General features: G+C 48.6%; 45 protein-coding genes (1 of these 45 running past the window's edge). 18 read left to right on the top strand and 27 right to left on the bottom strand.

Translation table 11 applies throughout. The annotated features are described in order from the left end of the window. Nucleotides 1–347 carry the 5' portion of a Dps family protein gene (locus PN498_RS25370; protein ID WP_272066250.1) on the bottom strand. Its footprint begins 187 nt before the window's first position, so the window shows 347 of its 534 coding nt (coding positions 1–347); it begins with the start codon at nucleotides 345–347; the stop codon falls past the left edge of the window. Nucleotides 348–1,179: 832 nt separating this feature from the next. Between PN498_RS25370 and PN498_RS25365 the strand changes: the two genes are divergently transcribed. Next, nucleotides 1,180–2,172 carry a DUF3102 domain-containing protein gene (locus PN498_RS25365; protein ID WP_272066249.1) on the top strand — a complete coding sequence of 331 codons (993 nt, stop codon included), beginning with the start codon at nucleotides 1,180–1,182 and terminating at the stop codon, nucleotides 2,170–2,172. Nucleotides 2,173–2,267: 95 nt separating this feature from the next. Here PN498_RS25365 and PN498_RS25360 read toward each other — a convergent pair whose 3' ends face one another. The 14 genes from PN498_RS25360 to PN498_RS25295 form a co-directional block, all read right to left on the bottom strand. Continuing rightward, complete coding sequence (locus PN498_RS25360; protein ID WP_272066248.1) at nucleotides 2,268–3,743, bottom strand: lipopolysaccharide biosynthesis protein; 1,476 nt, start codon at nucleotides 3,741–3,743, stop codon at nucleotides 2,268–2,270. Then, the gene (locus tag PN498_RS25355; protein ID WP_272066247.1) at nucleotides 3,740–5,008 is read right to left on the bottom strand and encodes a glycosyltransferase 87 family protein; all 1,269 of its coding nucleotides are present in this window, start codon (nucleotides 5,006–5,008) and stop codon (nucleotides 3,740–3,742) included. The genes PN498_RS25360 and PN498_RS25355 overlap by 4 nt, the downstream gene beginning before the upstream one ends. Before the next feature lie 47 nt (nucleotides 5,009–5,055). Next, the gene (locus tag PN498_RS25350; protein WP_272066246.1) at nucleotides 5,056–6,624 is read right to left on the bottom strand and encodes an alkaline phosphatase family protein; all 1,569 of its coding nucleotides are present in this window, start codon (nucleotides 6,622–6,624) and stop codon (nucleotides 5,056–5,058) included. Further along, nucleotides 6,614–7,825 carry a glycosyltransferase family 4 protein gene (locus PN498_RS25345; protein ID WP_272066245.1) on the bottom strand — a complete coding sequence of 404 codons (1,212 nt, stop codon included), beginning with the start codon at nucleotides 7,823–7,825 and terminating at the stop codon, nucleotides 6,614–6,616. Before PN498_RS25345 ends, PN498_RS25350 begins: the two co-directional genes overlap by 11 nt. A gap of 15 nt (nucleotides 7,826–7,840) precedes the next feature. Then, nucleotides 7,841–9,448 (bottom strand): alkaline phosphatase family protein, encoded by a 1,608-nt coding sequence (locus PN498_RS25340; protein ID WP_272066244.1) that lies wholly within the window; start codon nucleotides 9,446–9,448, stop codon nucleotides 7,841–7,843. Between the two features lie 34 nt (nucleotides 9,449–9,482). Further along, entirely contained in the window at nucleotides 9,483–10,565 is a 1,083-nt protein-coding gene (locus tag PN498_RS25335) for a Gfo/Idh/MocA family protein (RefSeq protein WP_272066243.1), read from the bottom strand. 185 nt (nucleotides 10,566–10,750) lie between these two features. Further along, complete coding sequence (locus PN498_RS25330) at nucleotides 10,751–12,103, bottom strand: FAD-dependent oxidoreductase (RefSeq protein ID WP_272066242.1); 1,353 nt, start codon at nucleotides 12,101–12,103, stop codon at nucleotides 10,751–10,753. 2 nt (nucleotides 12,104–12,105) lie between these two features. Beyond that, a complete protein-coding gene (locus PN498_RS25325; protein WP_272066241.1) occupies nucleotides 12,106–12,573 on the bottom strand; it encodes a GtrA family protein in 468 nt (155 codons plus the stop codon). A 59-nt stretch (nucleotides 12,574–12,632) separates the two neighbouring features. Beyond that, nucleotides 12,633–14,084: an NAD(P)/FAD-dependent oxidoreductase gene (locus tag PN498_RS25320; RefSeq protein WP_272066240.1), complete on the bottom strand. Its 1,452-nt coding sequence runs from the start codon at nucleotides 14,082–14,084 to the stop codon at nucleotides 12,633–12,635. 1,044 nt (nucleotides 14,085–15,128) lie between these two features. Continuing rightward, entirely contained in the window at nucleotides 15,129–16,070 is a 942-nt protein-coding gene (locus tag PN498_RS25315) for a polysaccharide pyruvyl transferase family protein (RefSeq protein WP_272066239.1), read from the bottom strand. Then, a complete protein-coding gene (locus PN498_RS25310) occupies nucleotides 16,037–17,047 on the bottom strand; it encodes a hypothetical protein (RefSeq protein WP_272066238.1) in 1,011 nt (336 codons plus the stop codon). Before PN498_RS25310 ends, PN498_RS25315 begins: the two co-directional genes overlap by 34 nt. A gap of 98 nt (nucleotides 17,048–17,145) precedes the next feature. Further along, on the bottom strand, nucleotides 17,146–22,206 hold the full coding sequence (locus PN498_RS25305) for an Ig-like domain-containing protein (RefSeq protein WP_272066237.1): 5,061 nt from the start codon (nucleotides 22,204–22,206) through the stop codon (nucleotides 17,146–17,148). 448 nt (nucleotides 22,207–22,654) lie between these two features. Beyond that, the gene (locus PN498_RS25300) at nucleotides 22,655–23,944 is read right to left on the bottom strand and encodes a glycosyltransferase 87 family protein (protein ID WP_272066236.1); all 1,290 of its coding nucleotides are present in this window, start codon (nucleotides 23,942–23,944) and stop codon (nucleotides 22,655–22,657) included. A gap of 470 nt (nucleotides 23,945–24,414) precedes the next feature. Beyond that, on the bottom strand, nucleotides 24,415–24,849 hold the full coding sequence (locus PN498_RS25295) for a ferritin-like domain-containing protein (protein WP_272066235.1): 435 nt from the start codon (nucleotides 24,847–24,849) through the stop codon (nucleotides 24,415–24,417). A gap of 272 nt (nucleotides 24,850–25,121) precedes the next feature. Between PN498_RS25295 and PN498_RS25290 the strand changes: the two genes are divergently transcribed. The 6 genes from PN498_RS25290 to PN498_RS25265 all read left to right on the top strand — a co-directional run bounded on the left by PN498_RS25290 (nucleotide 25,122) and on the right by PN498_RS25265 (nucleotide 31,516). Further along, complete coding sequence (locus tag PN498_RS25290) at nucleotides 25,122–26,309, top strand: methanobactin export MATE transporter MbnM (RefSeq protein WP_272066234.1); 1,188 nt, start codon at nucleotides 25,122–25,124, stop codon at nucleotides 26,307–26,309. A 124-nt stretch (nucleotides 26,310–26,433) separates the two neighbouring features. Next, nucleotides 26,434–27,429, top strand: a complete 996-nt coding sequence (locus PN498_RS25285) for an AraC family transcriptional regulator (protein ID WP_272066233.1) — start codon at nucleotides 26,434–26,436, stop codon at nucleotides 27,427–27,429. Nucleotides 27,430–27,688: 259 nt separating this feature from the next. Further along, nucleotides 27,689–28,681, top strand: a complete 993-nt coding sequence (locus PN498_RS25280; protein ID WP_272066232.1) for a metal ABC transporter substrate-binding protein — start codon at nucleotides 27,689–27,691, stop codon at nucleotides 28,679–28,681. A gap of 262 nt (nucleotides 28,682–28,943) precedes the next feature. Beyond that, on the top strand, nucleotides 28,944–29,732 hold the full coding sequence (locus PN498_RS25275; RefSeq protein ID WP_272066231.1) for a metal ABC transporter ATP-binding protein: 789 nt from the start codon (nucleotides 28,944–28,946) through the stop codon (nucleotides 29,730–29,732). Beyond that, nucleotides 29,729–30,649 (top strand): metal ABC transporter permease, encoded by a 921-nt coding sequence (locus PN498_RS25270; protein WP_272066230.1) that lies wholly within the window; start codon nucleotides 29,729–29,731, stop codon nucleotides 30,647–30,649. The genes PN498_RS25275 and PN498_RS25270 overlap by 4 nt, the downstream gene beginning before the upstream one ends. A gap of 36 nt (nucleotides 30,650–30,685) precedes the next feature. Next, nucleotides 30,686–31,516, top strand: a complete 831-nt coding sequence (locus PN498_RS25265; RefSeq protein ID WP_272066229.1) for a class I SAM-dependent methyltransferase — start codon at nucleotides 30,686–30,688, stop codon at nucleotides 31,514–31,516. A 144-nt stretch (nucleotides 31,517–31,660) separates the two neighbouring features. Here the strand turns inward: PN498_RS25265 and PN498_RS25260 are convergent, their stop codons facing one another. Next, a complete protein-coding gene (locus tag PN498_RS25260; RefSeq protein WP_272066228.1) occupies nucleotides 31,661–32,062 on the bottom strand; it encodes an ExbD/TolR family protein in 402 nt (133 codons plus the stop codon). Next, nucleotides 32,049–32,702: a MotA/TolQ/ExbB proton channel family protein gene (locus PN498_RS25255; RefSeq protein ID WP_272066227.1), complete on the bottom strand. Its 654-nt coding sequence runs from the start codon at nucleotides 32,700–32,702 to the stop codon at nucleotides 32,049–32,051. The genes PN498_RS25260 and PN498_RS25255 overlap by 14 nt, the downstream gene beginning before the upstream one ends. A gap of 448 nt (nucleotides 32,703–33,150) precedes the next feature. Here PN498_RS25255 and PN498_RS25250 point away from each other — a divergent pair, with 448 nt between their 5' ends. After that, nucleotides 33,151–34,698: an energy transducer TonB gene (locus PN498_RS25250; RefSeq protein WP_272066226.1), complete on the top strand. Its 1,548-nt coding sequence runs from the start codon at nucleotides 33,151–33,153 to the stop codon at nucleotides 34,696–34,698. Nucleotides 34,699–34,913: 215 nt separating this feature from the next. Here the strand turns inward: PN498_RS25250 and PN498_RS25245 are convergent, their stop codons facing one another. The 5 genes from PN498_RS25245 to PN498_RS25225 form a co-directional block, all read right to left on the bottom strand. Continuing rightward, nucleotides 34,914–37,397 (bottom strand): TonB-dependent receptor domain-containing protein, encoded by a 2,484-nt coding sequence (locus PN498_RS25245; protein ID WP_272066225.1) that lies wholly within the window; start codon nucleotides 37,395–37,397, stop codon nucleotides 34,914–34,916. Between the two features lie 137 nt (nucleotides 37,398–37,534). After that, complete coding sequence (locus tag PN498_RS25240) at nucleotides 37,535–38,188, bottom strand: pyroglutamyl-peptidase I family protein (protein WP_272066224.1); 654 nt, start codon at nucleotides 38,186–38,188, stop codon at nucleotides 37,535–37,537. A 197-nt stretch (nucleotides 38,189–38,385) separates the two neighbouring features. After that, nucleotides 38,386–39,687, bottom strand: a complete 1,302-nt coding sequence (locus tag PN498_RS25235; protein ID WP_272066223.1) for an MFS transporter — start codon at nucleotides 39,685–39,687, stop codon at nucleotides 38,386–38,388. Between the two features lie 8 nt (nucleotides 39,688–39,695). Next, nucleotides 39,696–42,584 carry a TonB-dependent siderophore receptor gene (locus PN498_RS25230; RefSeq protein WP_272066222.1) on the bottom strand — a complete coding sequence of 963 codons (2,889 nt, stop codon included), beginning with the start codon at nucleotides 42,582–42,584 and terminating at the stop codon, nucleotides 39,696–39,698. 130 nt (nucleotides 42,585–42,714) lie between these two features. Then, a complete protein-coding gene (locus tag PN498_RS25225; RefSeq protein ID WP_272066221.1) occupies nucleotides 42,715–44,067 on the bottom strand; it encodes an energy transducer TonB family protein in 1,353 nt (450 codons plus the stop codon). Between the two features lie 424 nt (nucleotides 44,068–44,491). Here PN498_RS25225 and PN498_RS25220 point away from each other — a divergent pair, with 424 nt between their 5' ends. Next, nucleotides 44,492–45,433, top strand: a complete 942-nt coding sequence (locus tag PN498_RS25220) for a diguanylate cyclase (protein WP_272066220.1) — start codon at nucleotides 44,492–44,494, stop codon at nucleotides 45,431–45,433. A 262-nt stretch (nucleotides 45,434–45,695) separates the two neighbouring features. Here the strand turns inward: PN498_RS25220 and PN498_RS25215 are convergent, their stop codons facing one another. From PN498_RS25215 to PN498_RS25205, 3 genes are all read right to left on the bottom strand, one after another. Continuing rightward, nucleotides 45,696–48,479, bottom strand: coding sequence for a response regulator (locus PN498_RS25215; RefSeq protein WP_272066219.1), 2,784 nt, complete (start codon nucleotides 48,477–48,479; stop codon nucleotides 45,696–45,698). 17 nt (nucleotides 48,480–48,496) lie between these two features. Continuing rightward, nucleotides 48,497–49,420, bottom strand: coding sequence for a phosphate/phosphite/phosphonate ABC transporter substrate-binding protein (locus PN498_RS25210; RefSeq protein WP_272066218.1), 924 nt, complete (start codon nucleotides 49,418–49,420; stop codon nucleotides 48,497–48,499). A 741-nt stretch (nucleotides 49,421–50,161) separates the two neighbouring features. After that, complete coding sequence (locus PN498_RS25205; protein ID WP_272066217.1) at nucleotides 50,162–51,352, bottom strand: MFS transporter; 1,191 nt, start codon at nucleotides 51,350–51,352, stop codon at nucleotides 50,162–50,164. A gap of 260 nt (nucleotides 51,353–51,612) precedes the next feature. On the opposite strand from PN498_RS25205, the gene PN498_RS25200 reads away from it, so the two are divergent. The 5 genes from PN498_RS25200 (at nucleotide 51,613) to PN498_RS25180 (ending at nucleotide 53,866) form a co-directional block, all read left to right on the top strand. After that, nucleotides 51,613–52,092 (top strand): DoxX family protein, encoded by a 480-nt coding sequence (locus PN498_RS25200; RefSeq protein WP_272066216.1) that lies wholly within the window; start codon nucleotides 51,613–51,615, stop codon nucleotides 52,090–52,092. A gap of 10 nt (nucleotides 52,093–52,102) precedes the next feature. After that, nucleotides 52,103–52,405: a hypothetical protein gene (locus tag PN498_RS25195; RefSeq protein ID WP_272066215.1), complete on the top strand. Its 303-nt coding sequence runs from the start codon at nucleotides 52,103–52,105 to the stop codon at nucleotides 52,403–52,405. Between the two features lie 158 nt (nucleotides 52,406–52,563). Beyond that, nucleotides 52,564–53,127: a Crp/Fnr family transcriptional regulator gene (locus tag PN498_RS25190; RefSeq protein ID WP_272066214.1), complete on the top strand. Its 564-nt coding sequence runs from the start codon at nucleotides 52,564–52,566 to the stop codon at nucleotides 53,125–53,127. Between the two features lie 257 nt (nucleotides 53,128–53,384). Continuing rightward, the gene (locus tag PN498_RS25185) at nucleotides 53,385–53,630 is read left to right on the top strand and encodes a DUF7219 family protein (RefSeq protein WP_272066213.1); all 246 of its coding nucleotides are present in this window, start codon (nucleotides 53,385–53,387) and stop codon (nucleotides 53,628–53,630) included. After that, the gene (locus PN498_RS25180) at nucleotides 53,627–53,866 is read left to right on the top strand and encodes a hypothetical protein (RefSeq protein WP_272066212.1); all 240 of its coding nucleotides are present in this window, start codon (nucleotides 53,627–53,629) and stop codon (nucleotides 53,864–53,866) included. The genes PN498_RS25185 and PN498_RS25180 overlap by 4 nt, the downstream gene beginning before the upstream one ends. Before the next feature lie 332 nt (nucleotides 53,867–54,198). Here PN498_RS25180 and PN498_RS25175 read toward each other — a convergent pair whose 3' ends face one another. Further along, nucleotides 54,199–54,756: a Uma2 family endonuclease gene (locus tag PN498_RS25175; protein ID WP_272066211.1), complete on the bottom strand. Its 558-nt coding sequence runs from the start codon at nucleotides 54,754–54,756 to the stop codon at nucleotides 54,199–54,201. 207 nt (nucleotides 54,757–54,963) lie between these two features. On the opposite strand from PN498_RS25175, the gene PN498_RS25170 reads away from it, so the two are divergent. After that, complete coding sequence (locus PN498_RS25170; RefSeq protein ID WP_272066210.1) at nucleotides 54,964–55,587, top strand: Uma2 family endonuclease; 624 nt, start codon at nucleotides 54,964–54,966, stop codon at nucleotides 55,585–55,587. Nucleotides 55,588–55,898: 311 nt separating this feature from the next. On the opposite strand, the gene PN498_RS25165 is transcribed toward PN498_RS25170, so the two are convergent. Further along, nucleotides 55,899–56,132 carry a hypothetical protein gene (locus PN498_RS25165; RefSeq protein ID WP_272066209.1) on the bottom strand — a complete coding sequence of 78 codons (234 nt, stop codon included), beginning with the start codon at nucleotides 56,130–56,132 and terminating at the stop codon, nucleotides 55,899–55,901. 286 nt (nucleotides 56,133–56,418) lie between these two features. On the opposite strand from PN498_RS25165, the gene PN498_RS25160 reads away from it, so the two are divergent. The 3 genes from PN498_RS25160 to PN498_RS25150 are packed head-to-tail and all read left to right on the top strand — an operon-like array spanning nucleotide 56,419 to nucleotide 57,556. Beyond that, nucleotides 56,419–56,736 (top strand): hypothetical protein, encoded by a 318-nt coding sequence (locus PN498_RS25160; protein WP_272066208.1) that lies wholly within the window; start codon nucleotides 56,419–56,421, stop codon nucleotides 56,734–56,736. Continuing rightward, entirely contained in the window at nucleotides 56,724–56,936 is a 213-nt protein-coding gene (locus PN498_RS25155; RefSeq protein WP_272066207.1) for a DUF2283 domain-containing protein, read from the top strand. The genes PN498_RS25160 and PN498_RS25155 overlap by 13 nt, the downstream gene beginning before the upstream one ends. A 47-nt stretch (nucleotides 56,937–56,983) precedes the next feature. Beyond that, entirely contained in the window at nucleotides 56,984–57,556 is a 573-nt protein-coding gene (locus PN498_RS25150) for a hypothetical protein (protein WP_272066206.1), read from the top strand. Nucleotides 57,557–57,671: the final 115 nt, after the last annotated feature.

Below are 57,671 nucleotides of genomic sequence, written 5' to 3'. Positions count from 1 at the left end.
GAGCGGCAGCGAAAAGTATCGTCAGACTCCTGTTGAAAACAACAAAGCTTGGCCAAGCTGCTGAATGTCAAAGCTGGAACGCCGCCTAATCCATGTAGTCTTTCGCCAATCTCATGGGCATGCTCCTGCACCTCTTCGTAGCTTTCCTCGAAGTAATTATGAAGCATGTAGTATTCAGTTCCTTCGACTACAAAGTGGTGCTTTTGATATTGCAGGTAAAGCGCTAAGAAGCTGGCGTATGCAATACTTAGCCCTTCTAAAGCGGGTTCCGTGACCGATTTGTCCAACAAAATTGGATTGTCGGCAACTTCACCATACATTTGCTGAAGAGTCTCGGTAGTCGGCATAAAGCTTTCCTCATGTGGCAACAAATCGTGCTACCCAGACAACTTTGGGTTTCAGTTGAGAGTACAGGCTTCTTCCAATCTTATTGAGTATCCTTTCGGACAATTAATTTTCGACTTTGGTGGCGTCGATGACGAAATCCGGAACCTCATAACATCGAATGGTCGCTATTGAAAACAATTCTTGACAAATAGGCAACTTGAGACGTTGAGCCTTGGGTAAGGCCGCATCAACGCAACCCTCTGTTTCATGAGGATGATAGGTCTGGACTTGACTCGTCTATCAACTTTCCACTTAATGAAATGTTGTCAAACGTTTTGCGATTGATGATGATTAAGCACAACTTTGAAAGAGCAATTTTTTGAAGAAAAACAGTCCTTTCAAACAATCTTTATGGCCGCTTCATAAAGCAATTCTTTTGAAAATGAATTGCAATAGGCGACCATGTCCTGAACGATTGTTGGTAGTGAAACTACTCAAAATCAGGTGCTGATCTATAAACAAGCTATCGCTATTAAACTGAAAGATTTTGCCGGTTAGGATGCCATGATTTATGAATTTAGCATAAACCTATTTTATTTCTGCGGAATCACCATGGATCTTGATGAGATGGATTCTCTTTAAACAAGACGAGCGACCTAATTCGTAAGTGGCTTTACCCATGTTCTTGCTGAAGTCATTTGCTAGAATTTACTCAAGTAAAGTTTTTACTTTACAGAAGCTAAATTTTCGATAAAGAATAGACTTGTTGAAAACATAAAACATTCATTAGGCATAAATTAGCCTATTTCGTGAGTGTTTTATGCGGCTGAAATCCAGGTATTTCATGTAGACATGGGCAATACAAATCGGCAGATTCAGTCATTGGCTCTTTTTGACTATGGCAGCCTCCAACCAGATCATCGACTCGTTATTCAGCAACATACCGGCGAAATTCGAAAGCGATTACGCCGTTCTGCTCAAGATGTATGGGAGATTGGTCAGCGCTTGGCGGATGTGCGATCGCGCCTCAAGCACGGGCAGTTTTTGACGTGGTTGAAGACAGAATTTGGCTGGAGTCAGCGAACGGCATACAACTTCATCAATGTCTATGAAACGTTCGGGGACAGGTTTGCAAAACTTGCAAAAGTTGATATCGCGACCTCAGTGCTTTATCAGCTGGCAGCGCCTTCAGTTTCCGAAGAACTGAGAACTCAAGTCCTAGATGCCGCAGAAGCCGGTGAGAGGATTACCCATCAAGCAGTCAAGTCAGCCATCAAACAAAGTAAGGCGGCTAAAAAATCTTTAGATGCTTCAGCTTCAGTCGCCGAATTGGACGAACCAACCCATAAGAAACCAGAAATCATCACGGTTATTCCAAAGTCTGTAGAGAAGATTGATTCACCGATGACGCATCAGTCTCTCTCTGATGTGACCATCAGTCCTGGCTGGTATCGATTAGCCAGTCAACATCGACTATTCTACGGGGATACGGCTTCTTCTAGCTTTGTTCAGGCAGTGCCTCAAGCCAAGCTGGCGATCGCGATTACGCCTGAAGACTGGGCGCATGATTGGCTAGTGGAGCAGGCCGATAGCGTCGTTATTCTACCTGAGGACGAAACATCATTAGCGACAGTAGAGAAACTGCTGTTGTTGCTCTCCAAACCTGGAGACACCGTTATTTTGCCCTGGCTCCCCCTAGCCGAATTGATTGCAGTCATTCATCGTCTTGGTCGAATCGCCTATGCGGGAGACCCTAATCGAGGTCGCTGTCAGCAGGCGATCGCGGCAGCAGGTCTAAAACCAGAACTGCTCTCGGATACACGGATAGCAACCCTGGTAGGATAGCGTGAAGCTATTCTTTAACCCTGCTTTTTGGAAAGCGGTGATGGCATCTACTGACATCTTGCCGTCAGCATTAGCTCAACTGCAAAATCTGAGATCTACAGTTTCTTGCCTTTGACGGTAGTCGGTAAAAAGCCTAGTAGGAGAGATCCCATCAAGGCAACCTCGCGGCGACTAAATTCGCCTAGGGACAGGAAGCCGATAGGAACCAAGAGGGCCAGTAGTATGAGCTGTGGCAGCAACCAGAATCCTGAAGCCGACCAGTGCATCGCTACGGCATAAATGGCTCCGCACACAAGCAGGCTCCGTAGAAAAGTGGATATGGGAGGCCAAATATGCCAAAGTCTGTAGATGGCTATCACCATAGCGCCGGCACCCACCTGGGCTACAAGGGCGGTAACCCAAGCTGCGCCTAGCGTATTCAATCTTGGAATAGCCCACCAGTGGCAACATATGGCAAGGGGCAACAGTGGAGCTGCAATTAAAAAAGGGGTTTTGGGCCGATCAGCAGCAGTCAGAATGGTTGTGCCAATCGATATCATCATCAGTCCTAAAGAACTAAAGATCAGCACAGATAAGATCGGAGCAGTCGGTAAAAAAGCGTCCCCATAGATCAGCTTCACGATCGCGGGTGCCGTCGCAATTGTGATGGCGCCTATTGGCAATAGTCCAATCACAAGCCGCAAAGCATGACGAGCAAGTTCTTTAGCCTGCACCAATTCCCCAGCAGCTAATAGACGACTGAGACTAGACAGCAACAGGGGAGAGAAGGAAATACTGAGAATGGTCGGGATAAACGCTAGATTTTGAGCAGCACCATAAAGACCTGACTCTTCAGCGGAACCGCCCAACAGCTTCAGGATAATTAAGTCTAGCTTGTCATAAAGTCGCATCGCCATGGCAAAGCAAAACAGGGGGATGGCGTAGCCAAAGAGCGATCGCATAGGAAAGTCGACTCTCTTGAACCATGCAGTTGGCGCAAAGCAGGTCGCGATGACGAGTTCCACTACAGAGGCCCCAATAGTCCCTAAAATTGCCCCTGTAACAGAAAATCCCAGTCCCACTAAAAGCACAATGAGGAGCAAGCGCAGGGTCCAACGTCCGGCTGTAGCAAGGGCCCGTTCTCGAAACTTGCCTCGGCCAATTAAGATATTGCGCTGGGCGCTAGCCATACTGAAAACCGGAATATCCAGAGATAACAATCGCAAATATTGGCCCAAAGCGGGTTCATGAAAGCTAGCGGCGATCGCGGGTGCCAGTAACCAAACCAGGAGGGTGATGCCCACACTCAATGCCAAATGCAGCCGTAATACCAGTGTCCCAATTGATCGCCAGTCCTCCGCCTCACCAACAAATTTGATCGTGGTGCGACTGAAGATGGACGTAATGCTCCACTCAATCCATGCCACTAAAACAGAGGCTAGTGTAAATAAGCCGTAGCCCTCCTGTCCCAATCGTCGCGTCAGAAAACCGGCGGTGATCAAGCCCGTTGGTAAAATCAAGCCTTCCGCCAAAAACACCCAAAGGGTGCCGTCCAGAATCTGACGGTTTGTTTTAGCTGTAGAAGACGTCATGCTTTCTCCTGGTGGGTCAGCTCTGGTGGGTTCAATTCCTGCTGGGCAAGCACCATAAAGAAGACCAGCAATCCTACCCAGAGAATGGTCTGCCCACCGACTGCCAAGGTTGATATAGGTGGTGCACCGTTCAAAAATCGAGCGGGAGCCATCAAAGCAAACCAGTTGAGCGCGAAGAGAATGGCCGTAATCAACCGAAGTGGCTGACTAGGAGACGTTTTAGCTAGCCGGAACAGGGCAATGACGGGGATCCACAGCAGCAAATCATCAAAGACTTGGTGATCAGTCCAAAACCGGGATATCAGAGCCGCTACGCTCATTAGGGTCCACGGATCTGCGCGACGATAGAGCCAAGTCCAAAGACCCATTGCGCCCATTAGCAAGAGCGAAGCGGGAAGCATCCACTCTGATAGTCCAGCTGCCTCCAACCAAGTGTGGACACTGGCATGACCGCGTGTTCCCAGTTGATCTCCGGCATGGGCTAACCAATCGGCGTGCAGCGTCAGTAAGTTACCGGCCTGATAGCCAGTCGCTATCAGTGCTGCGATCGCGTATCCCCCGCTCACCAGCACAACGGGACGCCACCGCCCCGGCATAAAACACACGAGCCAGAAGAAGGGCGCTGAAACAGTTGGTTTAACCAAGGCAAAGATGACAAAAGCAGCACCGAGAATATCCTGCGACCAGGAGCGGCGAGAACGGTCTATCAGCAGTAATCCAGCGACAAGCGGCGGGATGACATGGGTCGCTAATTGACCGACCCGAATGCCTGCACTCGCTGGATAGAGCGCAAAAGGCAGGAGGGCAATAAAGAGCTTCTCCCAAAGCGTTGTAGCCCGACTTTCTCGAATGCCCAACCCAGAGAGCCAGGCCAATACGGCCAGGGTTGACCCTGCCCAAAACCAGCGAGCCGCTTCTCGATCCATCCAACTGAGCAAAGGCCAGAGCAAGACATGGCTAGCCGGGGGATAGTCGCCATTGGGCAAGGCCCCATAGACAGGTTGTCTAGAAAACCAGTACTCGACTTCCCGATGACGAGAAATCAGGTCAACGGCGTCAACTCTATCTTCGCCCCAGATCAACCGAGGTAGCTCTAATCCCAGTCGCCAAAGGGCAGCCGCGATCATCAGACCAATGCCAACCTGTAAGATCAATTGACCATAGCGTCTCCAAATTACGGCTAAGACAGACTTAGGAGAGGTCAACGGGGCTGGGGACGTCGAAGGCGGATGGACAGGTTCCATAGAGGTATCGGCTAAAACCATTAAAACTATCGAGATTTAGTTGGCGTGCGGGTCAAGTTATGGGTCTGCTACGTAGAAGGTGGTGAAGATGACGTTACCTCCCGTCGTTGGTCGGCCAGCAGTTCAGTCTGAATGCGCCCTGGCATGGTTTTGGGAACCGGCTGTCCTAGCAGAGACAAAAAGGTTGGTGCTAAGTTACGGAGGGCTATCTCCCCCAGATCTCCATGGGCCTGAATTCGGGGTCCCGCTGCCACGACAAATCCACTCTGGTTATGATCGCTGCCCCTAAAGAACTCAGGTTTTTCCTGCTGCAATACAACTTGAGGATGGATGACCTGCTCCATAAAATAGTCGCCGGGTCGCCATTTCACAACCACGTCAGGCAGCGTGGGATGGGCATCGGCACCAAATAGTTCACGAGGGCGGATGACGGCTTGCACGGCAGGCTCGCTACTGATGGGATCAATCAGCGATCGCAAGTCTGCTTCCAAACGCTGGAGTAACGCTTCGTAGTCTTGTCCTGGTTCCACAATGCCCATTGGCTCTCGTCCCTTGAGATTCACATGCAGGTAGCTGGTAAATTCCGAGGGAATCATAAATACCGTCGTTTTTGACCAGTCCGTTCCTCCTTGAAACTGGTCTGACAATAAGCGTTCACGGGTTTCCCTAGAGAGAAACTGACTTAGGGCAATCCGCACGGATTCGGGTAGCAGTCGCCGCAGAATCGCCATCGGACTGAGGGAGGGGGGCGCACTGCCAGGTTCTGGTAGCGATCGATAGCCAAGCTTGAGCAGGAAATCGGCCATCAGTCCCCCAGTGGGATACTGATCCTGAAGACCCAAAGGCGATACGACAAAGACATTTGCTGTCTCTGGTAGCTGTGTCAATAGCTGCCCGATTTCTTGATCGAGGGCCTGATAGACCTGGCGCAGTCCGTTCCTGAGGGACGCACTTTCGGAGGCCGCAGCGGCTTGGTACTGCCAGAGCTGATGTCCGCCTGTATGGGATTCGGCAAAAACCGCTACCATCAAGTCGTAAGTCGACTCTGCCCACAGGCGACGACAAAGCTCACCTTTCTTCCGAATCCGGGTAAGCAATCGCTGGTAGATTTTTTGGTCGGTTGCCAGATCGCTCTCAAAGACTTCATCAATGTTGATTTGCTTGCCGAAGATGCCTTTAACCTGCTCTAGCAAAGTTTGTGGCTGGGCTGATGGTGGCACTAAGGGACGATGGACAGCCCAATCGGCCAGTTGAATCCCATTGAGTCCGGAGATCGGCAGCACTTCAGGTATGTCAATCAGGGCCACTCGTTGACCTGTGCCTTGTAAAGCGGACCAAAACGCAGAGGTATTAAAATCGGGCCCCCAAACGGGACTCAAGCCATAGCTGCCGGGTTTTTGTAGCTGCCGGAAGTAATGATAGCCGTGTTGCCCGGCTGAAGTGCCACTGAAGAGATTGACCCAAACCCCATCTTCAAAGACGAGTTCTGGTCCTGTGATTGTGCCCCAACATCCCCGCTCCATGAGTGCTGCTAGGTTAGGCAAATACCCTGCCTGCACCCAGCGCTGAATCAGGACCGGATCGCCAGCATCGATTCCTAAAATTACTAGCGGGGAAGAATGACGTTCAGAAGACATAGGCTTTCCTCTCTACACGGGCTGACTCTCCTAATATGGCCTCATATTGGTCCACAAATTTATCAACAAAAGCGGACTCGTCAAACTGCGTTAGAGCGATCGCCCTGCCTGCTTGTCCCCAAGTTTCTGATAGGGAACGATCCTGCAGTAACAGGAGCAATGCCGATGCTAGATGGGTTATATTACCAGGCGGTACCAAAACACCCGTTTTTCCATTCTGCACAATATCGGCTAGCCCGCCAGACGCACTTGCCACAACAGCGGTGCCTCTCATCATGGCCTCTGCGGCCACCATGCCGAAAGGTTCTGCCCAGCGGGAGGGGACAGCCTGTACCCAGGCTTGGTTAAAGTGCATCTCCATAATGTCTCGGGGGAGATGACCCAACAGAGAAACAACTTCAGAGAGTCCCAACTCGGTTATTAGCGCTTGGAGATGATCTCGCTCAGGGCCATCCCCGGCAATGAGCAATTTGGCGTCTGGACAGTGCTCTATGACTTGACGGAAAGCCTGTAGCAAAATATCAACGCCTTTTTCTCGCACGAGGCGACCCGCGAACACCACGGTGGGTGAGGAGGTCAGCGGTGGACGCGGCGATCGACGGGGAACACCACATTCAATAACTGCTTTGGACGGAATCCCTTCGGCAATGAGCTGACGCTGCACAGCATGACTGTTGGCGACAATTCGATCAAAAACGGGCTGCCATTGCCGCCACTGCTGCATCTGTTTCATTAGGGGCAGCCAGTCATGAAGGGGCACACAGCCGTTGCGGTAGCAGGCGGCACCGTAGCGCTCTGCACAGGGACTGCCATTGGGTAATATCTTGTTGCCCAGCGGACAGATCGGACGATACCAGGCAACGTAATAAAGGCTAGGAATGGTTTGTAGCAGGGGAAGGATTGACGGGGATAGCTGAGTCAAAAAAATCTTGACGTGCACTATCTGAGGTTGAAAGTCTGTCAACACGTGCTGTAGACGGCGAGCGGCCCAGGGGTTCCAGCTCTGCAATAGGGTTCGAAACCGAGAAGTCGTACCCAAACACTCATAATCGGCGAGGCGATCGCCCATCTTAGCCTGAGCATTTGTGGAAAAGAGACGGGCATCGTGACCCCGCCGTCTTAGCCCGTCTCGTAGGGCGAACATTAATAGTTCGGCTCCCCCAGTTGGCGTGGCATAGTCGTTCACCAACAGTATCTTCATGGGCTTAGTCCAAATTTAGGGTACAACCAAGGACTGGCTACTCCGCTGTACGGGGCGGCCCTGACAGATGTGTTCATTGATAAGCTCTGATAGAACCCGACCGTCCAAGTCTTCAGGAACAGCCTGCTCTAGCAAATAGAGAATGGTGGGGGCCAGATCCATCGTGCTGGCTCCTAGAACGGAAGCTCCAGGGCGGATATGCTGACCCGCAGCAATCACAAAACCATCTTCCGAATGCTGTGCTTTACGGATGGCTTCGGATCCCGACACGGTGCCGAACTTGGGATGGTTCAAATGGTGAATCAAACCGTCTTCGGCCCACTGAATGACGATGTCAGGTAAGTCATACAGGTTGTTACCCTGATAGACCTTAGTAATGGGCACTGCTTGTTTGACAGCGCGGTTTCCGGTGTCTGGATTAACCAGCTGCTCTAACTCGTGACAAATCTCCTGACAGGTGGCGTCATAATCGCTGACCGGCACAATGCCTTCCGGCTCTCGACCCTGCAGATTAATGCGCACGAACCCCTGAAAATGTTCCGTTGGCAGAAAAAAGGCCCGTGTCCGCTGCCAATCGACGCCGCTGTTGAACTGAAGCGAGAACATGGCATCGTGGTGAGACTGCGGCACAAACTTGTCATTGATGAACTGACGCAACGAAGACGGAATCAGTCGCTCTTTCACCCACTCGGAAACACTCTTTGAATTGGTATCATCTTCGCTTTCCGGCGGTACCTGATAGCCCAGTTTCTCCATAACAACCTGTAGCAGGTAGCTGCCAGAGTAGTTGGTCGTAATACCGTGAACCGAAACTAAGAAGACGGTTGTGTCGTCTAATCGCCCGTCCAAAAGTTCCTTCAGTGCTGCATCTAATTCGATATAAGTGCTGGGTAGCGCCTGTCCCAAGACGGGTGCTCTCTCGGGATCATGCGCCCAGTGATGATCGTCATGATGGTGGTAGAAATGGTGCCCAACTGAGTGAGCTTCGGCAAAAACCGTGACGAACAAATCCCAGTCGTCTTGCTCTTGCAGAAACTTAATCGCTTTGAGCTTGCGCTCGACGTTTGCCAGAAGCGTATCGCGGGATTTAATTTCATGCTTATAGCTTGGATCAAACAGCTCTTGAGGACGGGGATATCGACCAAAGCGAGCGGTAAGTTCTTCAACCAGAGGGATCGGTAAGGATGATTGCTCAATCAGGGGATACTCTTCTCCCCAACCCGCAACCTGAATGCCGTCAATGCCTGGAATGGGCTTCGTCTTGGGGACATCGAAGATAGCAACCCGCTTGCCAGCGTCGCGCAACAGCCACCAAAAGGGCAAGAAGCGGCTACAGTGCTCCCCAACCCGCACAATATCTGTTGTGCCCTGTTGAATGGCTTGAAAGTTGTAAAAGCCATGTTTAGAAGGGGGGACGCCCGTGTTGAAAGTGGGCCAGGGTGAATCAGAAAACATGCCTCGGGTAGACATCAATCTTGCCCAAGAGCCTTTCTCTAACAGCGAACGGATGAAGGGCAATCGCCCCTCTTTAGCCCACAGCTGTATCAGGTCCGGATCTGCAGAATCCAGGCCGATCACAACTACGCGGCTTTTGGTATTAGGGCTTGAAAGCAGTTTCGACATAGTTAGAGTAGGTCAGCGTGCCAGCGGAAAGGTATTAGAGGGCAGGAATAACATTCGAGGACGATCGCTCTTGAGTTGCCTCTGTGAGAGAAATCGTGGAGCCAGACTGGGCGGCGAGCTCAGCCGCTTCGATCACCGCTAAGGCTCGGAGGCCATCAGTGAAATTGGGATAGGCAGGTCGTCCCGATAAGACTGCATCCACAAACTCAGCTAAGGCTCCCTCATAGGAAGGCTCTAAGGTGGGCGCAATCATCTTGCGCCAGTTCAGCGATCGCAGCGCCGACTGTAGACTGATACTTAACTGGGCTCGACGAGAACTGGCGCGGTGGGGGGAAATGATCTGAATTTGAGTGTCTCGATAGCGATCAGCAATCAGTTTGCCGTTCTGCCCATAGATCTCCCAGCGAGCTTCGTCGATGGTACTCATAGAGGTAAACAGCTGAAACAAAAGACCGTTGCTGAGCTGGAACTGCAATGCTGCCGTGTCGTCCTCATAGTGGTGCGATCGCACTTCTGCCGCTACGGTCTGTACCTCAGCATCAAATAGAAATCGCGCCAAATCGATGTCGTGCAGACCCAAATCGAGCAGAATGCCGCCGCCACTGGCCCGCTTTTGTTTCCAGACTGGGGCAGTTCCGACTGGATAGGAAAACACTGATCGAGCACTGACCAGTTTTCCCAGCTGTCCCGACTGGATGACCTGCTTCGCTGCCCTGTACTGGGGACTAAAGCGATAGTTGAAGCCAATCATGCCGATCGTGCCTGCCCGCTGCCACGCCGCAATAACCGCTTGGGCCTCTTGGGTATTCACGGCGATAGGCTTTTCCAGATAGACATGTTTGCCTTGATCTAGAGCAGCGATCGCGGCTTCGGCATGCAGGGCACTGGGCAGACAAATCACCACACCATCAATAGCTGACTGCTGAAGCAAATCGCGATAGTCGGTGTAGGCGATCGCTGAAGGAGCCTGACGTTTGGCTGCTTCCTGACGCTGAGGATCGGGTTCAGCCAAAGCCACCAGCTCAACTCCGGATAAGCGAGTCAAGATATTGAGGTGTACGGCTTGTGCAATGCTCCCACAGCCAATCAGTCCTAGTTTGCAGGTTGGTTTAGGCATCGTGAATTGTGTGCAAATGCTATGGAACTAGATCAAGGGATGAGGACTTACGCACGGCCCCTTAGGCTACCCAATGCTTTGGGAGTGCAAAATTCGGCTTTGATCTTTAACCCTCAAGTATGGGGATGTTAGATGTAGCGGTGTAAGTCCTATAGATGACAGAGAATGTCAGTAAGCTAGCTATCTTAAGCTACGGGAACGAGCGCCAACTGCTTTTCGACAATGTCTTTGCCAAATCGCATCATGTCATGTAAGTGGGTGTAAGCAAATTTGCCATTTCTACCCGAAAGACTGAGATTGTCGAATCGACTGAGCCAGTCCGCAATGTCCGAGACCTTATCTTCAAATCCTAATTCGAGGATTGGGTAAGCGAAATTCAAGCGACCACACCAAGAATCGAGCACCTCATCTGCCCTGATCCAGCCAATCTCAACCAATTTCTGCGTAATCATATTAACTAGCCCTGAATCATCCAGCGACCAAATGGCGTCTTCTCGATGACAGGGGATTTCAACAACTAGAGACGTTTTGCCTGGAGGAGACATGTATGGACTGCGATTACGCGGTTCGTAGATGCGAGTAAAGGGGAAGGTTTTTTCGGGAAAATAAACCGTTGCATTGCCATTGATGGACGGTTTATCTAGGAAGAGCGCAACGAGTCGTAAATGTCGATAGCGCAAGCTATTTGCCAGCCGTAAGATTTCTGCTGGTGGCGCTGGATCAAGGCTACGAATGAGTAGCGAAAGGGGGAGCGTGCTAACGACTTGGTTGACGCGAAAGAGGCGATCGCTGCCGTCCACACCAACGGCTTGAATTTGTCTACCATTATGCGTCAGCCGATTAATGCGGTGATTCAGCCGCATGTTCTCTGGCCCGCAAAATTCCTCCATTCGTTCAACAACTCTGCCATAACCCATCTTCGGGTAATAAAATGAGCCGTCAAGGTGCTGGGTCTTAGCCAGTTTGCCAAGCGTGGCCTCGATCAAAAAAGTTCGTAGATCTAAGCCTTTCAATCGCTTTCCAGAGATATTAGGAGAAAGTTGATTACACGGTAAACCCCACAGTTTTTCCGAATAGTTCAGTAAAAATTTCTCTGAAATCGATCGGCCATAACGGTATAGGGCCAGACTCTCAAAGCTGCCATCCAACTCGGATTTGCTCACGCGAGCCTTGGCGAAGGATAGACCTGCTCTAGAAAATTCAAATGGCCCAATCTTTTTAAGTAAATCTAACGGTGACAATGGAAAGTCGATGTATTGACCCCTAAAGAAGATTTGACTAGGCGCACTCACACGATGGAGTTCATCGCCCAAAAGATTCTTCACTTCTTCAGTCACCTCTTCATCTTTATCATGAAGACGGTGAGCACCTGAATCAAAGAGAAAATCACCCTGTTTAAGGGTGACACAGTTACCGCCGACCCGATTATTAGCTTCGTAGATAGTAAATGAAAGCCCGTTCTTTCGAGCGTAATAACCAACGGACAGACCTGCGGGTCCTCCCGCCAAGATAGTGATGTCTTCAGTACCGTAACCCATGCTTAAGCTCTCCACCTAGATTTGACTGATGTTTTGTGTTTAGAAGATTTCTTGTAGTAGGCGTCGTTATAGACATAGATTTTTTTGATAGCGAAGTTAAGGAAAAATGCAATACCAGTGCCTACTACTTTCGCTAAAATTAAACGCTCGAATTGGAGTAATTCAACCAGCGTTATCATGACAACTTCATTAGCCAAAAGACCATAAATGCTTGAAAGATAGTGCCTTATAAAGACTAGCCAAAGAGGAGACAGCTTTCCTCTAAAAACTAGCCAGTTACATAGAGAGAAGTTGGTTAAAACACCCAGCGAGAAAGAGAATACTACAGCAATTCGGTAGTCTATAGAAAGAAATTTCGTGAAAAATGCAAAGAAAGCAATATCAACAACAGCTGCAGTACCACCGACAAAAAAATAGCGAAAAAGCTGACTGGCTGTTTTTTGAGTGTCGTGCTGAAATGACTTTCTCACTGGGTATCTCTTGATTAGACAAACATTCTAGTGACTGTTGGCTGTAGGCTTACAAAACCTTAGCGAGCCACCAATTCCAGCTCTTTCTGGGCAGGTTTAGGCTCTGGTTTCATGAATTCCTCGTGATAGGAGCGCTCAGTATTGACATCCCACAAGTTATGGTTTTCACCCAAGATATTCTTAGCCGCCAATATTCCTGTCAGCATTGAATGGTCTTGGTTGTTATAGCGGTGCATGCCGTTGCGACCGACTGTCTGTAGGTTTTCAAAAGTGCTCAAAAAGGTTTGAATCACCTCAAGATGCTGACGATATTCAGCGTCGTAAACCGGATAAGCTTTTAACTGACGGATAACAACCCCATCTTCAATTCGATCAAGGCTATCCACCAAGCCTAAATTGACAACCTCAGTACTCGCTAATTTGATTAGCTCATCATCTGGCATGGACCATACTGTGTCACCGCGACTACAAAAATATTCCATACCTAGACAGGTCTTACCCGGTTCAGGAACCATAGCCGGACTCCAGTTCTTGAAGTTTTGAATACGTCCAACCTTAAAGTCTGGACTATGAATGTAGAGCCAATTATCGGGAAATAGATGATCTTGATCAATAATCAAGGAAACGATGAGAAAATCTCGATAATTGAGACTGCGGGCTGCTTCCAGCACGTACTCTGGAGCCGGTGGATCAAGCTGTTTAACTAAAGCCGTGACTGGCATGCTAGACACAAAATGCTCTCCGCCGATCGAACGCTCTCGTCCATCTTGTTGAACATCAATGCTTTGAATTCGAGTTCCACAACGATTGACTCGGACAACTCGTGTTTCGGTTTCTACGGGCGAACCTTTCTTTTCCAGAAGTGTTTGAAAGCGTTCCCACATCATCCCTGGACCCAGCAAAGGATAATCAAATTCTTTGATCAGCGTTTTCGTATTGTTGGTGCCGAACAATGCATTAGTAGCGGCTTTTTTGAGCGACAACCCTTTAATCCGCTGAGCTGCCCACTCCGCTTGGATTTGAGTACAGGGAATGCCCCAAACCTTTTCTGTATAGGTTTTGAAGAAGGTTCGATATAGACGCTCACCAAAACGATTGATAACCCACTGCTCTAAATTGTCCTCCTCAGTACTGGGCTTCAGTTTTGCCTTGAGATAGCTCAATAAAATGAATACGCTGTTGAAGATACCCAAATTTCCTAACGTGTTGAGTGGTTCTAGAGGATAGCTGAAAAATTTACCGTCAAAATAAATGCGAGAGAGACGAGGTACTTTGATGAATTCATCTCCTAGAACCTCGTACCACAGTTGCTCAACTTCCGTCACTTTGGTGAAGAAGCGATGACCGCCAATGTCAAATCGATACCCCTTATAGGTTTCAGTTCGAGCGATTCCACCAACCTTATCTGATTGTTCAAACGTAATTGACTGGACATTCTTTTTAGCAAGTTCATAGGCAGCTGTAAGACCTGCTGGCCCAGCACCAATTACAACCGTGGGGTAATGTTCCATCACATGAATACTCCAAAGATTTCATGGAAGCGTTTTACAAGCAAGAAAATTCGCTGCTCTAAGCGATCGCCTGTCTAATCAAGAGAGCTACAAAAAGCAGACTGTTTGCTCAAGGAGCAAACCCTAAAGCTGCTCACTAATTAATGGGGATAAAAGCTTCCCGTATCATCAAATCGCTCATCTAGCTATTAGAACAAAACCAGCAATTTCCCAACCTGACCTGAGAAAGATGAACAGAACGGCTCTATTTCCTAAGATTTTGAACGCATCTAACCCAAGATTGGAACGATGCTGATCCACTGATATTGACGCTACCAATGGGGAATTTATCGCTGCTAACTAACAAACGATTTCCAACCAAGTCATTAACTTTTCAAAATCCTTAAAATAAACTTTAACACTCACTTGCGGTTAGTAACAATATCTCATTTATGAAGTTTATAACAAGAAGTGTCAAAGGGTTTTGGATTTTAATAGAAAGCATCTTTGAGCAGTAATTCAAATTAAGCTCAGCATTTAATCTTATAAAGCTTTGGTCTTGCATAATGTAGCCTCCTTAACTATCGAAAGCATTCCAGCAAAAACAATGTCTATCGTGTTGATTTATAATCTGGTTTTTAAACCACTGTCGAGACAATAGCCAGACTAATCAAGGTGGGATTGAGTCAGGAAGATGCCATGTTTGCAAGTACTCTACATAGCCCACCCTATGGAAGCGCAAAGTTTTATAGCCTAACCGTCTAGTTTGTGCACTTAATGGCATCTAGGTGCTTGGCCCATAGCAAGACAGCTCGCTATCTTGTCCTGACGGAATTGGCGACGGCTATAGCTATACTTTGAAGCAGTCAAGAGTACTGGAAACGGTAGGATGTTGACTCTAGCTATAGACTTGCAAGATTTGCAAGTTTTGCACCCTGCCGGAGTCGGATTGAGAAATTTACAAACCCGCTATTGGAGACTCCTGAATTCCTAGAGAGCAATAAAACATCTGACGAACAAAATCTAGGATTAGTTTGGACAATAGCCGCTTCTGCCAGCGCTTTACTATTTAAAGTAGTCACCTGCAGCATCACTTTCCAATTGAGTTAGCTGCCCTTCCAACTGCTCGATTAGTGTATTGAGTTTTGCCGAACTGCTCAGAAAATGGGGCTGAGTGCGGCTTATTTTCAGTAAACATGATTCAACATTTTTCAAATAACCTGAAAAATGATTCTGTTGCCAACAGCGTCGCCAGTAGTTCGCCATGGTGATCCTAGGATGTTTGCCTTTGGTATAGGGAGGATATTGTCGGGATAGTGGGGGTAAATATTGAGGTTTGTAGGCGACACCAATAGACGCACACCAGTCCTGCCATTTAAAGTTGAGAATTCGTGGACTGGTCTGTATTGGCATCCAGGGAACTCGCAGTGCATCCGCAGCGATCGCACCGTGCATCGCTTCGGCAAGCAACAACTCTGTGCCGTCAATCGCGGATAGGACAGTTTCAACAGGCCAGCGGGGATCGACATATCCCCAATTCAATGCTTGGCAAATCGTTTTCCAAATATCTCCTGCTGCCACCGCGTGATGGATGTGAGGCATCACAGAAACCGGAAATTTTTTGGTTTGCTGTCTCTGAACGCATTGGGCTAGGAGTACTGCTCCATCCGCGATCGCTTTTTCAATGGGCAAACCTAAATGACGAGCCGAAAGCGGTCCTCTCACACAATAGACAGTCCAGCCTTCAGGTAGGAATTCCAGGGGCTGTCCATAGCCGACGCCAGTGCCCATAATGACGACCTTTTCGGTATCAAGGCGCTGCGGTAAACGATGGTTGAGCAGTGTTCCAATACCCACAAACGTGATCTGATCGTGACGATTGAAGAGATTTGGCATGAGCTTGGGCCAGAGCCAAAGATTGAGGCGATCGCCAAAGTTCTCAATGCCATCCTTGCGCAAATAGTGGAATAGCTTCATGGCAAGGGAGCCTGCCGACGTAGTTGGCATTCCAGATGATTGAGTGCTGTGCTGAAGCAGGTCTTTTTGATGGTCATAAATCGTTGCCAAGCTGATTGATCTACCCACTGTTCGTAGGCCGGTTCAGCGACGGTCTTCAAAAAAGAGAGCCACTTTTCACAAACCCGCTCGGGATGCACTGCGATCGCCCTAGCGTGACCTTGATGCACCATTGCTTGCCGCAGCGATCGATTCTCTTTTAGCTGTTGCAAAGCTTTTAGGAGATCAGTCTGGGTAGCAACTTCTAGGTAGTCTAGTGGACTTTGACGCTCGGCTCGATAGGCTGATTCGATTCCCAAAACTGAAGGAATACCGGCCAGCCAACTGTTATAGAGCTTAGTGGCAGGCTTCCGCCGATAGGTATGGCTACGCCAGCTATGGCGCCAGTCAAAACTCCGCACAGCTACGATCGCGTCCACATCACTGTAATCATGCCAGCGGGAATGAACGCCATCGCTCTTATTCCAGGGATTGTGACTAACTCGGGGTTGCCAGTTTAGCCCTAAATCGTGCAGCTGTTGTGTCCAGTCGCTTCCCAGAAAGGTCAGATGTTTTTGATGCCCAAAGAAAGCAATCGTCTCAAAGCGATCGCCACGATGAGGATCACGCGGAATCATCCCTGGTTGAGGCCAGTGCGGCAGAAAGTATCCAGGCTGATGACGATTCTGCACGATATTCAGCTGTGCATAGGGGTAAGGAAGCGCATCAGCCTGCATACAAATCAATAATCGCTTGGGGTGGGGACGAACAGGTTGAGTGTGAACTCTAAACGCCTTGCTGTGAACCAGTACAATTCCCTGCTCTGGTAGCTGGTTCACTAACTCACAAGGATATCGATCCTTGAGCCACAGATAGCTTTGTAAGGTCCAAGCATAAATCCCAATCATGAAGCCTGTCCAGTTTCCTCCAATCGCCTTTGGAAGATCGTGCCGCCAAAATGGTTCAGGTAAGTAAAAGTAGACAGGCATCGAACCCATATCCACTAAGGTCTCTTTAGTTTCAAGCTAGGTTGTTCATGGGCTTATGCTAACCCGGATGGGCACTAGCTCATCCGGGTTAAGAGGCGTTAGATAATCTGCAACGCCTCTTCAGGATTGGAGACATCGGGAACGATAGCAAAGCTGCTTTCATCCAAAGCAGAGGCCTGGACATCGTTCAATATGGCCAGAACTTCGCCGCTACTCGCGACGCCCAACAGTGTGTTAGCGCCATCTTGGGTGATTGTCAGGTCAGCAAAGACAAGTTCGCCCTCTACTAGACCAATGCGGTCAAAGCCAACTTGGAAATCCAAGATGGTGTCGGTGCCGTCGCCATTGCCAAAGACAAACAGATCGTTGCCGCTTCCGGTAGAGAAGTTATCGCCGACCAGGATGTCATTGCCCGTCACGCCCATTAGGATATCGTCACCGGCATCGCCCCAGATTTCGTCATCGCCAGCATCGCCGCTGAGAATGTCGTTCCCTGTTTTGCCACCGATGCGATCGTTCCCGTCGCCACCAAAAATGATGTCGTTGCCCCCAGGCTCGCCATCTTGGGGCGATCGCAAGTTGAGATCACCTCGTAACACGTCATCACCGTCGCCGCCATCGATAATGTCGTTGCCGAAGCCACCTGCTACAGTGTCGCCGCCGCCTAGCGCTTGGATGAAGTTGTCCTCATCAGTACCCACGAGCGTTTCTGCCTCGTTGGTACCCACGATATCAGGCACCATGCCGCCATCGGTATCGTCAATCGTAATCTCGATTTCACTGGTGCCTGGATCGATATCGTAATTCTCACCGTCTAAAACGCTAAACCCAAAGGTTTCTGGACCTTCACCAGGACCATCGTCAAAGATTGTCGTAGTGACAGTGACTGTATTTTCAACAGCGGTGAAAATAAATCCGCTTGCATCTTCGTTGGGAGCTGGGAATCCGGCTATTCCAGTAACTGTTGCAATCGGACTGCCATCTTCACCAGTGGTGATGAACTCACCTAATGCACCAGCAGTATCGCTATCAACCGCAATTTCAAGCCCCCCTTCAGGAATCTCACCGTCAATGTTGAGGGTGACGGTCAGCATTTCGCCTTCATCAACCTCTGTCTTATCGGTTGTCAGACTGACCACAGGACCGCCCGTACCGGCAACCCCATCAGTGATATCAATGCTGACTGTAGTAGCATCTGGGTCGAGCGTGTAGTTTGCCCCTGGGATAGGCAACAAGCTGGTCGTGTAAGTTTCGTCAGCCTCTGCCACATTGTCATTAAAGACAGCCGTTGTGATGGATCCAGTGGGCTGAGTTAACCGATAGTCTAGCGTGAACCGTCCTGGGGACGTTTCCTCAAAGTCAACGAACTCCAAATTTTCAACTTCGAAGATATTGAAATCAAGGTCATCAGAGCCGAAGAAGTTTTCGTCCAATCTCAGTATGATTCCTTCATCAGGAAACTCACCTGTCGCCTCAAAGTTAAAGGTGAGAGGGGTCTCCTCTTCTTCGTTGAGGACGGTTTGGGATGCTGTGAAACTGACAACTAAGGGGTCTCCCACTGCTGGCTCTTCGTCGATGGTAATTGTGACCTCATTTGCAGTTGGATCAACGTCATACCCTTCACCGTCAAGCAAATTGTACGTAAAGGTTTCTAAGCCTTCAACATCATCATTTTCAAACACTTCAACGCTGAGCGTTGCAGTCGGTTCTGTGATGCGGAATACCAGAGCGCTGGCGATTTCGTTCGTGCCAACGATGTTACCGCCGGTAATGACAGGCCCCTGTACAGAGAGCTTGTCCTCTGGATCACGTGGATTGGAAGCACTAATATCAAACTCGGCAACGGCACGAGGTTCATCACTGGCAAACTCGACCACAATACCGTCGGGTGGCACTTCTCCATCAACCTTAAAGGTTATTTCGATACGAGTTTGCTCAGACTCGAACAGTTCAGTTGGCGTTGCGGTGACGCTGACGGTGGGTCCCACTCCGCCGGGTACACCATCCGTTACGGTGAAGCTGTCAGAGTTAGCGTTGGGATCAACTGCGTAGCCTTCCCCATCAACCAAAGTATAGGTGAAGGTTTCATCCATTTCTTCCAGAATGTCATCGACCACTGGAGTCGTAATACTGGCAGTTGACTCAGTGATAGTGAAGACAAAGTTGCTAAGGAAGCCCTCGCTAGACGGATCTCCGTCTAGGGCGAACAAGTCGAGCACGCCCCCAGTAACGGTATCAGCAACGCCCTGGTCAAAGCGGAAGAACGTTTCTAAATTCTCATCAAAGCGAGTTTGAGCTGCGGTGAACTCCTGCAAGATACGAGCCGCATCACCCTCTAGGCTGACCTCAATGCCTTCATCGGGAATATCACCTTCAACGCTGAAATTAAAGACTAGAGCAGTGCCATCCGCCTCACTGACAACATCAGGCTCGATGCTAAAGCTAACGACAGGCTCATCAACGACCGTATCCTCTTTGACAGCGATTGAAACTGTGGCGATTTCAGACGTATCCTGACCATCGCTAGCCTGATAAGTGAAGCTGTCTGTTCCCACAAAGCCCGCATCAGGCGTGTATGTGAAAGAACCATCTTCTTCAAATTGAACAGTACCGTTGCTGGGGTTTCCAACAAAAGTAGCCACTAGCGAATCGCCATCAGCATCAGTATCGCCATTGAGAACACCATCAGCAGCGGCAACGGATAGCGTTGTGTCTTGCGTAACGGTATAGCTGTCATCGTCGGCAACGGGAGGCGTATTATCAGGCGGGTCGATACCATCGTCATCTTCGATGGAAAGCGTCACTGAATCTGCCTTTCCATCAATTTCATAGCCTTCACCGGCCTGCAACGTGTAAGTAATTTCTTCAATACCTTCGTCAATTTCGTCATCAAAGACGGGGAGTTGAATGGTTGCAGACTCGCCAGTGACGTTGATTGTAAAGCCACTTGCGTCGCTGTTGGCACTGACCAGCTGCGCTCCAGTGAAGACAGCGTTTTGAACATCAAATTCAGCTAGGGAGCCTGGAATGTCACTATCAATGGTGACGTTGACGCCTCCCTCTGGTGGTGCTTCGCTGAGGCTCAAAGTTACAGTTGTGACCGTGTTGTCTTCTTCAACTAAATCAGTGGGGCTGGCACTGATGCTGACAGTTGGCTCTGTAGGCGGAGGCGTTCCGACGCTGACCGTGACAGTCCCTTCATCGGTGCCGCCCTGGCCGTCGCTGACTGTATAGGTAAAGGTATCGTCACCCGCAAAGCCTGCATCAGGTGTATAGGTGAAAGAACCATCTGCATTCAAGCTAACGCTGCCGTCGCTGGGATCTGTGGCGATCGCCGCTGTCAAATCATCTCCGTCAGCATCAGTATCGCCTACTAGTACACCGCCTGCGGCATCCACCGTCAAAGGCGTATCAAAAGCGGTTTCGTAGCTATCATCATCGGCTTCCGGCGCCGTGTTGACAGGGCCAGCTACGCTAATTGTCACGGTTCCTTCATCGGTGCCGCCCTGGCCGTCGCTGACTGTATAGGTAAAGGTGTCGTCACCCGTAAAGCCTGCATCAGGCGTATAGGTGAAAGAGCCGTCTGCGTTTAAGCTGACGCTACCACCACTGGGGTCAGAGGCATTTTCTGCGGTTAGGGAGTCTCCATCTGCGTCAGTATCGCCATTGAGAACGCCATCCCCTGCACTCACTGTGAGTGGAGTATCGAAGGTCGTGTTGTAGCTGTCGTCATCAGCTTCTGGAGGGGTGTTAACAACGTTGGTATCTCTCAGGGTCAGCGTCACCGCTCCTGCGCTAGAGCTAACCGTATAGCCATCACCAGGCAAGACTGAAAAGGTCGTTTGCTCTTCACCAATATCGTCATTACGCAACGGGCCATTGGGATCGGTGACTGAGCCATCCTCTGTCCGATCTTGGTCATCAAAGATAGGAAAGGAAATGGTAGCGGTCTGTTCCTGAATTGCGATGAGAAAACCGCTATTGTCCTGGAACCCTCGAATGAGCTGACCTCCTGTAAAGGTCCCTTGCGGGGGCAAAACTTCAAAATCTCCTAGGCCAAAAGCCTTTCCAGTACCAATGTTGACGGGCAATCCACCTGCTGGTGGTGGTTCACTCAAGTTGATCGTCAGGGTTACCCGTGTGCCCTCATCTTCCACAAGGGTTGTAATGTCGGAGGTGATACTAACCTCTGGCGATGGTGTTGATACCTCGCTGGGATCATCAAAAATGGTCACGGTTGCAGAGCCATTATTGACGGTTGTGCCCTCTGAAACTGGGGTAACCGTCCAAGTGATTTCCTGGGGACTGTCGTCTGTGAAGTCGTTGAACACAGGCAAGCTAATAGAAGCTGTAGGTTCAGTAATAATGACATTGAAAGCTGAAAAGTCGAGTCCAGGGGAAACGTCAATAATGCCCTCATCCAGACCGCCCTGAAGACCATTAAAGTTCAGCAAAAAGAGGTTCAGCTGGTTAATCGCTTGAGGAATACTCCCCTCCAGACGGACAACGCTGCCACCTTCAGGAATGTCTCCATCCACATCAAAGTTAAAGGAGTAAAGAGTGCCTTCGCTTTCGATCAGCGTATCGGTGTTGGTGCTGAAGTTAACAGTCTCAAAATGTCCTGTATAGCTGTGCTGTAGCTGAGGTGAGAAGATGGACTGAGCGTTGACAGTGCCGACTTGAGCCTCTAAAGTCCAGTTGCGCTCTGAGCCAACGCGACCGACACGATCGCTTGAAGCCGCAATGTTTGCGCCGGTAAACTGGTGCAACTGCTGCAAAAAGAGATGGCCCATCGCACCTCTAGCAACCTGACAACCGTATAGCAGAACATCCTGACCGTGAAGAACGGTGGCCCAGGTCTGCAACTGCTCTGCATACTGAGCCAAATTTTCAAGAGTAAGCTGTGTATTGCCTAGCTGTAAGGAACCTGGGGCACCGTGAGATACAATGTGCAAACTCGAAATGGCTTGATGTTCTTCCAATGCTGCGGTGATTTGCTCAATGCCATCGATTGCTGAGTCAAGCACTAGCACGTTCGTTGAATGCAGGTCGGCTAGCAGTGCAGGCAAATCATTGACTCTGGCATCGAGAATTACGAAAGCTTGCTTAGGAACACGATCATCCCTAACATCAGCAAATGTTGATGAAGTCAAAAGCATTAAATTGAGTCCTCAATAATGTCAATAATGTGTGATGGAGACCGAAGAGATAATTCGAAAATCGTTTAGATCTGGTTGTGAATGGAAACCCGAGATTGCCTTAAGTACTTCGACTATTAGCCAAAAAAAAGAAGCATGCAGGTGTCAAAAAGTACAAGCTGCTCGCTTCGGCAGATATCTTAGCTAATGGAACGAAGAGGTATCGAAAACATCAAAAACAGTTGAGTTAATGAGGTAATATTGAGATTGAATCTCATTAGTCTGCTCAATAGATGCTACCATACCTTTTTTTCGTGTGGCCCTGCTCATGTGTAAAGTTACGATGAAGCTCCTCACAAATACTGAGAGTTTCTTTTAGCAGAGGCCTCCTACGTATTAAGGGACAAACATTGCAAAATTTGCAATATTGCAGCCGCAATAGATCTATAGTCTCCTGCATAGGACGGGTTTAAGCCGATAGGCTACGGGCCACGGTTACCCTTTCTTGCCATGCTTTTACCCCTAAAAAAATGCCTAAGCTCAGCCATATGGCAACTTGCGAAGCTGTAAATAAGCTACTGATTATCGGGGCGGCTGCCAATAGATTGGCAGGCATAACTGCGGCTAAATAGGCCAGGGTGAATACTAAGCCAGACCAGTAGGCTTTTGCATACTCTGCCGCTTCTGAAGGACGAGAGGTCGAAGCTATCGATGAATCAGAAGCCTGTTTGAAAAGACGAAACGCTGCAATGGTTGGCAACAAAATAAGGATGTCATCGTAGATTCTGTGATAGGTCCACAGGCGTGCTGCGATCGCACAGACCCCTAGCAATAGCCAGGGATCAACCCGGCGATGCCAGAGAACCCAAACACCCAAAACGAATAAGACGGTTAGGGTCAACGGGGTATTCAATTCAAAATCGCCGATAAATGTTAGTAGAGGATGTCCGTCTAAGTTAGTATTCGCCTCCAGCCAAGACATTAAGCTGTTTTGGTTGGCATATCCCCCTGTCTGAGCACCAAATTCAGCACCGACTTCAGCTTGAGAAAACCACTGTCGCATGAGCGCGATCGCACTGGCATCTTGAAATGCGGCAGCCCAAAGCGTTAATAATCCATATCCCACTAGAACAAACACGTTTGGCAGATACCACTGTCCCCGGCTAGCAAACATCACCATCCAAAAGAATGGAGCGGTTACATTAGGCTTGATCAGCGCCCCAACCACCATCGCTGCGGCTAATAACCTTTGGGGTAATTGAGCGCAGCGATGGAAAAGTAGCAATCCAGCAATCAGCGAAGGCATGAGAAAAACCACCAGCTGACCGTTACCAATCCCTGTGCGAGTGGCATAAAAGATTGGTAGTAGTCCAATCAGCGCTTTCTCTGCCCAAGTCTCAGCATGACTTTCCTGAATGACGAGGTAAATGAGCCAGACTAGAGCGATCGCGGTCATAACAGCCCACAGAATACGAGCCGGCGGAACAGCCAACCAACCTAAAAAGGGCCACATCATTAGATAGCTGGCAGGTGGGTATACAGCGCTCGGCAATTCTGCATAGGTCGGCACACCGGAAAACCAGAGTTGTACAGCCTCATAGAAAATTTTGAGATCGATCGCGCCTGAGTTGCCCGACCCCCAAATCAGACGAACGAACTCTTTGAGGAGTCGATTCAAACAGGAAACACTCAATAGCCCAACGGCAACAGGCAGCAGTTTATGCCGATGCCCCATCCATAAGCGTTGAACGTTAACCATAAGATTTACCGAATAAGATCTCACCTAAGTTGAAGCGTCAAGGGTGACAATACAGAGCTCATTGAAATAGTATGCCCGCCCTTGTTTCCAATGCTGTCATCTCACAACATCAAAGTGATTAGGACTTACGCACGGCCCCCTTGCATCCCCCAAAATTGGGGGACGTTGCATCCGGCTTCCGCATATTTGGGGATTAAGGAGCCAAAGCCGGATGCAACTGCGTAAGTCCTGGTGATTTTTGAAATCAGACTTAATTAATGACCTCTTACCCAAGAAGATCTAAACTTCTTCTACTGACGGCTTTTCAAATTAGGAGAAACTGTGCATCTATCAATGGGTTGATTTGAGCATTTTTGGTCGTCAGATTCTTGGATATGCTGACGCTGATCATCAAAAAATTTGTTGTTGAATAGAAACAGCAACATCAAATATCACTATTGAATTTCTGCTATTCCTTTTGTCGCAACACTTTAGCTGTAGTCCCGCAACATCTTTTTGATTTCAAGATTGTGCAATTCTTCTTGACCAATTTTAGTCCGAGTATATTCCTCCAGGTAAATACTGGCGTTTTCAACAACGTCTAGCAAAGTTTTATACATTGCCAGTGCTTTCTGCTCATGATTAAGGCTTTCCCTCAGCAAATCTGTGACTGAGTGCTGATTGGTTTCCTCGATCGCAGAAATTCGCTGACTAGGATGACCTTCCAAGCCCGTGATAATTTCCCCCGCTTCCTGAGCATGCAGTAATGACTCATTGGCTTGAGCCTTGAAGAAACCCACAATCGGAATCCGGTTGGGACCGGTCACCATGAGGGCATAGTGGGTATAACGGACAACACCAGCCAACTCGAATTCCATAATTCGATTAAGCAGTTCAATTGCGCTTTTGATGTCGAGGTCTTTCATGATGCTCCTACTTATAAAGATGATAGGCGTTGCTTATTATGAGGGGTTGGCTCTCCATATATTAAGGAGGCACTATTTGAAATCCCCTAAGCGAGGGATTTAAGGATTTCATGCCAAGCTGAGTGCCTGACCCGTTCATCCCCAAATTCAGCAACACCGGACGATGTTATGCCAATTCTTGATCTTAGAGAATGATGGGCAATTGTGGATTCGCGAGCAAGCAAATTTTCTCCAGATTAGAATAGGGTCTGAAACTACCGTTAGGGGAGATAATGCGATCGCGGCGTTGGACTAACTGGATACTGATCTGTTTTTTGGCTTGCTGTCTGTCGATCAGCGCCAAAGCCGCTTGGGGCCATGCTCCTGATGAGGTTGGTGGCTTTGAACCTGTACCCAATAGGATTGAGGAATTCGATTGGCAATTGCCCAGTTGGGTTCCTAGACCCGTCGTACCAGACGATAATCCGATGACGGCTGCCAAGGTGGAGTTGGGGCGGCATTTGTTTTACGAACCCCGCCTATCGGTCACTGGGGATTTCTCTTGTGCCACCTGTCATCTTCAGCATTTGGCATTCGCCGATGGCAAAACCCTGCCTGCAGGCGCAACGGGTGAGGTGCATCCCCGTAACTCCATGGGCTTGACTAACGTGGGTTACAACTCAGTTCAGACCTGGGCTAATCCACTGATGCAGCATTTAGAGCAGCAGATGCTAGTGCCTCTGTTTGGCGAGGAACCTGTGGAGTTGGGCATGGCAGGCCGAGAAAACGAACTGTTGCAAACTCTACAGAGCGACTCAGACTATCAGCAGCGGTTTCAGGATGCCTTCGATGACGAGAGTCCTGTGACTGTTCGTAATATTAGTCTAGCGATCGCCGCATTTGAGCGGACTCTCAATTCTTTTGATTCTCCCTATGATCGCTATCGCTATGGCGGTGATGCTACGGCGATCTCCGATGCAGCCAAACGGGGAGAAGCGCTCTTTAACAGCGAACGTTTGGAGTGTTTTCACTGTCACGGCGGCCTCAACTTTAGCGACTCTACCCGCCACGAGCGATCAGGCTTTACTGAAATCGCCTTTCATAACACTGGACTCTACAATATTGACGGCAACGGAGCGTATCCGTCCGACAATACAGGAGTGCAGGAAATTACCCAAAAGGCTGCGGATATGGGTCGGTTTAAGGCCCCTACTTTGCGGAATATTGAGGTGACTGCACCTTACATGCACGACGGTAGCGTGGCAACGCTAGACGAGGCGATCGCTCACTACTCAGCAGGTGGTCGCACCATCTCAGAAGGTCCTCATGCTGGGGTTGGCAGTCAGAACCCTCTGAAGAGTTCTTTCATCAAGGGCTTTTCTCTGACTGAGACTGAAAAACAAGACCTCATGGCATTCCTCAAAAGTCTCACGGATGAAACGTTCCTAACTAATCCAAAACTGAGTTCCCCCTTCGAGTAATTCATCGGAGAAAAGTGTCAGGTAGCCTGGAGCATCGTCTGTGTTATGGTCGGTCCCTAGATCGGGATGAATCGTGTTCCTTCAGGAGACAATCAGTTTATGCAAGGAGGGAACCGGCAGACTTATGCACAGCAAGCAAACGCAACTCAGAGCTGAGTATCAATCCCGCATCAATCGCGTGCTTGACTATATCGAGGCGAACTTGGGTTGCGAACTGGCGCTCTCTAAGCTAGCCGAAGTAGCGATGTTTTCTCCTTACCATTTTCATCGTATCTTTCGTGCCCTGGTGGGGGAGACGCCTAGTCAGTTTGTTCAACGGGTCAGGCTGGAAAAGGCGGCGGCGTTGCTTTTAAACAACCTTGCTCAACCGATCACTACGGTTGCACTGGATTGCGGATTTTCTAGTTCAGCCACGTTTGCCAGGGCCTTTCGTGACAAATTTGGGCTAACTGCCAGTGAATGGCGCGAGTGTGAGGGAAAGATAGAGCGCAAGAATTGCAATACAGATAGCAAGCAGGGGCAAACACTTCGCAACTGGCGAAAAGACTATGACGTTGTCGCTTTCTACAGTAGTGACGTACTAAATCACTGGCAGTGGAGAGTAACAATGAAAAGTGACCACAAGGCAGGCTTAAATTTCGACGTTGAAGTCAAAGAGTTACCTGACATGGCAGTTGCTTATGTGCGACATGTCGGCCCCTATAGCGGAGATTCTGAGCTGTATAGAAAGCTACTTGATAAACTATGTACTTGGGCAGGCCCTAGAGGGTTGATGGGGAGGACAGGCGCCAAGCTGATGAGTGTCTATCATGATTCGCCAGAGATTACTGACGACTCTAAGCTTCGTCTTAGTGTGTGCATGACGGTGCCTGACGAGACCCAAGTCGATGGCGAAATCGGCAAAATGGTTATCCCTGCTGCGACTTATGCTGTCGGTCATTTTGTTATCGACAGCGATCAGTATGAGGAAGCTTGGAATGCTTTGATGGGTGCTTGGCTCCCCGAGAGCGGCTACCAGCCAGCAGACGGCGTGTGCTTCGAGGACTATTTGAATAATCCGCAAGAGCATCCTGAGGGTAAGCACATTGTGGATATCCATATACCGATTAAACCCCTCTAAGGATCAATCTACGAGGTCTTATAGCCGTCGCTAGTGCCGTCAAACGAGATGACACTAGCGACGGCTAAAGCTATAGAACGTGATCCTTTGTCCTAGCGCTTGCGATATTGCGCTGAATGCAAGATGCCAAAATATCCAACTATAAATCCCTCAGTGTAGAGACTGTCGCCTTAACAAAAAGCAACCTAGGGAGGTAGCTCAATGTCAAATTATGAGGTAAAAATGAAATATGAAACGATTATGAAATGGGTTCATTTCCATGACAATCTCTTTCTCTACCAAAGGGATGCTTTTAGCATCTGGCCTGACCTTGAGCGTTTGGCTAACGGGTTGTGCCACCACCGACACCGAGATCACCGCTCCCACTGACTCAGTTGATAGTGTTGAAACTGCTGCTAGTACAGATGACGAGACTAAGGGCAAGAAAAAGGTCCTGACTACATTCACCGTCCTTGCTGACATTGCGCAAAACGTCGCTGGAGACCAATTAGAGGTCGAATCCATTACTCGCATTGGAGCTGAGATTCATGGCTATGAACCAACACCCAGCGACATTGTGAAAGCGCAGGATGCGGATCTACTGCTTTACAACGGTATGAATTTGGAGCGCTGGTTTGAGCAATTTCTAGGCAGTGTTCAAGACGTACCATCAGTTCTGCTAACGGAAGGCATTGAGCCTATCCCCATTGCGGAGGGTCCTTACACGAATAAACCTAACCCCCACGCCTGGATGTCGCCCCGCAATGCGCTGGTCTACGTCGAAAACATCCGTCAAGCTTTTGTAGAACTTGATCCTGATAATGCTGAGTATTACAACGCTAATGCGGAAGCCTATAGTGAAAGGCTGAGAGCAATTGATGCTCAACTGGCAGCTGACTTGCAGCAAGTTCCTGAAAACCAGCGATTTTTGGTGAGTTGTGAAGGGGCGTTTTCCTATCTAGCCCGTGATTATGGCCTCAAAGAGATCTATATGTGGCCTATCAATGCCGAACAGCAGTTCACTCCTAAACAAGTGCAAACGGTCATCGAGAAGGTTGAAACCAACGACGTTCCTACTATTTTCTGTGAAAGCACCGTGAGTGATGAAGGACAGAAGCAAGTCGCGCAGACAACGGGGTCTCGCTTTGGCGGCAACCTCTACGTTGACTCCCTATCGACAGAGGAAGGGCCAGTGCCGACCTTCCTTGACCTTTTGGAATATGATGCCCGCGTCATTTCTAATGGTCTTTTAGCTGGAGCTAGTGCCCAATAACTCAAAGCGAGTTATCGATTATTGGGTATTGTTCTTTGTTTTGCATGTTTCTCTCTCCTTTTGGGTCAAGAAACTATCTCTAGAGTTTGAAGAAAACGACTGAATTCAAAACTTAAACTTTTCTCAGCCCTAAATCATAGCTCTAGCCATCTAGGTTTTGCACCTAACAGGTGCTGAAGGTATAGCCCAATAGCTGCCATTCTCCTAACGGAACCGGCGAGGGCTATACAAACGGAGATCACTGTCTATCTAAAAGTAGGTTATGCAAACAGCACTTTCGCAACTCGATATTTCTGTCAACAATGTAAGCGTTACGTACAACAACGCTCGACTGGCCCTTTACAACGCAACCTGCACCGTTGAACCGGGCACCATTACTGCCCTCGTTGGTCCCAACGGTAGTGGTAAGTCCACACTATTCAAATCCATTATGGGTTTTTTGCAACCGAGTCAAGGAACCGTACGAATTGGCGGTTTTCCAGTACAGAAGGCACAAAAACAGCAGCTGATAGCTTATGTGCCCCAATCGGATGAGGTGGATTGGAATTTTCCTGTCAGTGTGTTCGATGTGGTAATGATGGGTCGCTATGGCTACATGAATTTATTGCGGATTCCGACCCAAAAGGATCGCCGCCTAGTCATGGAAAGTCTGGAGCGGGTAGGTATGGTGGCGTATCGCGATCGCCAAATTGGTGAACTTTCTGGAGGGCAAAAGAAACGGACCTTTTTGGCGCGAGCGCTAGCTCAGGGAGGCAAAGTCATCCTGCTGGACGAACCTTTCACTGGAGTGGATGTCAAGACTGAGAAAGGTATCATTGATCTGCTGATTCAACTGCGGGCTGAAGGTCACACGATTTTGATTTCTACTCATGATTTGGCATCCATCTCAACGTTTTGCGATCGCACCATCCTGCTGAATCGGACTGTTTTAGCAGAAGGCAAAACCGAGAAAACCTTCACCCGAGAAAACTTGGAGCTAACCTTCGGCGGCTTACCGTTGATGAACTTCAATCGAGGGCAGCTGTTCGAGTCGGTGGAGGTCGATGCGTGAGTCAGTTAGTATTGGCCTTTTCCTGGTGGGACTGGCTAATTGAGCCATTTCAATATGCCTTTCTAGTCAGAGCTATCTGGGTCAGCGCCTTTGTCGGTCTGGTTTGCGCGGTGCTGTCTTGCTACATCACGCTTAAGGGCTGGTCGCTCATGGGTGATGCTATTTCCCATGCGGTTGTTCCGGGTGTCGTCATTGCCTATGCCCTGAATATTCCGTTTGCGATCGGAGCCTTTGTTTTTGGGTTTGGCGCAACGGTCGCGATTGGCTACATCAAATCCAAAACTCGACTTAAGGAAGATGCTGTCATTGGCATCGTTTTCACTGGATTCTTTGCCTTTGGCCTGATTTTGGTGACCCGCATTCCCAGTAATATCGACCTGTTCCATATTTTGTTTGGCAATGTGCTGGGTATCTCCCAGCAAGACATCATTCAAACGTTGATTGCAGGATTGATTACGCTGGCGGTGATTTTGGTGCGGCGTAAAGATCTGCTGCTATTTTGCTTTGATCCGAACCATGCTAAGGCCATTGGGTTACGAACTCGGGTCATGTACTACACGCTGCTGCTGGTCCTGGCACTGACCATTGTGGCTGCTTTGCAAACCGCAGGCATTATTCTGGTTATTTCGATGCTGGTGACGCCTGGATCAATCGGGTACTTGCTGAGCGATCGCTTTGACCATATGCTGCTCTACTCCGTTGCCAGCAGTGTGTTGTCTTGCGTGTTGGGCACTTATCTCAGCTATCACTTTGATGTGTCCACCGGAGGTAGTATCGTGGTTTTGCTGACCGCCCTTTTCGTAATGACGATGGTCTTTGCGCCCAAGTACGGCATTCTGGCTCAGGAAATCCGTAAGCGGTCCGCTCAGATGCTAGAAGATGAGCCAAATCAGGAAGTTGTCGTGGATCAGGCTTAGTCAAACCGTCGGTATCGAAACTGGGCAGCGATCAAATTGTCTTCAGATAAAGTGGTCAAAACCAACTACTACAACTCTATTGCTACTATCTATGATCAAACCCGCTGGATGTCAGAATCTGTAGCGGAAGACATTGCCGATGCGATTCTGACGCTGGTTGACGCTAATCCCAACACCTCCTTTTTGGAACCGGGTGTCGGCACTGGGCTAAATATTCTTCCTTTCGTCAAACGCGGCTATTCTGTGACGGGCATTGATATTTCCCAAGCAATGCTCGATCAGTTCAGACGGAAAGTCCAACAAACGCCATCCAATTTAACACCGTCTAATTTAACTCTGATTCAGGCGGACGCTTCGGAGTTGCCCTTTTCAGAGTCCAGTTTTGACGTTGTGTTGACCGTGCATATGATTCACACGGTCTCTCATTGGCCAACCTTTCTGGGTGAGATCGAGCGAGTTCTGAAACCGGAAGGCTTCTATCTCAATGCTCAATGGGTTGTTCCCCCAGCCCGTAAAGTCTTTGAGAGCCAGTTCAAAGCCATTTTATTGCAATACAAAGAAACGCAGGTTCCTAAACGTGTAGATAATTGGATTGAAGAGATTGATGGTTATTTTCGGGGCAGAGGTTATCAAGCCGAGTATCAGATGGTGAAGGAATGGTCTGTGACTAATACTGTTGCTGAACTGCTGAGCTATTACCAATCACGGGCCTATGGCTTCTGCTGGTGGGTGCCTGACGATATCTTCTATCGTGTTATGGCAGACTTTGAAGCATTTTGCGCTGACTACTATGGCTCACTGGAAACAGAACTCTCCTCTACAGCCCAGTTTGAACTCTGGATCTATACGTCAAGCCAAGCAGCTTAGCTACAAGTGAGCGATAGGGGCGATCGCCGCCTGTACCGATTCACAATGTTGGCGTTGCGATTGCAGATTTGACAGATGTCCGAACACCAGCGCTTTCAATCTCAATATCGGTAGCGATAGGAAAGGAAAACAGCACGGGATACTTTATGGACGTTCGGTGGCGATGCCCAATGCAGCTCCTTCAATCTCCCGCAGTTCATCCATTACAGCGATAACGCGACCGTGGTTAACGGCTTCGTCAGCATTGATGACAATCACAGACTCTTGGACTGAGTCCATTAACTCGCGGACGCTGGACTGAAGATCGTCAAGGTCAACCGCTTCGCTGTTGAGGGAAATATCGCCCGAAGCCTGGACGGTGACGGTAATGCGCGTCCGTTCTTGAGTTTCAGAACTATCGGCCTTAGGCAAATTAACGGGCAAAGATTCGGAGCGAGTGAGAAACAGACTGGATATGATGAAAAACGTCAAAATTGCAAAAATGACGTCAATCATCGGCACAATATTGAGTTCAAAGCTCTCTTCCGATTCTTCAGGAATGTACATAGCTTTCTCCTCGCGCTAATTGCTGCTGTCGTTCGTAGTGCATTTCATAGAGAATTTCAAGCTGCCCCCCATATTCCTGAATCAGCGCTATCTGACGTTTATACAGACCGCGAAATAGATTGGCAAACAGCAGGGTTCCCATCGCTACGACCAAGCCTGCTGCCGTCGACACCAGGGCCTCACTGATACCCCCAGTCACCAGGTTTGCATTAGCTCCAATATTGCCTAATTGCAAGGCATCAAAGGACGTAATCAATCCCAAAATGGTGCCTAGCAGCCCTAATAAAGGCGAAACGCTAATAATCGTGGCGAATACGGTGTTGAATCGTCTGAGCTGTGGCAGTTCTGCCTGCATGGCGCTTGCCAAGGCTAAATGAAACTGTTTGGGACTTGCGCCTTCAATCTCAAGAGCTTCTAGAAAAATGCGGGCAATCGGCAAGTTAATGTTTTTCTTGAGCCTGGAGTGGACCTCCATAGGGGCTTGTCGATAAGTCCGTAAGATGTCTTGGATGACTGAGCGTTGGCGACGGTTCAAACGAAACCAAAACAGGCATCTTTCCATGATGAGGGCGATCGCTACCAACGAAAATAGTAGAAGCGGCCACATCACAATGCCGCCTGCTGCAAAAATTCTTCCCATGATTATTCCTTCTCGTCGTGCTTGGCTACAGCCGTCATGCCACATCGTAGAGGACTAAACCTCTTATTGAAAGTCACTTTCAAACGAATTGAGCCTTATTGTTGAGTCATTGTCAAGCCTAGCAATCGACCTCACTCAACAATATCAGACGGGAACTATCATCTTGTAGGTCAAGGGGTTTCGAATAAGTCGGGTCACCATTATGATTCCAGACGGTAAAGAAATCGTTTCCAGAATCAGAAAAGCGCTGTTCTCAAAGCGTTTTGTATCGACTTGATGGACCTTACGGTAGCTGCTTTAATATCTCGTGGTCACTTTTGAGGTTGCGAACAACGACTTCTCAAAAAGTCAGCTTGGTATAGACAAAATCTATTCAAAAGGTATTGACTTATCAGTAAACTTTCTCAACTATGGATTGTGGAGCCGTGTATTGTCTACTCAATTTCCCATGAGCCTTTCAGAATCCTGCGCTAACCAACACGAAAAGGAACAAGCTGGGCTACGGAAACTCTTGATATTAGGTCTTTTAGGATCGGTTGGACTACACGGGTCCATTTTCGGTCTCAGTTCTTTAGGCATTTGGCAGCGCACTGTCGAGGCAGAACTATCCGCCATTGAACTGCTGGTAATGGAGCCACCAATAGAACCGATTGAAGAGTCATCGGAAATTCCCCCAGCTGAATTGAGTAGTGAAACCAACGATCCAGCTCCTGCGGCGATTGCCGAGGCTCCGCCCCAGACGGCTGTTGCTGCGCCCTCTCCGCCACAACCTGCCGAGTTGGTTGAACCCGAACCCGAACCGGAGCCAGAATCGGAGCCCATTCCTGAAACTGAAGTTGAATCGGAGCTGACCGAGCCTGAGGAAGTAGAAGAAGAGGACGAACAGCTAGAAGAAGAACCGTCGGAAGAGGAGGAGCCGTCAGAGGAAGAAGAGGAACCGCTAGAGGAAGAAGCGTCAGAAGAGGAAGAAGCGTCAGAAGAAGAGGAAACTGCTGAAGACACCGAGGAAGAGGATGAAGACATCGTAGCAGCGCTGGATGCGTCTCAAATTGAGCGTCTACGTGAATTTTTCAGCGGCATTGAGACTGGTGACGGCAATAGTGCTGCAACGGATGAGTCAGCCGATGCATTGGAAACTGGAGTCACGAACGGCGCTCCGTCAGGAACAGGTGAATCGGAGGAAACCGCTGCCCGCACTGGGCCAGGTACTGAGAATGGCACCAATACTTCCGGTGATGGTACGGGCGAAGGCCAGGGTTCACGCACGGTAGCTTGTCAAAGTTGTGTGTTGCCTGACTATCCTCAAAGTGCTTTAGATGAAGGCGTAGAAGGCACGCCTCGCTTACAGGTTGATATCAATCCAGATGGGACTGTACGCAGTGTGACCCTTGTGCAATCTAGCGGTAATAGTGCGATTGACCAGGCGGCAATCGAAGCTGCCCGTAGCTCTAGCTTCCAGCCCGTTACTGGCGGAGCAAGCGTTCCAATTGAATATGACATGACGATAGAAGGGTCTGACCGCAATCGAGAAGCCCAAACGAGGGGCGATCGCCGTTCAGTTGAAGTGCCTACAGAAGAAGCCGAGACCCCTGCTCAAACGGCTCAGGAGATTGAGTCGGAAGAATTGACTCCCGATGCTGCTCCTGAAGAAGATGTCAATGCCGGCTCAGAAGACGAGCCATCTCCAGCAGAAGAGGCCACTGAAGAAACGGTTGGTGAAGATGAGGTCGAGTCGGCTGAGCCTACAGCAGAAAACGATCCAGAGGCACCGGAACCCGCCTCTGAGGAACCCGCCTCCGTAGGTGAAGATAGTCCAGCGCCCGCCCCCGAATCGGAACCCGTGCCGACTGCTCCTGAACCGGAACCCGCGCCGGAACCCGCAGCTGCTCCTCAGCCTGCCCCTGAACCGGAACCCGCGCCGCCGCCTGTGCCCGAACCCGCCCCACAGCCTGCTCCTGAACCCCCTCCTCCTGATCCATCAGAAGAGGAGTCCTGATGAAGCAATACAGTAAGTTCAGAGGTTCGCTGATATAGCCGTCGCCAGTTCCGTTAGGACCAGACGGCGAGCCATCTGGTCTATGCTAAGCACACAGATGCTAGGGAATGCAAAAACCTAGATGGCTACAGCTATGTAAGGGTTGGTTGATTGAGCTGGGCATCTTAAAAAATCAGGGACGCCAAAGTTGAGGTGAATCTATCCTTTATTCTCAATCAAAATCTGGCTCTGTACTGAATTCCATAAGTGGCTGGTGCTCCAGAGGTGGTTGGGATTAATGTGCCGCCAAAGAAAGAGGCCGCAGTTGTTAGGGGACGATAGTCGAAGATATTATTGGCAAATAGATACACTCCCTGATTCTCGTCAAATTCGTATCCTAAACGACCGTTGACCAAAACATATGGACTTTGTTTCAGGGAGTTGTCGTCGTTGAAGAAGGTGGTCCCGAATCCAAGTAGTTCAAGACGACCAAAGACACCATTGGGCGATCGGTATTGAGCCGCAATGTTGAAGGTATAGTCAGGGGCATAAGGTAACTTATTGCCGCCGAAATCGCCAAGGTTGGGATCTTCGTAATCGGTATAGGTCGCATCAAGGTAGCCCAATCCTGCACTCAAGTCGAGTCCTTCGATGGGGGTTGCTCTTAGCTCTGCTTCGATACCGTTGATGGTCACTCTAGCGTTATCAACAAATCCAAATAGACCCGTTGTCGGATCAGTTGAGGGAACTTGATAGTCTTCAATGGGGTTGTGAAATAGGGTCAAGTTGGCGGCGAGGCGATCGTCAAACCAAGAAGACCGGAGACCCACTTCATAGTTCCACGACTTTTCGGCATTGAAAAATAGCTGTCCAGGCTCGGTTGCTCGAAAGTTGACACCTTGAGCGCGATAACCCCGAGCAATCGAGCCATAGACCATCACATCAGGGGTGATTTGATATTCCATGGCAATCCGTGGAATGAGTTGGTCGCCGTTATTACTCTCGTTGCTGAAGGATGCTGTCCCTAAAAGCGACTCAGAGACAGCGTCAACGAGCGTGCTGTTGAACACTTCATACCGTAAGCCTGCTGTCAGCGTTAGGGGTTCAACCGGACGATAACTGACCTGACCGAAGGCTGCGTAGGTCTCTTCGTCAATTTCAGCGCGAGTTACGCTAACGCTGGGACCGCCCAGATCAGCACCGATCCGAAAACCTTCTTCCCCAACGTCAAAGTCGCGATGCTCATAGTATCCCCCTAATAGCCAAGTAAATGGGGCTGTTTCATCAACCGATTGAAGGCGGAGTTCTTGGCTGATGACAGTGGAGTCTATCTGCACAAATTGCTCCAGCTGATCGAGCTGTGTCCCGTCAGAATCATTTCTGAATGCCTGGTCTGAAAAGCGCCGCGCTGAGATAGATGTGAAGCGCATTCCCGAGTCTTCATAAGCGACTCGAAGTGACTGAGCATTGGTGTCCAAATGGTTGAAACCCTCTACATTGCTATCGGTTTCAGACGGATCTTGGTCGAGGTCAAGACGACCGATGGGCGGAGTGCCATCTCGATAGGCATCCAGAGATGTATTCAGTGCGATTTCCCAATTTTCTGAAGGCGTCCACAAGAGCTGAACCCGTCCTCGTCCCCCTGACTCAGAATCGACGCCCTGATTGGTTGCCGTATTGAACAGATAGCCATCACGTCGATCAAAGCTGCCGGATACCCGAAGAAATAGCTCGTCTTCGATAATGGGTTCATTGATCGTCAAGCGGGTATCAACGTTATTGAAGTTGCCAAATCCGATGACAGCGCTGTATTCGGACTTATTGGTGGGTCGGCGAGTCACAATGTTGACAACACCGGCCTCGGCGTTCCGTCCATACAGCGTTGATTGAGGTCCCCGGAGGACTTCTACGCGCTCTAGGTCAGCCAGATCAAGATCGAGAAATCCTGTGTAGTCGTAAGGGACGTCATCAATATAAAAGGCGACAGGGTCTCTAGAAAGAAAGTTGAAGTTGCTTAAGCCTCGAACGCTGTACAGCAAGAAATTTCGGTTAGCCGTGTAGGTTGTAAAGTTGGGAGTTAAGCCGGCGACCTGCTCGATAGACGTAATGTCAGCATCTTCAATATTGTCGGCAGTGAAAGCTGTGATGCTGATGGGAACGGCTTGTAAGTCATCTGGCTGTTTCTCAGCAGTCACCGTAATGCGAATTGGGTCAGCTGTCACAGCTGTTTCGGATGACATTACGCTGAGCGTTAATCCGCTTGGTCCAGGAACGATCTGCCCCGTTGGAGGAGTATCCAGCCCTGTGATTCGGATCTGCACTTGATTGGCCATGGGAGCGATCGCGTCAACATTGACAATGCCTTCAACTGGATTGGCCTGAGAAAACGATTCACCCTCTAGCTGAGCATTAGGAATGTTAACAACGAGTCGGTTTCCGTCGGTCAAGAAACTGCTTTCCAGGACGTCATCTTCAGCTGTTTCAATAACGATGTTAAGTCCCTGATCTGTTGGAATTAGCTCAATCCGAGTGATGGTAGCAATGTCAGGCGTTTGTGAAAGCTGATAGACATTCGGATGAAGGGGCATTTCCTGATTGGGCTGAGGCGATGTTGCTGCGAAGGAAACAGAACTAGCCATCCCTAGTTTGAGGTTGAAAGGCAAGGTGGCGATCGCAGCCCCGACAATCATCGCACCCTGTCTGATAAATCTTATGTTCATGCTGTGCCCATAATGTTTAAACTCACGCAACCTGCCGCTAGGTTGGATTGCTGTTGCCTGAGGATCCATCAGAATCTTACAGCTAGGGGAGAGTTAAGACACAGATCATTCAAATCGATATGAGAACGCTGTTACGTTTATGTCATTTGTCGGTCAATGATTAGTGCTAAAGCGTGGCAGGTCATCGATATCGGCATAAACGGTGACTCTGACCAAGCCTGAATAACTTGTTCTGGAAGGGCTGGAATGTGTACGAACCCTGCTTTCAGGGTAGGCTGCTGGGTTGCCTGCCATCGTAGATAGTGATAGAAGGCCTGATTACAAAGATGAGTGCCGCAGTCATTGGAAAGTCGGGCTGGAATCGTGTGATTGTTCAGCAGCGAAACGAGTTCCTCTTGTTCAGGCAGGGAACTCCAATAGGCCGTTGGAGCACCTGTCACAACGGGTTCACCCTTGGGGGCATTGCCTGCGCTATCCAGCGTCACAAAGTACCTTAAGTTTTTAGCCATTCTTTCTAAGGCAATACGGTTATAGCCTCGGGCTTGGCCTATGCCTATGCAAACATCAGGAGCGATTTCGGTCAGCATTTCAGCGATCGCCTGTCCTAATATGTGAGTATTTCCGGGCAGGACTCTAAAGTAGAGACAATCCTTGTAGGGCCTTAAAAGCTCGGGGAGATGATTTTGCAGCGAATTCACCACTAGCTCGGAGGCGTTTAAACCGTCATCGTTAGGCTTAAAGCCCGTAACCAAGACCTTCACGTCACGCATTTTTAAGGTAGAGTTTAGCATCAGCACCCAGGAGCGTTTCCTCCTCTGCGTTGGATAAAGTAGCGTAGTCGCGAAGCTGCTCTTGTCTTAGTTGTAGGGATAGTTCGCGTTGATCGGTGTTGAATATGACTGACATTTGCAAAATTTGCAAATGTATAGCCGTTGCCAGTTTTGTTAGGACCAGATGGTTAGCCATCTGGCGATCGCTAGGCACCTGATTAAGGGTTTTCAGGGGTATGGTCGGGCAGGAGGGTTTCGACTGATCGCAAGATGCGAAATCCGTAGCCGCTGAGACCCACGAGTGTCATCAGGGCGGCTGACACCGTGTAGAGCAAGGCAATCCCAGCGCCTTCTCCGGTACCTAAAAGAGGGCCAAAAAGGGGAGCTAACCAGCCATCGGACTGCATCGCAGGTTCAAAGACGAAGTCGGCAAGGGGACCAGCGACCAAAGGGGCGATCGCTCCAATAACCAGACCAATCATCTGATCTGCGGCTAAGACGCGCCCCTGTAGCGACGGCGGCACTTTGGCATACCAAATGGCGTTGCTGGAACTGTAATAGAGTGGAATCACCAGTGTGGCGGCAAAGTGAGCGGGTATCCACACCCAAGAGGACTGTCCTAATCCCAAGACGACCTTGCAGAATCCGGCACCAATGAAGCCCAGCAACATACCATGAATGCGACGCTTAAATCCCCCCTGCCAGCTCAGTATCAAGGCACCCAAGACGCCCCCAATGCCAGCGGCAGTGGTCACGGCTCCCAAAACCTGAGCATTGCCTCCTGATCGCGCCAAAATCATGGGATTGTAGAGAGCTTTGCCAATATCGCTGGGGATGGCGAAGCAGGAGAAGGCGATCGCCATTGCCAGTAAACCCGGCGTGCTGAAAATGTGGCGAAAACCAAAGGTTAGGTTTGACCAGTTAAAGACGGCGGCGGTTTCTTCATCGGTCTCTTCGGAGGATGATGGGGGAATGTCGGCTAACAGCAGCGTTACAAAAGCAATCAAAAAGGTACTGAGGTCAATCAGAATAATCCCCTTGAGACCAATGAGGGGATATAGGCTACCCGCCAGAATTGGTGAGAAAATCGCGCCGCTGTAATTCACAGCAGCCACCATACTCTCAGCCCGAGTGTAGTTGTCTTTGGAAACGAGCAGAGCAATGGAGGTCGAGTAGGCTAGGGTTTGAATTTGCCCGAAGCACCCATAGACCGCTACAGCCGCATAGAGATGCCAAATTTGTAGGAGATCGCTCCAGAACAGCAGGGCGATCGCGACGGTGCAGAACATCGCCACCACATCCCCCAGAATCATCAATTGCTTACGGGGAAAGCGATCAACAATGATGCCCGCCAGGGGCGTCACAACAATGCGCGGCAGTTGAGAAAAGAAGGTTACCAGGGCCAGACTGGTCGCCGATCCGGTGATTTCCCAGACCCAGAAAATCAGGGCAAACACCGTCATGTAGCTGCCAATGGTAGAGACGAGTTGCCCCACCCAAATTCTGAGAAATGTCCGCATACCCTAATCTAAAACTCCCAGCCGACACTACCAAAAATGGTGAAGGGTGCCCCCGGAATGACGCGAAATTGGTCTCTGGCCCCTTCAAAATAGCGGACATCAAACAAGTTTTGAAAATTGAGTTGTGCCCGAAAATTTTCCCTACGGTAAAAGATGGAGGCGTCCGTACGCACATAGCTAGGAAGAGTAAAGGGTCTACGAAGATCGCCGTTGCGATCGTCCTGAAAATAGACGCCTAACCCAAAGCCCAGTCCTTCTAAATCACCGTCTTGAATTTCATAGGACGTCCACAAGCTGGCAGAATGCTTGGGTACGTTGGTTAGTTGTAGCCCTTCAGGAAACTCATTGTCTTCTAGCACGCGAGCGTCAGTGTAAGCATAGCTAGCGATAATGTTCCAGCCAGGGGCCAATTCTCCCGCAATATCTAGCTCAACTCCGTCACTAGCTTGTTCACCAACCTGGACCTGAAAGCCTTGATTAGCAGGATCTTGGGTGGAGACATTGGTCCGTCGCAGTTGGTAATAGGCAAGGGTAGCTGAGAGGCGATCGCTGATGTCTGCCTTTAAACCCACTTCAAACTGCCTGCCCCGCTCCGGTTCAAAGATTTCCCCTGCTTCAGAACGCCCAATCACCGGATTGAAAGATTCGGTGTAGCTAGCGTAGAGGGAAACGTTCTCGGCGGGCTTATAGACAATGCCAACTCGGGGGCTAAAAGCCACGTCAGAGGTTTCAATTGGTTGGGGATTGGTTACAGCATCCACAAAGAACTGATCGGCAAAGTCAATGCGTCCCCCAACGAGAACGATGAGACTATCAGAAAGATTGAGTTGTGACTGTCCATACAAGCCAATAGTGCGGCGACGAGTGAAGCTATCAGAGCGTCTAGAAAGGGCAAAGTCAGGATTGTTCTCTGGAAAGAATCGCCTTGGATCATAATTGGGTTCAAAAACATTAAATCGTTCAACCTCAGGGTCTAGAAAAGGAAGAAATTGTCGGAAGAAAAGCAAGTCTTCTTGAGTTTCTTGGAACCACTCCACTCCCAGCAATAGGGTCTGATCAATACCAGCAATTTGAAAATCACCAACTACATTGGTATTGAAGGTATAGGCTTCGCGATTACTAGGGTTGTCGAGATATATGCGATCAAGCAGATTAAAGTCAACTTGGCCTGTAATCTGCGAGAAATTAACTCCGGCCACAAAACTGTCTTCAGCTGTGTTTTGAAAAGAGGCTAAAAACTCATTTCTGATTTGCCAGGTCTCATTAATTTGATGATCTAGGCGATAACTGATTCTGGAAATATTCGTTTCTGTGCGGCTAATATCAGGCTCACCTGAATTGGTGCGAATGTCTAGGGTACCGGCCCTCGCAATGTCTTCCTCAGAAAACGATCCTCCCCCTGACAAAAAATTATCCACGAGGGCATTATCGTTCAGGCCAATGGCAGAGACAGCAGGTAAACCGACTGAAGTGCCCTCAGAGCGATTGTAGAGGTACTCAAAATCGACGATCAGGCTCGTTTGCCCAGTATCGATAACTTGCAGGGTGGGGGCGAAGAAGAAAAATTCACTATTTTCAAAATCAACGAAGCTGCCTCGATTCTCATAGGCCAGGTTTGCTCTATACCCGGTCGAGTCGGTTAACGGGCCTGTGAAATCAAGGGCCGTCCCATATCGGGCAAAGTTGCCCATTGTTGCTTCCACATCATAGAGCGGGTCACTGAGGGGCACTTCCGTCACTAGGTTGACGGTACCCCCCAGATTCCCTGACCCAAACAGGACTGAGGCCGGGCCTTTCAGCACTTCAATCCGTTCAATATTAGTTACGCCTGATCCTAGGCGTAAGGTGTCATCCCGGAGTCCATTACGCAGGATATTGTCAGTCTCAAATCCTCGAATAATTGGAGTCGTGGCACGTGAAGCTCCGGCAGTTCGCCCTGAAGTCACACCGCTGGCGTTTTGCAAAGCATCTCCCAAACTGGTGGTGCCTTGGTCTTCGAGCACCTCTTGGGGAATGACCTGAATACCCTGGGGAATGTCAAGGATATCGGTGTCGGTGCGGGTACCAACGCTGGCAGCGGGAACTTGATAGCGTGGTAGAGGTTCTGCGGCCACGATGATGCGGAGGTTGTTGCCAAACTGGAGGTCTTCTGCGTCGGTGGACTCTCCTGGTGGTGTGGTCGCGATATCTAGGATGAGCGATTCGGCAGCCCGTTCCAGATAGGCATTAGGGGCAATATCGGTTGCTGCGATGACCGCAATCTGAACTTCTGAATCACTGACCTGATCCATTGAAATGGACGCCACTGAAGGGACCGGGTTGTCTCGCTGAAAGCGATCGCCCTCAGGGAGCGCTAGTTCAGCCCCGACAATATCGACAAATAGCGTGTTGTTCTCTTGAAACTGAAAAATTTCAGGAGCGGTTGGATCAGCAGCGACCAAGACCACCTGTAACCCGTCTTCAATAGGAATCAGCTGGACCTGAGTAATCTGAATCGGCGGTCTTGTCGGAGTCTCCTGACTATCCTGGAACTCTTGCCTATCCAGCGTTTCCTCACTGTCTGAGGCCCCTGGAACCTCCGGAGTGTCTGGGATGGTTTCACTGTCCTGACTCTCTGGAACCTCTAGCGTCTCTTGATTGTCCTGGGTTTCTTGACTGTCTTGCTCTGGAACCGTGAGATCATTCTGACTAGCTTGAGCATTTTCAGCAGCTGGGCTATTGGGGCGATCAGTTTGCTGCTCCTCCGACACGATTAGCGTACTTTCTAGAGCCGAAGGATTCTGATGGGTTTGCGCGTCTTGAGGGTTCACGACACGTTGGGCAAAGCTGGGTAGGGCGATAAGCAAGGGGGCGCTACTTGCGATCGCAAGGCTTACAATTCCAGTGAAATGGTGCATTCAAATCCTTACGGCTACAAACAGACTAACTTCGGCAGCCCTGCATCAGGTCAGCATTCTATAGTTTATTGAGAATATAAATCAATAGATTATTGCCCATCTCAGGATTCATTGGCCTGTTTGAAATCCATCACTCTTCAGTCGGCTCCGAAATTGGCTCAGGCTCCGGAGCTGGTTGAGGTACCGGAACTGGAACTGCTTCAGCCTCAGGAACAGGCGTGGCTGGTTCGGGTGTAGCGGGCGCAGGCTCGGGTGCTGGCATTGGAGTTGGGGAACCAAGCGTCTCCCCAGTCGGGGGAGGTGAAGGGCGATCGCGTTCAACGGCTGGACTGGGATTCTCTGATTCTGTTGCGCTGCTAGGAATAGGTCTGTTTTCTTCTGCAGGAGAGTCTGAAGGCGACTCTGCCGGTAAAGATGGGTTGTCCTCAGAGGTTGGCTCATCGCTAGCAGGTGCATCGGATGACTCCGCTTCGGGCTGGGTATCTAGAGATTCTGGCGTCACTGTGGGCGTCGTCTCGGGTGCCTCAACGGTAGGTGCCGTGCCTGTCGCGGCTGGATTAACAGGCACGATAGACTGCTGCACAGGTAATTCAAGCGCTTCTCGCTCTCCTGCATCTGTCGCGGCATCGAACTGATCGGAGCCTTCGATGACGAAAGTAACCTCCACAGAAACCTGCCCACCCAAGCTATAGGGATCTTGAAACTGCCAGTTTTCTCTAGCTTCTTCGAGGGCTGCCTGATCAAAGGCTGTGTTGCCACTGGATTTTTCAATTACGGCTTCCACAACGTTGCCATTCTGGTCAAAGATGACGTTGATAATAGGCTGACCTTCAATCTGTTCACGTTGCTCAGAAAGAGGATAGTCAGGGGACGAACAGGGATCGCAGGATACTAACCGTGCAGCAGGAGGACGGGCACGAGCGATTTCCTGAACAGGCTGACGATTCACAGGAGGAGGTTCGGGTTCGCTGCGAGCCACGTTGGGTAGTCCGACAGGTGCTGTTAGATCACCGTCTGTACTACCGTCTCCGCTAATTAAGCCAATAGTATCCGCCGATCCTTCGCCCCCTTCGCCCCCATCAATACCTTCTTCAGAGGCGATGACGGATTCTGTTGGCACTGTGTCAATCGAATCCGCAGTCGGCGGTGTGGGAAACGCCGAATCGGTTGTTCTCAACGGTGGAGCCGACTCTTCTGGGGCAGAGGCAGCGGGTTCAGTTTCTGTCGCTTCTTCAGAGGGGGGTGGCGGTGTAATGTTCTCTTCTTCAATGTCTGGAATGTCCTCATCAACAACGATGATCTCAATCGGTTCTTCAGCGACTTCGACATCCAGGTCACTAAACAAACCAGATACCATTCTGACCACTAAGGGTGCAGAAGAAAGGTGCATAGCAATGGCAGCGATAGATGCGCCGATGAGCACTCGCCCAAGAATTCGAAGTTCTCGCCGACGCCCCTCTGAGGACGGTTCCGAAAAGCCCATAACAAATCAGCCTGTTTGGTTTTGTTGAAAATCTTTCTCATCTTAAGGCAAGGAATACGAAGCTTACTGACCAATTTTTGAATGACCGATAAAAGTGAGCAGTTACAAGTCGATGAATAATATAGCAATCTTATTTGAATTTTGAATCAGGTTTTCTTTGGGCAACCTGATTCAAAAAGCCTTCTTCCTTCCGGATTTATCTAGGATAGCTATAGATATAACTCGGAAGATGAAGCAATAAGAAAGTTCAAATGCTTTTAGTGAAAGTTGACAGTTGAATTGATCGCTCAAGTCGGCAAATTGAAATTCCTTTTAGCAGTAGCCTCTATATATTTAGCGATGGTGTTTATGAAATTTCTGCTGGGAATAATAACACTTATAAAACTCATCACATACTGATTTATTCACAGTAGAGGTTTAAGCATTGGCCAGACTTTTAATCGTAGATGACGACGTAATAACCCGCATGTTGCTGAATCGAGCAATGCAGCGCGATGGACATCAGGTTACGGAGGCTTGTACAGGAGAAGAGAGCTTAAAACTAGCTCAGAAAGAGGAGCAAGATATAATCCTCCTAGATGCACAAATGCCAGGGATGGATGGGTTTACTTGCTGTGCCAATCTAAAAGCCAGTATGCGAGAAAAGTGTCCTCCTGTCATCATGATTACGGGATTAGCAGATCAATCATCAGTTGACCGAGCTTTTGCAGTAGGTGCAATAGATTACGCTACAAAGCCAATTCATCTATCAATACTCAGGCATCGCGTACATCAGGTACTTCGAGAACGAGAATTGATGCAGCAACTCGCAACCATAAATCAACAGCTGGCAAGTACAAACCGAGAACTGCAATATCTCACCCGCGTCGATAGCTTAACTCAGGTTGCCAACCGTCGGAGTTTAGAAGAGACGCTAATTCGAGAATGGGCACGTCTAATGCGTGCTCAGAAACCGTTGGGTGTCATCCTATGTGACATTGATTTTTTCAAACGTTACAACGACTTGTATGGTCACCCAGCAGGTGATTATTGTCTGAAGCAGGTCAGCAGATTGCTACAGCTGAGTATTTTACGACCTGTCGATTTTGTTGCTCGTTATGGCGGCGAAGAGTTTGCTATCTTGTTGCCTGAAACAGATATTAATGGAACGATGAATGTAGCATCACGCATTCATACCAACATTAGAAATGCGGCTATTCCACATGCAAATTCTCAAGCTGCCGACATTGTCACTTTAAGTGTTGGAGTAACTTGTTCCATACCTCAAGCAACCATTTCTAATGGTGATCTTTTTAAGATTGCAGACCAAGCTCTCTACTCGGCAAAAGCAAAAGGCCGCAATCAAACGGCAGTTCTTTCTCTCTAAAATTGTTTTGAATGGTCCACGGCTCCATGCTGAGCAGACATTATCGATTCAAGGCAATTTCGCCTCCAAATATGCCTAGTTGAGCCTGACTGATTTTGATACCTCTCAACTTGTTTGGGTCATTGATTAGTGCCCTGAACTTGTGTTTGATACGATAGAGTACGAATTTTCAAAACTAACTATAGTCTTGCGCCAGGTGATCTATTTTCAGTAAATATGGCGTTCTTGGTATACGAGCAGCTCCACTTCTAAAGCGGACAATCTATGACTGCTGCATTGACAATTCTTTGACCACTCTAGTGTACTCTTGCTCAACCTTAGTGAAGGTCTCAGAGGCATCCGTTAAGTTGTTGCTGCGCCCCATAATTTCTAGCTGTTGGCATAGCTCAGCGAGTTGAGTCGCTCCTAAGCTAGCACTACTCGATTTAAAGGTATGGGCAGCAAAACCTACGCCATTAGCATTAGATTGGGCGATCGCATCTCGGATTTGGTTAATAAATTTGGAGCTTTCCTTTTCATAGACTTCCAGAAGTAATGTCAGGTTACTTAGGCGATCATCGCCGAGAATATCGAGTGTAGAGTTCAGAATATCAAGGTTGATCGCAGCACAGGACTGTTGAGACTCCGCATTAATCTGTACTGTACTGCTAATTTCGAAGTTTGCATTATCGTCTAGATCTGAGGGTGACGAGTGCTGGAGTGGCGTGCATTGTTTGAGAGCTTGAATCAGCTCTTCAAGGCGGATGGGTTTGCTGATGTAGCCATCCATACCGGCCTGGAGACACTCTTCGCGATCGCCCTGCATAGCATTAGCGGTTACAGCAATGATGTGAGGACATCGAGTCTGCCACTGTTGACGGATTTTTTGAGTAGCCGTGATGCCATCCATTTCAGGCATATTGACATCCATGAGAATGACATCATAATCCTGGCGCTTTAAAGCCTCAATAGCCTCGATCCCATTCGCGGCAATGTCGGCACGATACCCGATACGTTCAAGCAACAGTAGAGCAAGTTTTTGGTTGACGGTATTATCTTCGGCAACCAAGATCTTTAAAGGAAGTTGTTCTACCAGTGGTTGTAAAGTCGTTGGTGGCGAAGTTTCCTGATAGCGAACTTTTGTTGCTTCAATGCTCAGAATTTCAACTAGCGTGTTGAATAGCAACGATTGTTTAACAGGCTTGTTTAGGAATGCTGAGAAGTGAGCCTCAATTTTGTCATTATCTAAACCGTACGTGTTGACAGATGTCAGCATGACCAACGGTAAATTGCGCCATTTAGACAACGCATGGGTTTTCTCTGCCAAAGATAGGCCATCCATTTCAGGCATTTGCATATCAAAAATAGCAATGTCAATGTTGTGGTTATGCTCTAGTAACTCAAGTGCTTCAGCACCTGATGTTACGGTTTGACTTTGCATGCCCCAGTTTTCAACTTGCGAGGCTAGTATTTCCCGGTTGATAGCATTATCGTCAACAATCAAAACGTGCTTGTGCATCAGTTTCTTTTGAAGTATTAACAACTCATCTTGATTGGTTGTTACAGTTGGTTGCACGCGAATGGTAAAGGAGAAGGTGGTCCCTTGTCCGACAATACTTTCGACCCAGATACGTCCCCCCATTAGATCTACAAGTTGCTTGCAAATAATCAGTCCTAACCCAGTACCGCCATACTTTCGTGTTATGGAAGAGTCAACTTGCGAAAAAGGCATAAATAGACGATTCATTTTTTCTGACGGAATTCCAATGCCAGTATCGCGAACAGAAAATTGAATTTCACATTCTGCCGGAGGAGAATCGTCTTGGTGTGTGGGAGAGGCACTTACTAAGGTGACCTCGGCAAATACTTCTCCATCTTGAGTAAACTTGACGGCGTTGTTTAATAAATTGACTAGTACCTGTCGTAAACGGGTAATGTCCCCAATAACTTTTTTGGGAACGGCAAAATCAATTTTATAGGCTAGTTCTAATTCTTTTTCAGTTGCTTTAGAAACGAGAATATCAAAGGCTTCTTCTAAACAATGTCGAATAGAAAAAGGCTGCTTTTCCAATTCCAACATGCCGGATTCAATTTTTGAGAAGTCCAGGATGTCATTAATAATTGTCAGTAGGGCATCACCGCTACTGCGGATAGTTTGAGCAAAGTCTTTTTGCTGAGTTGTTAGATCGGTGTCCAAAAGCAGGCCAGTCATTCCGATAACAGCGTTCATTGGGGTCCGAATTTCGTGGCTCATAGTTGCCAGAAATTCACTTTTGGCACGGGTTGCATCAAGGGCTTGGTCCCGAGCATCTTCTAAGCCCTGCAGAGTCTGCTGGAGTTGTTCGGCCATTGTATTGAGGGTTTGTTTCAGCTGACCAAACTCATTATTTTTGACCCCAATAGCGCGTTGATCTAGTTTCCCTCTTGCCAGAGCTTGCGCTAGTTGATGTAGATCAGCTAAGGGTTTAGATATTTCGGAACGAAACAATAGGGCGACTGACCCAGTCAGCAGACAAGTGATGCCGAAGCCTGAAATCAGCACGATGATAGCCGATTGCCAAACATCCTGACGAACATATTCGGTTGTATAGCCGAGATAAACTTCACCCAAAATAGTTCCGTTGTGTTCAATAGGGAGCTGAATTGAGCGAATATTAGGATTTTGATTGATCTGTGTCAGGAGTGCCAGTGAATTGGCGTTAGGTTGAGCTGCTCGGACTGCCTGCACATAAGGCTGTTGAACGTCCAGATGACGAGTCAGGAGATCGCCAGAGTCAGAAAGGATAGCACTGTAGACGACGGCTTCATTCTCATCGATTTCTTTTACTAGGCGCTCCAATGACAGAAAATCCATTGACAACAAAAACTCTGACGAAACCCCTGATAAGAGCTTGGTTTTAGTCTCTATCTGAGTTGCTAAATGGCGCTCACTCTTAGCAATTTCCCACCGAATATACACGGCTTGGAAAGCGAGCTGTGCAGCGGTGAAAATAATAGTAGTGAGGCCAAGATACCGTAGCGTAATACTGCTACTGATTTTAGTCAAATGTTTCAATGGATTTTTCATAGAGCTAAAGTTAAGCATTACTGAGCATCCCAACTTCTTAGCTGTAGAGACTCGATTAGGTTGTGAATGGATTCGTAGTCTTCAGGTGGAAGAAAACCTGTTAAATTGGCAGTCCCTAGGGCAGGATGCGAATCTGGTATTCGCAATAAGGCATTTGTAAACTGCTCAACTAAATCCGGATCAGTACTTGAGAGCGCGGCAATTGGCCATTCAGGATATAAAGCTGTGGTGTGCGTAAAGAAAAAGTCATTGTTCTTGGGATTAATAACTTTGAGCTCGTCAGTATTTTGAATAAGGCCAGAAAGAGTCATTTTTTCTAATTGGCCTGTTCGAATAAAACCGACATCGATAGTGCCGTTTAAAACGGCAAGCACAATGCTATCTTGAGATGGGTTTTCGATGAAGCTAGCGAAGTCTTGGAAAGGATCGATGTCATTTTCTAATAAATGATAAATCTGGAAAAGGCAACCCGCGGCAGCAGTCTCGAAGTCAACACAAGCGGCTGTTTTACCTTTCAAGTCAGAGAGCGTTTGAATCTTGCTATCGTTGTGAGCAATAATGAGTCCACCAAACTGTGTCCCGGTCTTGGGACGTTCTAGAGTAGTGAGAAATTCTGTGTCATATAACCGCTGAATTTGCACTGCAGCCAGCGGATTATTGGAAATAAAGTCAAGATTTTCATTCTCAACTTCAATAAATTGACTATCTTGATTTAGGGCAACTAGTTCAACTGGGCGACCAATCGTTTCGGTTAGATAATCAGCTAAGGGAGTATAGCGTTCATGCACCGAAGTCGCACTATCAATTAACAAGATGCCAAGTCGGATTGCAGACTCTGACTGGGTTTCCGACGAATTACTGCTAAGATCTTCAATACTAACATCGTTAAGTGTGGTGTTAGATGCTGTCGATGTACAAGCATTAATAGTTGTTACAGACATTAGTCCTATAACTAAGCAAGCGTTGATTGTTCTGTGTCCAAACTGTCCTGAAATTGAGGTCATATGATTACGTCTAAAAGTGCTCAAGAACTTAACTGAATATCTGAGGTAAACCAGTGCTTTTACCCACGTGACTCAAAGAGCTTTAAGCATTCCAGGAGTTTAGTCATGGCACTGCGAAAGAGGAAGATAATATAGTTTTAGTACTCTAAAGCTGGTGCACTAAACAACATCAGGTGTTTAGTGCACCAGCTAAATGGCAAGCCATTTTTCCTAATGAAACTAGCGGTGGCTATAACTCAGAAATCCTAAGCAATAATGCTCCTGAGCATACCTGAGAGATATAGCTTTAACCATCTAGGCTGGTGCACTAAGCAACATCTGGGTGTTTAGCGCCTCGCCATTTGGCTCACCGTCTTGTCCTAACGGAACTAGCGACGACTAGAAAAAAACTTCTGAAAACTGAAGTTGTTTTGGTAGTGTCAGAGTACCCTTTCAGTCAGAACTTCACACAGTCCTCTCGGCAATTCTTATTTCGACAAAAGCTGTTTAAACGCAGGCAATATAGGTCAGGGTGATGTCAACTCTACTTTGGTTGTAGTTTTTGTCTACATTTGTTAGGGCGAGTTCATCCGTGTTAGCCACTCTATAAAGCCTGTTTGCTTCTACGAAATAAAGCCTTTACAGCTTTCAGCAAACTGTACCGCTGTTGTTAGCTTTAGCCATCTTGATCTAAGGGAACTAGCGACGGCTATAAGACCTTTCTGGAGGAATCCACTGTAGTAAAAGAGCCGCAAACGTTGCGATCGCCGCACTCAGGTAAAACGGTATTGCTGCCCCAACTTGGGTATATAGCCAGCCTGCAATCAAACTCGCAGGCAAGGCAATTAAGCCAATAACCATGTAGTAGGTCCCGACCTCTGCCCCGCGCCGTTCGGGATGCACTAGGTCAGCTACAAACGCTTTTTGGATACCCCGTGTCAGCGTAGAGTACAACCCATAGAGCATGAACAGAGGCCAGATAATAGCGGCTCCTTGGGCGATCGCAAATCCCAAATACACCATCGCAAATACCAAATAACCGCACACCAATAGCGGACGCCGTCCTACACGATCTGACAGGTTGCCTGCTGCAAATCCTAGTAAGACCTCAACCAGATTGAATAGGGCATACAGCAGTAGAACCTGTCCACCGGCAAATCCTAAATCTTGTGCTCGCAGGAGCAGAAAGGCATCGGAGGAGTTGCCCAAGCTAAATAACCCGATGATCAGGAGAAAGCGGCGATAGGCAGGGGACAATCCTCGAAATGTGAACTGAGGTAGCGATCGCTTAGTCTGACTGTTCTGTCTCGGTTCCTTCACCAACAGTAGGAGTACCAAAACGCCCAACAGGGCGGGAAAAAAAGCGAGCGTAAAGACGCCTCGATAGTTGTTAGGAAAGAACCAAAGAAAGGCGAAGCCCGCTAACGGACCAATCACTTCACCAATCGTTTCCAAACTGTGGTGTAGACCAAAAGCCCGCCCCCGCTGCTGAGGCGGACAATTTTCCGCAATCAGGGCATCTCTAGGAGCGGCCCGCAGGCCTTTGCCTACGCGATCCAGAAATCTTGCTCCTAATACATGTCCCCATATTGTGGAGGATGCCATAAATAGCTTGGACAAAGAGCCTAGCCCATAGCCGGCGATCGCAAAGGGTTTGCGCTGACCTGCGCGATCGGACAACCAACCAGAATAGAGTTTCAGAATGCTAGCAGTACTTTCTGCAATGCCTTCAATGATGCCCACCGTCCATGCAGGAGCACCTAATACTCCAGTTAAGAAAAGCGGCGTCACAGGGTACACCATTTTGCTCGAAAAATCACTCAGGAGGCTAACTAAGCCGAGCGATCGCACGGTGCTATTAAGCCCCTTCGACGAATAAGGCTGTTCCATAGTTCTGAGGAATTAAGAAGTGAATTGTTGAAAAACTTTCTCAAGACAAGGGGCATTCTCGCACATTCGGAGCCGAAAGGATGAAGGCAGAGAAAAAATAGAGGTATGAAGGATGAGCCAGTAACTATCTCGTTGCCTTGAATCGAAGATGCGGCCTTTTCTAAACGTACATTCCTGTAAACATAGGTAACTAAATTATTCACCTTAATAGGAATTTATATCAACAAAGCTAAAATGAGGTGGTTATTTTGATGCAGCCTATGACTACGGTTTCAAGCTCTAAACAATCCAACAGTCTCGTTCGTTTGCTCTTTCAGTCCACGACGGTAGACCCTATGCCGCTTCAAGTCCTCTGGCTAGTGATTAGAGTCAGCGCTGGAGGATTGATGATTCACAATGGTCTTGACAAATTAGCTAATGTTCAAGGCTTTGCAGACAATGTGGTGACTTATATCGGTTTTCCCTATCCGGTTTTCTTGACCTACTGTGCTGCTTATACCGAGGTGGTTGGGGCTATTTTGCTGATGCTGGGTTTCCTGACCCGTCTTGATGCGGCTGCACTACTCATCACAATGCTGGTAGCGATCTTCTTTCACGTCAAGGGCAATGGCTTTAAAGTAACCCCCTTAGAAACAGCGGCCCTTTATGCCTCGTTTTATCTATTCTTTTTGATCAATGGTGGCGGTAAGTTCGCGATCGACACCTGGCTATGGCAACAGCTCAATTCAAAAACTGATTGATAAAACATCTATGACTCAGGAATTGGTTACCAATACGCTTCTGTTTGTTGGCATTGCTTTAGGTCCGCTTTCGTTGGTGGTATTGACGCTATGGTTCGCTGTGGCGGCGCTTCGGGGACTCTATCGGCAATTTATACAAACGCGGCAGATCCAGTTGACTCCCTGCTATCGGTGTGTCTATTTTTCGGGTTCTGAAGAACTTAGATGTGCTGTTAATCCTTGTGAAGCGCTCACTCGATCCGCTAGGGACTGTCAGGATTTCACTCCATCGCAGTCTCCTAAACAGGTCACTTTCTGGTACCACAAGCTGTAGCTCAGTCGATTGATTAATCAGCCAGCAGCTAGAAAAGTTATGCTATGCTACGGTTGACTTTATTGAGAACAAATCTCAACAGACCTTTCTTTGGATGTTTACCTAAAAGTTAGCTGCCTTTGATTCCTGACAGGTCGCCAACGTCCGACTTAGCTCCTATGCAAAATTCAACTGTCGAATTGACCTCACTAGACTGTCCTCGCGTGCGTACTTTTAAGCGTCGAGAGATTGTTCCTTTGCAAGAAGATACTCTTTGGCAGATTCAATCTGGTACTGTTCGCCTTCTCACTATTTCCGAGGACGGAGCAATTATTACTCTGGGGTTCTGGGGGGTTGGAGATTCGACAGGATATCCTCTTGTATGCATCCAACCGTGCTATATGGAATGCCTGACCACTGTAGAAGCAGCACGTCTTAATATTAATCAGTGTTGGAATATGAACCAGGTGATGCTGGCGCACATTTCGCAAATGCAAGAGCTTATGAGAATTCGTCACGGGCAGACCCTACAGAGAATACAGCTTTTGCTGAATTGGTTGGCGTCTAAATTTGGTAGTCGCATTGACCAGGGCTACTTGATTCACCTGCGTCTGACTCATCAGCAGATCGCAGAGGCGATCGGGTCGTCTCGGGTTACGGTAACTCGGTTAATCCATGAGCTTGAACGCACGGATGTGATTAGTTACTCGGAGCGGCATCATATTATTCTTCATTCTTGCTGACAGATTTCAGTTTTGAATGTAGGGCTTGCGTAAAATCACCAATCTCTGCAGATAGAGCAGGCAGTGAACACTCTACGCTAAATCTGGAGGTTGGCAAGCTCAATTGCTCAGGTCTTACTCAGAAGGGTTCTTCCAAATGTCTACCCTTTGACAGAGGCTCTCCAAGGTTAAGAAGAGGTTAATAAAAAGTCCAGATGACGCTAGAATTGAAGTCGCCTTAGAGGGCAACTTTGAGGTGGTTTATAGAGGAATCAGGTATGGATCAACCACTCCAATGCTTTTTATACCCGCGCTCTCGCTATTATGGCCAAGTTAAACCTGAGCAACTTATTTTTAACGCCAATCTGCAAGAGTTTGCTCTGCGAGTTGAATATATCAGCGGTTTGCATACGGGCGGTCGATTGTCGTCAAACGATGCTTTGAATCAGATTGATCAACTTTGGCATCAACTCGAACGGAGTAGGCAACAGCTCAGGATAGGCATCTCAGAAGGTGGAGGATGAAGCAAGGAGACTTGGTTCGCTTCAAGCAGCCATTTGCTCCAATAGTTACAAGCCCTCAATTCTATTCTTTTGGTGTTGTTATTGACGTTGTTTCGGAAGGTTTGAGTACTGAGGTATTAGTTTATCTCCGCGATTTAGATGGGGAAACTATTTACGTCGATGAAACAGGTGCCCAAGCTATCTACAGCTTTCAGATGGATGAGATAGAGTGCATGGGCGATCGCCCTTCTGATTAAAATGAGGCAGTTGATTAACCATCATCAGGAAAAGCCATAACCGTGTGAGGCATGCTGAAAGCTTGATGTGGTATATCACTGTGATTGAGTTCAAAGCTATGGAGAATAGGAGATTCGTTAGCGAATCTCCTCTGCAAGAGGCACGCTTGACCTCTGCGGTGCGATGGTCTTGCAGGCCCCTGTGGGAACGCAGTGCTTCAACATAGAGTTCCTGGGAGCAAAATTACTGGAAATGCAGTTGATTAAGGCTTTCTAGGTTTCTCTAAAAAAGCATTCAACAAACTTTGAGTGCCTCACCACTTTATTTAGGCCAGAGGGTCTGTAGTACGACGCTAGAGGACTAGCCGTTTCATTGCGTTTACCGACAGAATGACTTCAGGAAATGCCTGTATGGAGATTGCATCATCCTGCCAAGTGATATCAGTCTGGTAGTCACCATCGGCAGCATCTCGGAAAACTCGCAGCTCGTCTTTATCGAGGTTAAACACCCAATATTCTCTGATGCCCGCACTGGCATAAGTGGGGCGTTTCACTTCGGTGTCACGCTCTGGCCTGCTGTTAGCAATTTCAATGAGCAGGTAAATATTGTCGGGGTATGGATGATGGTCTGCATAATCGCGACGTTCAACAACAGCGATGTCGGGCAGTGGTTCGCTGGTGGGCAGCGTTACGGCCTTACCGGCTCTCACCAAAACTTGATACCCTAGCTGCTCTCTAAGATGCTCTGTTGCAGCGTCCCCCATTCCTTCATGGGCTGGCTCTACTGGGGCCATCTCAACAATGTCTCCATTCAACAGTTCCACCCGGCGATCGCGCAGCAGCCCAGCAGCAATCATCTTGTGATAGTCATCTACACTCCATTTCACCGGAGTCAATAAGGTACTAGTCATCGCGATTGCCTTCCTCGATGTTGTTCTCGACCAGCCTGCTTTTAATGGTCTCTTCAATCAAGATTGCACACATTTGAGAGCGAGATCGCCGTTCTCTCCTAGCTATTTGGCAGTGTAGTGTACTAAGCGATTGGCATCTGGCGATCGCGATAGACTGAGCACAGCTAACGTTCGCCCATAACACCATACGAAGCAGCCAGAGTAATCATGGCACTTGCCAGCGATCGATCCACCCAACCCATTTCTCTGAGTTTTGAGGATTTTCTTGCTCAGTATGGCGATGACAGTCGCTATGAACTGATTGACGGAGAACTGTTCGATTTGGAACCGACGGGGCCTCATGAGGAAGTGGCGGCGGCGATTGCCCGCTGGCTCAATTACGACATTGTGCAGCAAGGAGTCGATTACTTCATCCCCCACCGCTGCTTAATCAAACCCTTAGCCAATCAGACCGGGTTTCGTCCAGATGTGATCGTTCTAGATCGAGCCGCTCTCCCTCAGGAGCCACTGTGGGCCAGCCAACCCGTTGTCACCCTCGGCAGCACCATCAAATTTGTGGCGGAGGTCGTCAGCGGCAACTGGCAAAACGACTACGCCCGTAAACTCGAAGACTATGCTCTGCTGGGCATCCCAGAATATTGGATTGCAGACTATCAAGGACTAGGCGGCGAATTCTTCATTGGTCGGCCTAAGCAACCCACGTTAACCCTCTGTACCCTGAATTCAGAAGGGCGTTATGACCGGCAATTGCTGCGCGGCGATCAGCGCATTACGTCTGCTGTCTTTCCTAACTTGAATCTGACCGCTAAAACCGTTTTAGGCGTTGAATGAGATTTTTCCTCAGCCACTAATGCCCCATTCAGCATCAACTTCTTCACCAAGCACCCATCCCATATCGCCTACTGGGTTACTCACAACTCCAATACACAACTGTGATGCAAACATAATGTGCCAATCGCTTTCAAGCAAACACCTTCCCGTGTTCCTCAGGAGCAGTTGGATTAAACACAACGGTGTACTGAGCTGAGGGGCTGAGCCGCCGCATAGCTTTCAATTGAGCATCAGCATCATTGTGCCGCCTGCCATATTGACTGGCACAGCCCACCCACCGGATCGGGTAAGTGGGCCATGAAACCGGGCTATTACGGAATTGTGCGTTTGCGGGTCATGACGCTGATGAATTCGCCGTTGCGCCCGGTAGGTAAGGGTTGACTCCAGGCAATTCTTTCGCAGTAGCCGAGGACAGCCATGCGGTTGATGGCATCGATGAGGGCGCTGTAGTCGCCCAGCAAAATATGCCGCACGCTCTCCTGGTTGAAGGCGGGTAGGTTGAATTGAGGAGCCGATTGAGCGGCTCCGGTGGAAGGTTCACACATGACGGGTTTATCTCCGTTTTCGGCTTAAGGAAAACGGGGAACTATCCAGATCCCTAGTTTGAAGTGGTAAGGGCAAGATAGTGGGGATAACATTGATCCCAGTCATCTCGACTTACCGCGCTAAGTTCGGGATGATTAGGGGATTTGAAGAGTTGCACCTCTTCTCTTCCCCGCCTGAAATCATTCCCCGTAGAAGGAATTGTATAGGATGAGATCGGACAGTTCAACCGTATAACGGTACTCTGACTCGCTGCTCTACCTTGAGAAACGACTGTTTCAGAAATATATGACAATGGAGGTAGTCACATCGCATAACGGAGTATCCATTCGTTTATCTGATGAGCGATGGCACCACATCGTTCGAAGACACCCAGAAATAAGCAGTTCTCGGAGTCTGATTATTGAGACTATTGCTAAGCCTGATTTAATTCAGGCTGGTGATTCGGGAGAACTGCTAGCCATTCGGCTGTACGACAAGACTCAATTAGGACGTAAATATGTGGTTGTTGCCTATAGAGAAAGTAATGCTATGGACGGTTTTATATTGACGGCATATTTGACTCGCCGCCCATCACGGCAAAGAGAGGTTTTATGGACACGCTGAAAATCCTGCAAACATCAAATCAAGCTAATTGGGACTATGACGATGAAGCAGACGTCCTGTATTTATCCGTTGGTACACCTCGTCCTGCAATTAGTGTTGATATCGGTGATGGTGTCGTGCTGCGCTACGACGAAGCAACTCAAGAGGTCATCGGTCTGACGGTGATTGGTCTTAAGGCTAAGCTGGCAAAAGCAGCATAGATAAACAAAATTACTGCTGATCGCGGATTAAAGGTATTACAAAGAGTATGCCGCTGGGTAAAAAGCGCAAATCAGTCTTCTGGAAAAGTTTGACCAGGAAGCCATGGAGGGTAACTGCGGTTTCTTCGGGTTTGGTTGTTGCAATTGGAAGTTTAGTGACGGCGATCGCTCTTTATGGATGGCCTGATTGGACAGGAATCGGACGCGGACAATCTGTCTCTGTTACTACCGAGAGAGATACGCAAGGAAATATTCTGAAGACAGTCGAAACGAATACATCTGAACCAGGAAAAACTCTCTGGGACGGGCTCAGCTTATTAGGTGTCCCGCTGTCATTGGCGATTCTAGGTTATTGGCTGCAGCAGCAACAGCAACAACAGGCTGAGGCAGCTTCTGAGGAGCAAAGAGAGATTGCAGCTAATGAGGCCAGAGAGGATGCTCTACAGGTTTACTTTGATCGTTTATCGGCTCTTTTAGTAGACAAAAATCTATTAGCGCTCGCCGCGAAAGTCTACGCTTCAGATGGAGAAACGGAACTTGAACTGCAAGGGATAAGCCAAGAAATAAAATACCAGCTAAGAAGGAGCAACCAATACGTCCCATTTCGGCAAGATTGCTGAGCGTTGCCAGTATTGTTCATACTCGGCCAATTCCTCTTTCGGCACAGAAACGTGTTTTGGGTAAATCCCGTCAACCAGTTGTACCAGGGGTGAAATCCCCTTCCAAGTCATGTTG

The organism is Oscillatoria sp. CS-180 (assembly GCF_028330965.1).
In the GTDB taxonomy this organism is placed as follows: Bacteria; Cyanobacteriota; Cyanobacteriia; order Phormidesmidales; family Phormidesmidaceae; genus Halomicronema.
Note: the sequence above shows the minus strand (reverse complement) of the source record. Positions and strands in the feature narration are given on the sequence as shown.

Bases quoted from the DNA above. Each gene is read 5' to 3' on its own strand.
- PN498_RS25365 (WP_272066249.1), top strand. From the start codon at position 1,180: ATGGGCAATACAAATCGGCAGATTCAGTCATTGGCTCTTTTTGACTAT.
- PN498_RS25360 (WP_272066248.1), bottom strand. From the start codon at position 3,743: ATGACGTCTTCTACAGCTAAAACAAACCGTCAGATTCTGGACGGCACC.
- PN498_RS25355 (WP_272066247.1), bottom strand. From the start codon at position 5,008: ATGGTTTTAGCCGATACCTCTATGGAACCTGTCCATCCGCCTTCGACG.
- PN498_RS25350 (WP_272066246.1), bottom strand. From the start codon at position 6,624: ATGTCTTCTGAACGTCATTCTTCCCCGCTAGTAATTTTAGGAATCGAT.
- PN498_RS25345 (WP_272066245.1), bottom strand. From the start codon at position 7,825: ATGAAGATACTGTTGGTGAACGACTATGCCACGCCAACTGGGGGAGCC.
- PN498_RS25340 (WP_272066244.1), bottom strand. From the start codon at position 9,448: ATGTCGAAACTGCTTTCAAGCCCTAATACCAAAAGCCGCGTAGTTGTG.
- PN498_RS25335 (WP_272066243.1), bottom strand. From the start codon at position 10,565: ATGCCTAAACCAACCTGCAAACTAGGACTGATTGGCTGTGGGAGCATT.
- PN498_RS25330 (WP_272066242.1), bottom strand. From the start codon at position 12,103: ATGGGTTACGGTACTGAAGACATCACTATCTTGGCGGGAGGACCCGCA.
- PN498_RS25320 (WP_272066240.1), bottom strand. From the start codon at position 14,084: ATGGAACATTACCCCACGGTTGTAATTGGTGCTGGGCCAGCAGGTCTT.
- PN498_RS25315 (WP_272066239.1), bottom strand. From the start codon at position 16,070: ATGCCAACTACGTCGGCAGGCTCCCTTGCCATGAAGCTATTCCACTAT.
- PN498_RS25310 (WP_272066238.1), bottom strand. From the start codon at position 17,047: ATGCCTGTCTACTTTTACTTACCTGAACCATTTTGGCGGCACGATCTT.
- PN498_RS25305 (WP_272066237.1), bottom strand. From the start codon at position 22,206: ATGCTTTTGACTTCATCAACATTTGCTGATGTTAGGGATGATCGTGTT.
- PN498_RS25300 (WP_272066236.1), bottom strand. From the start codon at position 23,944: ATGGTTAACGTTCAACGCTTATGGATGGGGCATCGGCATAAACTGCTG.
- PN498_RS25295 (WP_272066235.1), bottom strand. From the start codon at position 24,849: ATGAAAGACCTCGACATCAAAAGCGCAATTGAACTGCTTAATCGAATT.
- PN498_RS25290 (WP_272066234.1), top strand. From the start codon at position 25,122: ATGCGATCGCGGCGTTGGACTAACTGGATACTGATCTGTTTTTTGGCT.
- PN498_RS25285 (WP_272066233.1), top strand. From the start codon at position 26,434: ATGCACAGCAAGCAAACGCAACTCAGAGCTGAGTATCAATCCCGCATC.
- PN498_RS25280 (WP_272066232.1), top strand. From the start codon at position 27,689: ATGACAATCTCTTTCTCTACCAAAGGGATGCTTTTAGCATCTGGCCTG.
- PN498_RS25275 (WP_272066231.1), top strand. From the start codon at position 28,944: ATGCAAACAGCACTTTCGCAACTCGATATTTCTGTCAACAATGTAAGC.
- PN498_RS25260 (WP_272066228.1), bottom strand. From the start codon at position 32,062: ATGTACATTCCTGAAGAATCGGAAGAGAGCTTTGAACTCAATATTGTG.
- PN498_RS25255 (WP_272066227.1), bottom strand. From the start codon at position 32,702: ATGGGAAGAATTTTTGCAGCAGGCGGCATTGTGATGTGGCCGCTTCTA.
- PN498_RS25250 (WP_272066226.1), top strand. From the start codon at position 33,151: ATGAGCCTTTCAGAATCCTGCGCTAACCAACACGAAAAGGAACAAGCT.
- PN498_RS25245 (WP_272066225.1), bottom strand. From the start codon at position 37,397: ATGAACATAAGATTTATCAGACAGGGTGCGATGATTGTCGGGGCTGCG.
- PN498_RS25240 (WP_272066224.1), bottom strand. From the start codon at position 38,188: ATGCTAAACTCTACCTTAAAAATGCGTGACGTGAAGGTCTTGGTTACG.
- PN498_RS25235 (WP_272066223.1), bottom strand. From the start codon at position 39,687: ATGCGGACATTTCTCAGAATTTGGGTGGGGCAACTCGTCTCTACCATT.
- PN498_RS25230 (WP_272066222.1), bottom strand. From the start codon at position 42,584: ATGCACCATTTCACTGGAATTGTAAGCCTTGCGATCGCAAGTAGCGCC.
- PN498_RS25225 (WP_272066221.1), bottom strand. From the start codon at position 44,067: ATGGGCTTTTCGGAACCGTCCTCAGAGGGGCGTCGGCGAGAACTTCGA.
- PN498_RS25215 (WP_272066219.1), bottom strand. From the start codon at position 48,479: ATGAAAAATCCATTGAAACATTTGACTAAAATCAGTAGCAGTATTACG.
- PN498_RS25210 (WP_272066218.1), bottom strand. From the start codon at position 49,420: ATGTCTGTAACAACTATTAATGCTTGTACATCGACAGCATCTAACACC.
- PN498_RS25205 (WP_272066217.1), bottom strand. From the start codon at position 51,352: ATGGAACAGCCTTATTCGTCGAAGGGGCTTAATAGCACCGTGCGATCG.
- PN498_RS25200 (WP_272066216.1), top strand. From the start codon at position 51,613: ATGACTACGGTTTCAAGCTCTAAACAATCCAACAGTCTCGTTCGTTTG.
- PN498_RS25195 (WP_272066215.1), top strand. From the start codon at position 52,103: ATGACTCAGGAATTGGTTACCAATACGCTTCTGTTTGTTGGCATTGCT.
- PN498_RS25190 (WP_272066214.1), top strand. From the start codon at position 52,564: ATGCAAAATTCAACTGTCGAATTGACCTCACTAGACTGTCCTCGCGTG.
- PN498_RS25185 (WP_272066213.1), top strand. From the start codon at position 53,385: ATGGATCAACCACTCCAATGCTTTTTATACCCGCGCTCTCGCTATTAT.
- PN498_RS25180 (WP_272066212.1), top strand. From the start codon at position 53,627: ATGAAGCAAGGAGACTTGGTTCGCTTCAAGCAGCCATTTGCTCCAATA.
- PN498_RS25175 (WP_272066211.1), bottom strand. From the start codon at position 54,756: ATGACTAGTACCTTATTGACTCCGGTGAAATGGAGTGTAGATGACTAT.
- PN498_RS25170 (WP_272066210.1), top strand. From the start codon at position 54,964: ATGGCACTTGCCAGCGATCGATCCACCCAACCCATTTCTCTGAGTTTT.
- PN498_RS25165 (WP_272066209.1), bottom strand. From the start codon at position 56,132: ATGTGTGAACCTTCCACCGGAGCCGCTCAATCGGCTCCTCAATTCAAC.
- PN498_RS25160 (WP_272066208.1), top strand. From the start codon at position 56,419: ATGACAATGGAGGTAGTCACATCGCATAACGGAGTATCCATTCGTTTA.
- PN498_RS25155 (WP_272066207.1), top strand. From the start codon at position 56,724: ATGGACACGCTGAAAATCCTGCAAACATCAAATCAAGCTAATTGGGAC.
- PN498_RS25150 (WP_272066206.1), top strand. From the start codon at position 56,984: ATGCCGCTGGGTAAAAAGCGCAAATCAGTCTTCTGGAAAAGTTTGACC.